Raw genomic sequence first — 57,671 nt, 5'->3', positions numbered from 1 at the left:
GTTTCCGATTCGGCGCGGGCATATAAATGGTTTTTCTGCCAGGCCAGATAGTCCAGGCAGTAAAGCCGGTGGCCGAACATATCTAGGAACGCTTTTGCGCTGTGGTCGCCATAACGATAATGACGCTCGATCATCCATTCACTGTAGGCCGTCGGTAACGCGCCCAGCGCACCGGTCATCCCGTTCTGCCACACCGTCACGCGAAGCGGATCTTCCGGCGTCTCCTGTTCAATGCTGGCAATTTGCCCCGCCGGTGCTTCCAGCGAGAGTGTTGAGATCAGCCGCAGTCTGGCGTCCAGCAAGTCGGCGGAGGGCGTGTCTGCGGGCGCGTTACGGTGCCGCAACTTGTGCAGCAACGTTCTGACCTGCTGATAAAAATTGAACCTGCTGGTGATGCGCGTTAAATCCATGACAGTTTCCCTGCGCGCACCGGCCAGAGACGGCGGGTATGCGCTTCGTTTTCAATCTGGGTGGTGACGCGGGTGAAACTGTTGACGGGCGCATACAGCCCCAGGAAGTGATCCAGAAAACAGCACATCAGGTAGTATTCCGGTTCGTTGATCGCCTCATGAGTGAAGGTCAGCGTCAGCGACACCCCGCGCGCCAGCGTTTGCGGATCATTCGCCACCAGCCGGGTGGTGACCGGCTGCACGTCAAGATGCAGGATCATATTGATAATCCGGGTGATCGCCGGCAGGTCATGGAAGTTGTACAGCATCAGCGTTTCACGCAGTACCTGCACGCCCTGACTGCCGCTCAGCAGCATATGATTGAGGGAAAGCTGGGAAATCAGACGCCAGCGCAGGGCGCTCTTGTCCGGCGGCAAGATTGGCCGCGTCGGGCGGTTCAGCGCGCAGATCTTCAGCCCGGCCAGCGGCAGGTCGGAGTCAAAATCCCCCTCCGGATGACCGTTTTTCATCTGCCCCGGAATGGCCTGATTAGTACAGGTCAGGCTGAGGGTCACTATGTCGGCGTCAGGCCTGGCGGGCTGCGTGTTGCGGTTCGCAAAGGCGATAAACACTTTCCGCCCGGCACCGCTGGCAGTCATGGTTTCGCGCTGGAAACTTTGCCAGTAAATACCCGCATCGCCTTCAAGGCGTGAATGGTCGATGCCAAACAGCGGCTGAACGGGCAGCGAGACTCTCTCGTTATCTTCTTTACTCTGAATAAACACGTGGTTGATCGCCCAGACGTCAATCTGCTGCTGACGGCGGATGTCGGGAATCACCGGGTATTCGGCGGTGTTTTCCGTCAGGGTGATCGGCTCTGCGCGCTGGGCGAACAGGTTGATGGCCGGAGTGCAGTTAAGCCTGAAGAAAGAGGCATCAATAATTTTTGCCAGCTTCTCAAGGTGCTGGTTGAGGTGCGTGCGGTTAAACACCACTTCAAAACTGAACAGGGAATTGGCGCTGGCGTGAAAAGAATCCGGTAACTGAATATCCAGAAAGTAGAATTTTTGTGGAAAGAAAAAATAGTCCTGCAATAACGCATGGATCGGCGCGACGCGGGGGTCTTGTGCCAGCAATCCTTCTTCATGGGTAAAACCCGCCGGGCTTATCGCCGAGCTTTTCAGCGGGTAAAATGCCTCGCCCTGATGGACGTGCAACTGACTGATTTCAGAGCACAGCAGGGTATAGAGGATATTCACGGCGTTACTCGGTCCGTGCAGAAACAGGCGTAAAGATTCCCCTGCCACCACCGCGCCCGACCACACCTGAAAACCTAAGTGCAGATGCCAGTTAAGATCTTCTTCATTAAAGTTCAGCCGGGCTTTGTCTACCGACAGGGGCAAAAGCACCACCGGATACACCGTCTGGAACTGACACACGACGTCTTCAATGTGGCGCGAAAACAGTGATGCTCCTGCGGCAATGGTGTTTTTATCAGTAATGCCGCTGGTTTGCCGGTTAGGCTCAACTGACACGATGCAGGTTGATGGCATGGCACGCAAAAATTGCGGCGCGATGGCGGTCAGCAATGCTTCGGTGACTTCCGGCATATCGTCATCTAAGCGCTGATGAATGCGCGAGGTTAACAGCGCAAATGATTCGATGATTCTTTCGACGTGCGGGTCTTCAGACTCACCTTCGATCATCCCGAGACGGCGCGCGATTTTAGGAAAACGGCTGGCAAAGGCTTTGCCATGCTGTTTCAAAAAGGTCAGTTCTTTTTGGTAATACGACAGTAGCCTATTCATTGAAATAAAACTTACCCGTACAGTCGTCCCAGACCAGTGCGAATTTCATTGGCAATGCCTGATGAAATGCATTTATTTCAAATATGACGTTGGAAGGATTATTGGTGTTGGTAATAATTTCCACCTGAGTTAATCGCGGCTCAAAGCGCTGCAACGTATTTTTAATCCGTTCTTCAATGACTATTTTCCGGCGATCGGTTTCCTGAATCTGCGAAACTGATTCATTGATGCCGTAATTTAAAATTGATGCATTCACCAGTGGAATGTTTTCAATGGCAGGAAAGCGCGAACGTGAAGAAAAAAGCATCTTAAGCTCGTTCATTAGCCAGGTGCTTTTGTCTTCATTCCGGTAATTTTCTTCTTCTATGTGCGGCTGGTTATCACTGAGGCGAAGTAAAAATGATGGCATTGGAAATCTCATGTCAGTAAAGCAGTGCTTACGCACTGCTTTTTGTAAATAACGATTACTTGAGTGCTTTCTCAGGAATGTCGTATTTGATTGGCCCGATTTTATCCAGACCGGATTCCAGCGCATTCGGCACGTTGAAGGTGACTTCAACCATGCCTTCGTAACCGAATGTAAGGTTCATGAATAACTTGTCACGCATATCAAAGCTCAGGCTGCTGAATTTACAGTCGTTATAAACGGAACGCTGAATTTCATAATCCTGGTCGAACTGGTCTGAGCCGCGATGAACGATAGTGATCGCGATTTTTTTATAGCCGCGTTTCAGGTATTGCTCGTACAGATTGCTGGTTTCTTTGGTCACCAGAATAGAAGCACTGCAAGACTCGAAATAGGTGCCGTCAGGCCCGGAATAGGTGGTCAGACCCGCAGGGGAAAAACCTTCCATCCAGCCTTTATATTTCTTCTCTTCGGAAGAACCGGCAACATCTTTGCCGTCGATAGTGATTTTGATGAACTGACAGTCTTTTAACTTCGCCATTTTTTATTTCCTTTTATAAATGACAATTACGTGTTGGCCGCCGCAGGCAAGTCTGCGACTAAACGTAGTGACATACTTAAACCTTCCAGCTGGAAGTGAGGTTTCAAATAGGCAATCGCGCGGAATGTGCCAGGGAAGCCAGGCACTTCAACCACTTCAACGCTCGCTTCACGAAGCGGGTAACGGGCTTTGGTTTCCGGCCCGGCGTTATCAGAGGCGACCACGTATTGCATGATCCATTTCTGCAAATATTCTTCGCATTCGCTGCGTGACATGAAGCTGCCGACTTTGTCGCGAACGATAGATTTCAGGTAGTGAGCAAAACGCGACGTTGCAAGGATGTACTGCAACTGGCTGGACAGACGTGCGTTGGCGTTTGCCTGATCCGAGTTATACAGGCGCGGTTTGTTGACCGATTGCACCGCGAAGAACGCCGCATAATCAGTGCCTTTACAATGCACCAGCGGAATGAAGCCAAGATCGGACAACTCTTTCTCGCGGCGATCGGAAATGGCCACCTGCGTCGGGCACTGCATGACGCGTTCACCGCTTTCAGACACGTAGTGGTAGGTTGGCAGAGCATTGACCAGGCCGCCTCCTTCCACGCCACGGATCGAGGCGCACCAGCCGTACTCTTCGAACGAGTCGACGATGCGGCCCGCTAATTCGTAAGCGGAGTTGATCCACAGGTAGTCCGAGCCCACTTCGTTTTCCAGAATTTGCTCTTCAAAGCCGAACGTCTCGACCGGCACAGTTTTGGCGCCATACGGCATACGGCCCAGCACCGCAGGCAGCGTCAGGCCGATGTAGCGGCTGTCGTCTGTTTGGCGGAATGAACGCCAGCGGGCGTAATCCGTGGTGTCGAACATTTTCGCCAGATCGCGCGGGCGCGGCATGTCGGAGAAATCGTTCATCGACAACATGCCAGGCGCGATGGCACTCAGGAATGGCGCATGTGCAGCGGCAGCGACGTGGGAAATTTGCTCGAGCAGCTCGATATCCTGCGGGGTGTTATCGAACTGGAAATCACCGACAAACGCGGAGAAAGGCACGCCACCGAAAGTACCGTACTCGCTTTCGTAGACGCATTTAAACAGCATCGACTGATCGAAATCCGACGCGGATTTAAAGTCTTTCATCAAATCTTGTTTGGTGCATTGCAGCAGGCGCACCTGGGTATTTTCTGTGACGCTCGACTCCACCAGTTTATGCAGACCACGCCAGGAGGATTCCTTTCTCTGGAATTCTGGCGCGTGCATGATCAGGCTTATCTGGCTGGAGAGCAGCTCATCAATCGCCGTGATACGGTCTTCGATGCTGCCGATGAGATCGCTCGATACCACGACTGCGCCGGATACCACTTCGGCAAGGAAGTTGTTCAGCTGGGACTTCATGCGTCCGCGATCAGATTCGCGACGAATGGCCTGGGTGTTATCAATGATTTTATCGAGATAATCTTCGCTCAGCGCAGAACCGGCCGCCACATTGAGAATTTGCTCAGCACTCATTCCTGCTCTCCTTGCGTTTCACTGAGGTTTAACGACGTGAAGTTTTGCTGCTGCAATAACTCGGAAAGCTGTTCTTTCAGGCGTTCATTGCTGGCCGCGCGGTTGCGCAAATCGCACAGCTGCTCACGCAGTTCGATCAGTTTGCGCAGCGGGTCCACCTGGCGGGCAATGTTGTCCGGCGAAAAATCTTCAATGCTGTTGAACGTCAGCGAAACTGCCAGATTTCCGGCGTGCTCAGGCAAAGCGCTCTCTACCAGGAACTCCGCTTCAGGCTTCATGGACGCCATGATGCCGCTGAAATTGTCTTTATCAATGTTGAGGAATTTGCGCTCACGCAGGGAGTCATTAGTTTTACTAAAATCGCCCATCACGCCAATAACCAGAGGTAATTCCTTGACGGTTTGTGCATCACCAATATCCACGTCATAAGTAATTTGTACGCGGGGTGGCCTTGCTTTATCTAATTTATGCTGTGTATTGCTCATATATTTATCCGACATTATTTGACTCATGCAATGAGCCAGGTGGGGATTCATTTTAAAATCTAACGATCTAACAATTTTCTGGAAAAGGTTTTTTTTACATACAGATATAGTGAATGACAAACACATTCACTAAGCGCTGGTATGCTGAAGTTATTCATTAATTACTAAATAATTTAATATGCATCACCATGATGAATCAACTGATTTAATACAATCACCAGGGTCGTTACATGGCCGCACAGACTACCATAAAATTCTTTTTAAGCTATCCTTTAAGATGAATTTTTCCTGATCATGAAATACTCTTTATTTATTATAGGGATGTCCACTAAGTAACGGATTAAATTATATTTACACGGATTATGTTATTTAATTAATTATTAATAATATCTATATCATTAACGGACCGAAAAATATTTCATGGCGGCCGCATGAAATTTAATCAATTCAGGTATGCATGAGAAATTTAAAAACCATCACTGTAAATATGACATATTACTCAGGGTAATATTGGTGAGTAAGTTATAATAAATAACTATTTATCTTAACAAAAAGTCATCACACATTGTTTTTGCGGAAGTTTTTAGCAGAACAGTATTAAGGAGGCTTGCAGAAATTGAACATCGGGATGAGGGGCTGGTGGAGTCAGGAAAGGGATTTTTAACACGTCGGCGACCGCCACATTGATGCTGCCGGTCGCCGTAATTTTACCTGGTGTTATCAGAAGCTGTAGTTTGCCGTCACCGACAGGTTACGCGGTTCGCCGTACACCACATACTGATTCACGCTGGTGTCGTACTCTTTATCAAACAGGTTGTTGACGTTCGCCTGCACCGACAGTTGTTTGGTGACCTGATAGCGGCTGAACAGGCTGACCAGCGCATAGCTGCCTTGTTCCGCATGACGGGTGCCATCGCCATCCGGGCCTGAGACGTCATCCCAGACGTGGGTCTGCCAGTTCACACCGCCACCGACCGTCAGATCCTGCAACATCGGTAAACGATAGCTTGTAAACAGCTTCAGCTGGGTGCGTGGCAGGTTCGGGTTGACCGCTTCGCCATTTTCATCTTCTGCAATATAACGGGTACCGCCGAAGGTCATCTGCCAGTTGTCGGTCACCGCGCCATTCACTTCAAACTCCACGCCACGGCTGACGGTGCCGTTTTTCCCTTCATAGGCGGCATCTGTCGAGCCAGGAATGGTACGGCCTGTGGCCTGGGCGACGTTATCCAGTTCGGCGCGGAAAATCGACACCGAGGTGGTCAGACGGCTGTTCATCCAGTCGGATTTCACACCGGCTTCGTAGTTTTTGCCGATGACCGGCGACAGGTACGCACCATTGATATCGCGGTAAGTCTGCGGCTGGAACACCGATGTGTAGCTGGCGTAGGTTGACCAGTTTTCGCTGATGTCATACACCAGACCGGCGTAAGGCGTGATGTTGTTTTTCTCGATCTGGTCCGTCAGGGTGTGCGAATTCCAGTTGGTGTAACGTGCGCCCAGGATCAGGTGCAGCGGATTGGCGAGAGAAAGACGGGTGGCGACATAGCCGGATTTCTGGCGAATGGTGTCTTCCTGCGACAGGCTGCGCGGGCTCCATTCGGTTTCCGGGAACTGACCGTTAAAGTTATTAAAGTTTCCCAGCTCTTCCGTGGAGATATTGGCGAAGGCGCTGTAATAAGTGTTCTGCTGCTTGCTGTAGCTGATTCCGGTCATCAGCTCATGCTCGCGTCCAAACAGCTCAAAGGGGCCGCTGGCGAACGTATCCACGGAATCCACTTTACGCTTACCGGTGTTGTAGCCGGTGCCGCCCACGACCGGATAACCGGCGTAAGAAGAGACGCCCGCGCCGGTGGTTTTATCGAAATAGCCGTCGATATACATCTGTTTGCTGTCGATCAGCGTTTCGTTATGCGTGCCGTTCAGCGTCACCACCCAGCCGTTATCAAAGGACTGTTTGAGGGTGGTGAACAGTTTTTTGCTTTCTTTATTGTTGTAGGCCCAGTCCGGCGCGGAGTTAAAACCGCGACGGTAATTTGTTTTGCTGCCGTCAATGTACCAGCGCGGCATTCCGCCCCAGGTCGGGCTGTCGGCGTCGGTCTGCTGGAATTCGTAACCTGCGGAGAGCAGGGTGGAATCGGTCACGTCGGCATCTATGGCGGCATAGACGAACTTTTTGGTTGCGCCGTAACGTTCGACGTAGCTGTTATTGTCCTGATAACCGGTGATCAGACGGCCACGCACGTTGCCCGATTCACTCAATGGCGTGGACAGATCGGCAACATAGCGCTGTTTGTTCCAGCTGCCGTAGGTGGCGGAAACGTTGCCGGTGAATTCTTTGCTGTCGGCGTGTTTACGCACCATGTTTACCGACGCGGAAGGGTTACCCGGCCCGGTCATCAGACCGGTTGCGCCGCGCACCACTTCGATACGTTCGTACAGCGCGGTGTCAGATTCGGCATCGCCCAGGTTCCAGCGCGGCTCAAACACCGTAGGGATACCGTCGGTCATGTAGTTGTCGATGAGAAAACCGCGCGAGTAATATGTGCGGCGATCCATATCCGCGACGTTTTGCGTAATGCCGGTAGTGTTATTGAGTACCTGACCGAGCGTTTGCAACTGCTGATCCTGCATACGCTGTGTGCTGATGATGCTGACCGACTGAGGAATATCGCGCTGCGTCAGCAGCATTTTGGTGCCTGCGGTAGTGACCGGCACGCTGTAATCTTGCGCGGTGCTGCCGGTGTCGTTGCCCGTCTGACCGGTGACAACCACGGTATCGTCGGCGGCTTTCGGCGCGGCGGTTGGTGCAGCCTGCACGGAATGAATCGAAGAGGAAACAAAAACGGCAATAACGGAAAGCGAAAGTTTCCGGCCTAAATGGTTATTCCCCTTACGGGCTGATTTCACTGTATGACTTTCTGTTAAGGACGGCCCTGAAACGAACAACATTGTTATTCTCCAAACGATTATTTATTTTTTGATACTGCTTATACGTCGCCACTGCTTTTTATGTTTTATGTTCGCGTTACCGCCCGCCATTTTTCGCCAAACCCTGATAAACACCGGGCTGGAGGGGCAGGAAATGGGTGGGGACAATAAAGCGAATGAGAATAATACGCATTGAGCTTTCAGGTGTAAATAAATATAACAAAGGTAAAGTTCGTGGCGGAATTGGGAAAGGGCAGGGATAAGACATAAATTTTATAATGATGATACTTAAGTGAAATATCAGTGCAGAAATGCCGGAGAACAGGCTTTTATCATTGCGTTCATTTATTTGCGCTTTGCATCGCATAGTTGCGATGAATGTTTTTTTGCATAGTTTAGCCATTAAGAAATCTAGACATCTAAACGTTCGTTTTGTAGAGTGGAGCCACCTCGCGGATCAATATGACGTAGCGCTTGATTCGGTTAAGAAAAACACCAGGTGACGACACAATGATCAGTAACATTAAAATCCTCGATGGCGGCATGGGCCGCGAACTGGCCCGCATGGGCGCACCCTTTCGTCAGCCTGAATGGTCGGCGCTGGCGCTGATGGAAGCGCCACAATTTGTCCGGGCTGCGCATGATGCCTTTATCGCCGCGGGTTCTCAGGTGATCACCACCAACAGTTATGCCGTCGTGCCTTTCCACATCAGCGAGCCGGTGTTTGCAGAGCAGGGCGCGGCGCTGATTGCGCTCTCCGGCAAACTGGCGCGTGAAGCGGCAGATTCGTCACCGTCTGCCGTGCAGGTCGCGGGTTCGCTTCCTCCGGTTCTGGGATCTTATCGTCCGGATCTGTTCGAACCGGTAGCCGCCAAAAAATTGCTGCGCGTGCTGGTGGATAATCTGACGGATTACGTCGATGTCTGGCTGGCCGAAACGCAGAGTTCTGTGGCCGAAGTGGAAACCGTTCGCGAGGTACTGGGCAATGACCCGCGCCCGCTGTGGCTTTCGTTCACCCTGCAGGACAACCTTGATGAATTCGGCAACGCGCTGCTGCGCTCGGGTGAATCAGTGAATGTCGCGGTAAACGCAGCATTGCGGGTGTCTGCGGGGGCGGTGCTGTTTAACTGCAGCCGCCCGGAAGTGATGGCGACGGCGGTCAACACGGCACGCGCCGCGCTGACCGCACAAGGTTCCGCACTGGATATTGGCGTGTACGCCAACGCATTCGAGCCTTCCGATAACAAACGTGGCGCGAATGAAGGGCTGAGCAAAATGCGTCAGGACACCGATCCTGCCGGTTATCTCGACTTTGCCAAAGACTGGGTGGCGCAGGGCGCCACCATGGTCGGCGGCTGCTGCGGCATCGGGCCGGAACACATTGCCGCGATGAAACAGGCATTTACGAAAAAATAACGCATAACAAAACGTCATAACGTATTGACGACATTTGAGGGCGCAGGCCCTCCCTGACAGGGGAAAACCATGATTGATCGTCGTTCATTTATTAAAAGTGCGGGGGCACTTTCCATTGCGGCTGCCACCAGTTCCACGTGGCTGGGCAAAGCCTTCGCTGCTGAGGCTGAAAAACCGAAGAAGGGCGGCCACTTAGTGGTGGGCGTCGATAACGCCTCCAGCACAGACCGCCTCGATCCGGCGTTCTGGTTCGAAACCTACATGTATTTTGTCGGTTCACAGCTGTTCAATAATCTGGTGGAAATCGATGAAAACGCCAGACTTGCGCCATCGCTGGCCGAATCCTGGGCATCCGCTGACGGCAGCAAAACCTGGGTACTGAAAATCCGTCAGGGCGTGCAGTTCCATGATGGCCGCTCGCTGGGCGCGAAAGACGTGGTCTACTCCCTCAATCACCACCGTGGCGAAAAATCCACTTCACCGGTGAAGGGATACTTAGAATCCGCCAGCTCGATCGAGGCCACCGGCGAACATGAAGTGACGATCAAACTGAATGCGCCGGATGTCGAATTTGTCTGGCTTCTCAGCGCCGTGCATTTTGCCATCACCGCAGAAAACGAAAGCTTTGATAAAGGCATCGGCACCGGAGCGTTCATTCTGGAAAAATTCCAGCCGGGCGTCACCACGCTGACCAAACGCAATCCGAACTACTGGAACAGCGAACGCGGCCACGTCGATTCTGTCGAAACGCTGGCGATGAACGACTCAACCGCGCGCGTGGCGGCGCTGGTCAGCGGCTCTGCGCAGCTCATCAACCGCGTGAACCCGCGTATTGTCAGCCGTATCGAACGGATGCCGAACCTGAAACTGGTGCGCGCCAAAGACAGTATGATTTATACCTTCCCAGGCCTGTCGAATCTGGCACCCTTTGATAACGTCGATGGCCGTCTGGCGCTGAAATACGCCATCGACCGTCAGCAAATCATCGATACCGTGCTCGGCGGTTACGCCAGCGTGGCGAATGACAACCCGATCTTCCCGTCGAACCGCTACTTCGCCAAAGACATCCCGCAGCGTCCGTACGACCCTGAAAAAGCCCAGTTCCACTGGAAAAAATCCGGCTTCAGCGGCCCGCTGACCCTCAACGTGGCGGATGCCGGTTTCCCCGGTGCCGTCGATGCCGGTCAGCTTTATCAGCAGTCAGCGGCCAAAGCGGGCATTAACCTGAATGTGGTGCGCGTGCCGGACGATGCGTTCTGGAATGATATCTGGCAGAAGAAAGCCTTTGTGTCGTCGAACTGGGCAAACCGTCCGACCGCGGATGCACTGCTTTCACTGGTATTCACCAGCCAGTCTTCGTGGAATGAATCGGCGTGGCACGTACCGGCCTTTGATGCGATGGTCAAAGCCGCGCGCGGTGAGCCGGACGAAGCGCGCCGCAAGCAGATTTACCACGACATTCAGGTCATGCTGGTGGATGAAGGCAGCGAAATCATTCCGCTGTACGCCGATGCGCTGGACGGGTGTTCCACCAAAATCAAAGGGTTCACCTCTGTGCCGGGGATGCCACTCAGTGGCAACCGTGCGGCAGAGAAAGTCTGGATCGAAAGCTGAACCGGGTAAAATAATGTCAGATTTGTCCTCTCCAAAAGTGACACAACGGCCTGCGGGCCGTTTTTCGCACTCCCGTTCCGGCCTGCTGAGCATGGTGCTGGTACGCCTGTTTTACGGCGTACTGATCGTCCTCGCGGTGTCGGTGCTGATTTTCGCCGGTGTGCAGTTGTTACCGGGTAACGCCGCCACGGCGATCCTCGGCCAGAGCGCCACGCCGGATGCCATTCGTGAACTGAACCTGCAACTGGGGCTGGATAAACCGGCGGTCAGCCGTTATCTGAGCTGGCTGTTTGGCATCCTGCACGGCGATTTCGGCACCAGTTTCTCCACCCGCGAAGCCATCAGCGGCCCGTTGTTTACCCGCCTTGGCAATACGCTGTTTCTGGCGGGCTGCACCGCGGCCATCGCCGTACCGCTGGCCCTGCTGATTGGCTTTATCTCGGTGCGTTTTCACGGCAGCTGGGTAGACACCCTGCTCAACGCCATCACCCGCGCCACCGTTGCGCTGCCGGAATTCTTCTCCGGTTATCTGTTGATCCTGATTTTCGCCATCACGCTGGCGTGGGCGCCGAGCAACAGCAGCATCACGGCGGACATGCCGCTGGCGGCAAAACTGTCGGCGATTTCCCTGCCGTGCGCCACGCTGGTGCTGGCGATCCTCGGGCACATGAGCAACATGACCCGCGCCGCGCTGATCGCCGCGCAAAGTTCTGCTTACGTGGACACCGCGCTGCTGAAGGGGCTGTCGCCGTCGCGCATTCTGTGGCGTCACGTTCTGCCCAACGCGATCGGCCCGATCATTAACGTCGTGGCAATCAATCTGGCTTATCTTATGGTCGGCGTGGTGATTGTCGAGAACGTGTTTGTGTATCCGGGGCTGGGACAGTACATGGTCGACAGCATCAGTAAACGCGATATTCCTGTGATGCAGGACTGTGCGTTGTTGCTGGCCGGGATTTATATCCTGTTGAATTTGCTGGCGGATGTGATGGCCCTGGTTGCCAATCCGCGTTTGCGCCACAACCGTTAAATCTTAGGAATTGCTGCAATGCCCGCTTTCGCTTCACTCAGACCCGCCTCCGCTCTTGGCCTGCTGGTGCTGAGCCTCTTTATTCTCATCGCTATTTTTGCGCCGTGGCTGGCACCCCATGCGCCGGATCAGACTCTCGGTATGTCGTGGGATTTGCCGGGGCCGGACGCCATTCTGGGCACCGATAATCTTGGCCGTGATCTGCTTTCGCGCCTCATCTGGGGAACGCGCGTTTCTCTCGGCGTAACCGCACTGGCGACGCTGGTGGCTTTCGCCGTCGGCTGCACCTTAGGCTTTATTGCCGGTCTGCGCGGTGGCTGGCTGGATCAGGTGATTTCACGCTGTAACGATATTGTGATGGCGATACCGACGCTTATTCTGGCGCTGATCGTGCTCGCGGTGCTGCCGAAAACCATTCTGGTGCTGACGCTGGTGCTCGGCCTGCTGGAATCTACCCGCGTGCTGCGGGTGGCGCGGTCATTAGCGGTGGATATCGGCGTGATGGAGTTTGTTGACGTGGCGCGGCTGCGCGGTGAAAGCCTCGGCTGGATCCTCTGGCACGTGATTTTACCCAACGCGTTACAGACGCTGATCGCCGAATTCGGCCTGCGTTTCATCTTTATTTTGCTGTTTCTCTCGGCGCTCTCGTTCCTCGGTTTAGGCATCCAGCCGCCAACCGCAGACTGGGGCGGGCTGGCGCGTGATAACAAAGACGGCATCTTGTTTGGCGTCTGGGCGGCACTGGTGCCGGGCGGTGCGATTGCCGTGCTGGCACTCGCGGTGAACGCCGTGGCGGACTGGCTGATGAGCGGGACCACGCGCGTCTGGGGGAGAAAAGCATGAGCGGGAATTTACTGAGCGTCGACAATTTACGCGTGGTTTCACAGGGAAAAAATCCGCGCACGCTGGTGGATAATGTGTCGTTTACCGTAAATCGTGGCGAAGTGCTGGGGCTGATTGGTGAATCCGGTGCCGGGAAATCGACCATCGGGCTGGCAATTCTCGGCCATTGCCGTCAGGGGATGCGCATCGAATCCGGCAGCATTTTGTTCAACGGTCAGGAGCTGACCACGCTTTCCGATCGCCGTTTACGTCAGGTTCGCGGGCGGCATATTGCCTACGTGGCGCAGTCTGCCGGGGCGGCGTTTAACCCGGCGATCACGCTGGGCGAGCAGGTGATTGAAGCCGCGCTGAAACATAAGGTGGCCGACCGCCGGCAGGCGCAGGCAAAAGCCCTCGAGTTGTTTGAATTGCTCGGTTTGCCTCAGCCGCAACAGTTTTATCAGCGCTATCCGCATCAGGTGTCGGGCGGCCAGTTGCAACGCGCGATGATTGCGATGGCGCTGTGCGCAGGCCCCGAATTGCTGATTTTCGATGAGCCGACGACCGCGCTGGACGTCACCACGCAGCTCGGCGTGCTGAAAGCCATCCGCGATGTGATCCGCCTTTCCGGCGTGGCGGCGATTTACATCAGTCACGATCTCGCGGTGGTGGCGCAGTTAAGCGATCAGATCATGGTGCTGCAACAGGGTAAAACCGTCGAACAGGCGCCCACTCCTCAGTTGCTGACGCAACCGCAGCAGGATTACACCCGGCGGCTTCTTCATGCGCAGGGAGAGGTAAAAACGCCGCAAACCGGCGACGCACCGGCGGCCCTGACGATAAACAACATCAGCGCCCGTTATCATGCGCAGCCGGTATTGCGCAGTGTGTCGCTGCGTCTGCCGCGCGGGCGCACGCTGGCGGTGATCGGTGAATCCGGCTCGGGGAAATCGACGCTCGGCAAGGTCATTTGCGGCCTGCTCAGCCCGGAGTCGGGAGAGGTGAGCCTGGGGCAGGAGCGTCTGCCTGCGAATCTGCGTCAGCGCAGCCGCCTGCAACTGCGTGACGTGCAGCTGATTCATCAGATCCCCGACACCGCACTGAACCCAAAAGAACGCGTCGGCAGCCAGATCGCCCGCGTGCTGAGCTGTTTTTCCGATCTCAACCGCAGCCAGCGCGATGCCCGCGTCAGGGAGCTGCTGGCGCAGGTCGGCCTGCACGCTGAACTGGCAGAACGTTTTCCGGCCGCACTCTCCGGCGGGCAGAAGCAGCGCGTTTGCATTGCGCGGGCGCTGGCGGCAGAGCCAAAACTGATTGTGTGCGATGAACCGACATCGGCGCTCGATCCGCTGGTCGCGCGCGACGTGCTGGCGCTGCTGCGTCGCATTCAGCAGGACACCGGCATCGCCTATTTATTCATCACGCATGATTTACAGGTGGTGCGTGAAATCGCCGATGAAGTGGCGGTTCTGAAAGAGGGCGTGATTGTGCGTCAGGGGCCGGTGGCGTCGACGCTGGTTGAACCGCTGGATGAATACACCCGCGAACTGCTGCGCTCGGTGCCTGAAATGCGCGTCGGCTGGCTGGAAGAGAGGTTTGCCAGCGTTATTCTCTGACCTTAATCCTCCTCACACATCCTCCCTCTTTGCAGGGGAGGATGTGACCCCGCTTTGTTCAGTAACGTTATAAATTCATTCACCTCTTTTTACACTTTCCATTCTGCTGTGCGCCTAAAGTTCCCCTTATTTCTACCGATAACCCCTCTGAATTAAATAAGATATTTGAAAGTAGTTTCGCTATGTAATCGTCAATATTTTGAATTATTTTTGATGGTATTTGTTTTTTATAGTCAGGAAATAAGGGAAAAAATGTTCAATTTTATCAGCAATATGAAGGTAGGCGCTCGTCTGGGCGCCGCCTTCGGTCTGGTTGTTTTGTTATTAATCATCGTCAGCGTTACCGCCATCACCAAAATAAGCAGCATTAACGACGCCGTAGAACAAATTATCGGCGATCGCTATGTCAAAGTGCGTCTGGCTTTTGATGTTCGTGACAGCGTCAATTCACAGATTAAATTCCTGCGCGGCATTGTCATTGATATTAAAAACCCTGAGCAAAATAAAAATCGTTATTTGCAGCTTGATAGCGCAACTCAGGAAACGAATTCCTCAATGAATAAAATTGCCGCGATCCAGAGCACGGTGACCGGGAAACAAAAAATTCAGGTGTTGCAAAAGGCCGGTGAAACGTTCGAAACCGCCAAGCAGGAGCTGATCGCACTGACCCGCGCCGGGGATGTGGACGGCGCCAACGAATACGTGTTGCGTAAACTGACCACCTCGCAAAACGCGTTCTTAGACCTGGCGAACGCGTTCGCGAATTCACAGGACCAACAACTGCGCGCCGAAGGCAAACAGGCCGTCGCAGAGGGCGCAACGGCCATTCAGCTGACGCTTATCTTCTCCGTCATCGCCGTTCTGCTGGCGATGATCATGGGCTATTTCCTCACCCGTTCGATTACCCGCCCGCTGGGCACGGCGGTGCAGGTGGCGGAAAGTGTCGCCGCCGGGGATCTGACCACGGACATTCGCGTGACCTCCACCGATGAAACCGGCCAGCTGATGCAGGGGCTGAAAAATATGAATGAAAACCTGCTCAGGATCGTCACCGAAGTGCGTTCGGGTACGCAGGCCATCAGCAGTGCGTCCAGTCAGATTGCGGCGGGTAACCTGGATCTCTCTTCCCGCACCGAACAGCAGGCCAGCTCGCTGGAAGAAACCGCGTCGGCCATGGAAGAAATGACCGCCACCGTGAAACAGAACGCCGACAACGCGCGTCAGGCGAATCAGCTTGCCGCACAGGCGTCGCGTGTTGCCGTCGAAGGCGGGGAAGTGGTCGGGCAGGTGGTCAGCACGATGGAAGGCATTAACGTTTCCTCACGCAAAATTGTCGATATCATTTCTGTGATTGACGGCATCGCTTTCCAGACCAACATTCTGGCGCTGAACGCCGCGGTAGAAGCCGCCCGCGCGGGTGAGCAGGGGCGTGGATTTGCGGTGGTGGCCTCAGAAGTTCGCAACCTCGCGCAGCGCTCTGCCTCTGCGGCAAAAGAGATCAAAGTGCTGATCGACGATTCAGTGTCGAAAGTCGATAACGGTACGCAACTGGTGGCGAAAGCCGGTGCCACCATGGCGGAAGTGGTGTCCAGCGTGAAGAACGTGACGGATATCGTCGGTGAAATCTCCATCGCCAGCCATGAGCAAAGCACGGGGATCGAAGAGATCAACAAAGCCATCACCCAAATGGACGAAGTGACGCAGCAGAACGCCGCGTTAGTGCAGGAAGCCTCGTCGGCGGCGTATTCCCTGAACGAACAGGCCGAGCGTCTGGCGGAGTCCATCAGCATCTTTAAAGTCAGCGCGGCGGGAGTGAACGCGCCGGTGCGTCAGACGCCGCCGTTGAAAAGACCGGCGCTGCTGTCTCACCGCATGAATTCTCCGCTGGACAAAGGTGATGAAGGTTCCTGGGAGACGTTTTAATTCCGGATTAATCGTCTCTTTCCGATAAACCTCTGACGCCAGCCCACGGGCGTCAGCGGTTGCTCAGCCTCTGTTTCTTATTCCGATAGCCGCTTTTTCTCCCGCTGAAAACCTCTTTCATTGATCCCGCCGTATAATGCGTGCCATTAAAAATACGCATCAAAAATTTAAATGTATGATGTCAGCGTTACCCATTGTTGATATACTGTACATAATTACAGTATAAGGAGTGAAATCATGGCTGTTGAAACAAAATTTGTGGTGGTCAGAAAAGGTGAAGAAAAAATGACATTTGCCAATAAGAAAGAAGCAGACGCCTACGACAAAATGCTCGACATGGCAGATACTTTTACTGACTGGCTGTTACAGAGCAACATTGAAATTGACGAAGCGCTGGCGGAAACCATCGCCATGCACCTCGCCGAGCAGAAAGACGCCGTTCAGCACATCCTGCGCACCAGCAAACTGCCTGAAACGGAAAGTGCCCCGGCGAACGTCGCAGCTCAATCAGACGTGACGGAAGAGGCTGATGCACAAGACACGCATACCGAAGACGCGCAAATGGAAGAACAGCCGGAAGAAGCGGTAAAAACCAAAAAGGTACGCGCCGTCAAAGCGGCCTGATGACCTGATAATAACGCCCTGATCGCGGTTTCCCGCTGTCAGGGCGTTTTTGCGTGGGCAGGCGGGCGACGCGCACTGACACCGGGATCGGATCAGGAACACATCTCTATACAGAAACCATAATTGTCCGCGTTATGTAACGCATATTGCGGATCTTTATCGCGCAAGTTTTTTGCCTCGTGAGCATATTTCTCGGCAGAGTAGTTGCCCGTTTTCCGGTTAGTGCCAATCACCAGATGAGAAAGCTCGTGTGCCAACGCAATAATCTGCACGCCGTTGTTATTCCGGTTTTTCATCAGATATTTCACCCGGTCATTGGTCTGTGCGGTACAGAATTTCCTGGTTAAATAAATGGCGGGAACACGTAAAGGATCATCGAGACGCCGGGAATAAGTATATGCAATCGCGGTGGGAATATTGGCAAGGGGATCAAAAGCGATCGTCAATGGCTTGGTTGAATTAACGAAGTTCTGTAATAACGTCAGCCTGGCCAGAAGTTCCGGTGACGACTCCATGTGCTTTCCAAACCAGCTTTGACGCGCCCAGCGTGCTCTGGCGGTATCCTGAGTGCAATATTGCAGGCCTGCCACCACCGCATTCCATGCCTGCATAATCACTTCCCGCGGGGCGATGTGTTCAATGACATCTTGGGTAATATGAGGAGTCATAAAAACCTTAATTATATGAAGCGATCCCGCCTCGTTATCTGAATGGACGAGTAGCATACCTTTTTATTCAGGCCGTTTTTAGCCGGGTGTCGTTAATTCGTTATTCCGGAGGGCGTTATTTCATAATAATTTTCCAGGCTGGCGGAAATAAGCTAATAAGTATTTATGCCATCAATTATTTTTAATTCATATATTCTAATTTCGGATGTATTTTTTCATTATTACGGGCGTGGCATCACGGCAATGCTTTATCGCGCTCACCCGGCCTCTGTGGGTAAACCCACGAAAATCCTCATAAAAAACAAGCATAACATCGCCCTGCGGGGGTAAACTGTCTGCGTTCATGAACTGACTTCATGAGTGCCACCTTCTGCCGCCATGCTTTTTAAGGAATACGCCATGCTAAAAGAAAACTTCAATGAGCTTCAGGTCTTTCTGGTCGTTGCCAGAGAGAGAAGTTTTACCAAAGCAGCGGGTAAACTGGGCGTCTCGCAGTCAGCGTTAAGCCATGCGATTAAAGGGCTGGAAGAGCGGTTAAACCTTCGTCTTCTCACCCGTACCACCCGCAGCGTCGCCCCGACGGAAGCGGGGGAGAGCATTATTGCCTGTCTCGAGCCACGCCTTGCCGATCTTGAGCAGGAACTTGACACCCTTCTTCAGAGCAACCGCGCCCCGTCCGGCAATATCAGGATTTCTGCGGGTGAACATGCCGCCCAAACTCTGCTGTGGCCAAAGCTAAAACCTTTCTTGTGGGAATACCCGGAAATTAATGTCGAACTGGTGGTCGATAACGGCTTCGTGAATATCGTCGATGGCCGGTTCGATGCCGGGGTTCGTCTGGGCGAGAGTGTGGATAAGGATATGGTGGCGGTTAAAATGGGGGGAGACATGCGCATGGTGGTGGTCGGCGCACCGTCGTATTTCAGCGATTACGGCATCCCGCGTACGCCGCATGAATTGCAGGATCACCGGTGTATTAACATGCGGCTGCCTACTGCCGGAGGCATATACCACTGGGAGTTTGAAAAAGAGGGCAAGCCGTTGCGCGTTAGGGTCGAAGGGCAGCTGATTTTCAATCATCTTGCTGAAAGAATTGATGCCGTGTTGTCCGGATTTGGTATTGCCTGTGTGCCGGAAGATTTGGTGGCAGAGGCGGTTAAATCGGGAGCCCTGATCCAGATCCTCGACGAATGGTGCCCGTCATTTCCGGGCTATTACCTGTATTACCCGAGCCGCAAGCAGCACCCACCGGCTTTCGCCCTGATGATTGATGCGCTGCGCTACAAAGAATGAATGACCGGCGGAATCTGCGAGAAACCGCCGGTCAGATGGCTTAACGCCCGACCCGCGCCTGCAATGCCGCCGGATAGCGCTCGCCGGTAATGTTGACCGAGTCCAGAGCCTGCGAGATTTTTTGCAAATCATCCGGTGAGAGCATTACGTCGGCTGCGGCCATGTTCTCTTCCAGGCGATGCAGCTTAGTGGTGCCGGGGATAGGAACAATCCACGGTTTTTGCGCCAGTAACCAGGCCAGCGCAATTTGCGCGGAGGTAACGTGTTTTTCTGCCGCCAGTCCGGACAGCAAGACCGTCAGGTGTTCATTGGCCTCAAGCGCTTCAGCGGCAAAACGTGGCACTATGCTGCGGAAATCATCCTCGCCAAAGGTGGTACCCGTTTTGATGGCACCGGTCAAAAAGCCTTTCCCTAACGGGCTGAACGGCACGAAGCCAATGCCCAGTTCTTCAAGCGTCGGTAAAATCTCTTGCTCAGGCTGACGCCACCACATGGAGTATTCACTTTGCAGTGCCGTTACCGGCTGAACCGCATGAGCGCGGCGAATGGTTTCAACACCCGCTTCGGACAACCCGAAATGCTTCACTTTCCCTTCGGCAATCAGGTCTTTTACCGCCCCAGCTACCTCTTCAATCGGTACGTCAGGATCGACACGGTGCTGATAAAGCAGATCGATAACATCCGTTTTCAACCGACGCAGTGAACCTTCAACCGCCTGACGAATATGCTCCGGGCGGCTGTTTAAATTCTGCTGTTTATTATCGTCGCCAAAGGTGAAGCCAAACTTGGTTGCAATAACGACCCGGTCGCGAAACGGTTTTAAGGCTTCCCCGACGACATCTTCATTCAGATAAGGGCCATACACTTCGGCGGTATCAAAAAATGTCACGCCGCGCTCAACGGCGGCACGGATTAACGCGACAGCCTCGCGGGTATCCGTCGCCGGGCCGTAGCCGTGGCTCAACCCCATACACCCCAGGCCGAGCGCTGAGACTTCAAGCCCTGAATTACCGAGATAGCGTTTTTGCATTGTTCAGTTCCTCACGATTTAGGTGAATCATAGGCGATGACATATCGCGGTGATGAATGAAGAGTAGCGGTAATCCATTAATAAATAATGGCGTGTAAACGGATAGACTCTATGAACTGAGCTCATGAATAGGGCGTTCACCTGACAATGATGTCATGCCGGGCGCGCATGGCTGAGACTACATGGCGTCTGCCAGAGCAGGGTGCGGAAAGCGTTGCTATGCGAAAAAGGCGCTGATTATCTTTTTAGTGAGATCAAGCTGATAGTCCTGCGAACGAGAGGAGCGGGGGTTTATCCACGCCGGGAGCATTGATCTGAAAATCCCATCAACTATACTGTATATAAACACAGTAATTGATGTGAGAACCCCTTATGATGCTTTACAAGATCGCCGCGCGGCAGCAAAAAACGAATATTCCTTTGTATTTAAACAATATTTCAGCAGGTTTCCCCAGCCCGGCTGCCGACTATGTGGAGAAAGGGATCGATCTGGTGGCACATCTGATCGCCCATCCTTCCTCTACGTATGTGCTTAAGGTGTCCGGGGATTCTATGCGGGACGCGGCGATTATCGATGGTTCCATGCTGCTGGTCGATTTCAGCCTCAAGCCTGCCCACAATGACATTGTTGTAGCCAGCCTCGATGGGGAATTCACCGTCAAAAGGCTGATGCTTCATCCTTTTCCGCATCTGCGCGCTGAAAATCCGGCTTATGCACCGATCCCTCTCAATGAGGACCGAGAAGTCGAGATCGTCGGCGTGGTGACAACCGTTATCAGCATGATGCATCGCAATGTACGCACTCGCTGATGTGAACTCGTTTTACGCGAGCTGCGAAGTGGCCTGGCGGCCCGATCTGCAAGGCAGACCCGTCGTGGTGCTTTCCAACAATGACGGCTGCGTGATCGCACTGTCTGCGGAAGCGAAAGCGCTCAACATAAAAATGGGCGCGCCATACTTCAAACAAAAAGCCATTTTTCAGCAACATAACGTGGTGGTGTTCAGCAGTAACTATGAACTTTACGGAGATATGAGCCAGCGCGTGATGGATACGCTCGAGCAGATCTGTCCGCAGATTGAAATTTATAGCATTGATGAAGCCTTTCTCGATCTTCGCGAGTTACCTCACAACACGGATTTGCACGCATTTGGCAAAAAGATACGGCAGACCGTGGGGCAGCATACCCGCCTGAAGATCGGCGTCGGCATCGCGCCGACCAAAACGCTGGCAAAACTCGCCAATTATGCTGCCAAAAAGTGGACTCAGTCCGAGGGCGTGATTGATCTGTCTGATCCCGCACGCCAGCGTAAACTGATGGCGCTTCTGCCCGTTGACGAGGTGTGGGGCATCGGGCGAAGGACATCAAAAAAACTGCATGATGTCGGTATCGATAAAGCCCTCAAACTGGCCGAATGCGACCTGGGATACATCAGGAAAAACTTTAGCGTGGTGATGGAAAGGACCGTGCGTGAACTGCGCGGAGAACCCTGTCTCGGATTTGAAGAATTTGCACCGGCTAAACAGCAAATTGTGTGTTCGCGATCTTTCGGCACCCGGGTCAGCGCCTATCAGGAGATGCGCGAAGCCATCTGTTTTCACGCCAGCCGCGCGGCTGAAAAACTGCGTGGCGAGCATCAGTTTTGCCGGCAAATCTGCGTATTTATTAAAACCAGCCCTTTCGACAACGGCGGCATTTATTACGGCAACCTCGCCAATACCCGGCTGATGACGCCGACGCAGGATACCCGCGACATTATCTCGGCGGCGTTACGTTGCCTGGATAACGTCTGGAAAGAGGGCTACCGCTACCAAAAAGCGGGCGTGATGCTGGGTGACTTTTTCAGCCAGGGTGTGGCCCAGCTGCATTTGTTCGATGAGTCTCCGCCCCGGCCCAACAGCGATGCACTGATGACACTTTTTGATAGCATCAATAAGAAAAGCAAAGGCACGCTGTGGTTTGCCGGGCAGGGCACCGACCGGCGCTGGCAGATGAAGCGCGACATGCTTTCACCGGCCTGGACCACCCGCTGGAGCGACGTGCCGACCGTGCATGCGTGATGCGGATGCAGCGGCCAGACGGGAAGCCTGGCCGCGGAGAAAAGTCCCGTTACGCCAGTTTCTAAAACTTCTCAATAACCTCAGCTTAACTGGATAAAAAAACACGTCAGGTTCCACTGTCTGCATGAGGGTATTTGCAGATTTACTGCATCAGTGACAGGTCGAATTGCTTAAAAGTATCTCTTACTCTTTTGAATTACTTGATATTTAGCACAGCTTAATCGCATGTAAGTATTTGTACTTTGCTCATTTCAAGCACGCGTTGTTACTATGCACTCCGTTAAGCAAACGCTCTAAAACAAAGTTAAAACCCAGCGAGCAGACTCTGCTACGCTTCACAATGAAATTCTTTGGTTTTGGACGTTTTTTTAACTACATCGAACAGGGGTTTGAGACGGCATATGGTGAATAAAGAATTTATTTCTAATATCCAAAAAATGCATGGTTTTGATTTAAATCTCCTGTTGGTTTTTGAAGTCGTGTTTACCTACAAAAGCGTCACGAAAGCCGCACAAGTTCTTAATGTGAGTCCTTCCGCGATCAGTCAGTCGTTGACCAGGCTCCGCGATTTCTTCTCTGACGCATTGTTTATCCGTAGCGGAAACGGATTAGATGCGACAAAAACCGCAAAAGACTTGCACGTGCATTTGAACACGAACTTCAACCTTCAGCAGTTATTGGGAAGTTTGAACGATTTTTCCAACGTCATGGCAAAGAAAAAAATCGTTATTCATGCCACGCCTTATGTCGCATTGAGATTATTGCCTGCCATTTATACCGCAGTGGATAATGCAGGGCTGAATTGTGAAATTGTTCATATCAGTGCGGATTTAACAGAGAACAGCGCTGAAGATATTTTGACATACAGAAAGGCGGATATTGTATTTGATATAAAACAAAATTATTCGTTCGCTACGATTTCAAAACATCTTTTGTCTGAAAAGGCTGTGCCTATTTGTAGAAAGAATCACCCGAGATTAGGAACGACATTAAGTCCGGAAGAGATGCAATTTGAGAAGTCTACGTTCCTGAACGTAAACTCTGATGGGCTTAAGAAAACCCAGGCTGATATTCAGAATTATTTTAGCAGTCGCAATTTTTTGTTCAGCAGCGGCTCGATGTTCGTGAATGCCAGCATTGTTGAAACGTCGGATATTGTGAGTTTTGTTCCTAAATGGTTTGCGGATAAATTCGCGACCAGCTTTAATTTTAAAGTGCTCGAGTGTTTATATGAGCCTGAGCCAGTAGATTTTTATATGATATATAATAAAAAATCACTTGATGACAGTCATTTTGTAGAGCTTTTAGAAATAACCGATAGATGTAAAGAATCAAACGTATGGAACCCTGCGCAGTAAAGGAACTACTTCAAATAGTCGTTAATTACTGAAGGAATTAATCTATCGTCATCGCACGATAGATCCTTCTGTTATTCAACTCATAAATCAATCGGCAATCACTATCTTCTGTTTTGCTATCTTATTCTGTTTTATTACAGAAGGCATGTCAGCAAAAAAACAGAATAGGATCGGAATCAAATGAAAAGAAAATGTGAAAAAGTCTTTATATTAAAAAAACTATATAAAGAGTTGTCGTCTGCTTGTAAATCAATGCAGCACAACAATATGAATAATGCCTTTACTGGTTCTGAAAACATAACCCGTAATACTCTGATCAGTATTCTGGGTGGCGGCGCACTGCTTTTGGGCGGCTCTGCCTATGGTGCATCTGCCGACTGGACAGGTGCGGCTGATGACAACTGGAGTGAAGCATCAAACTGGTCATTATCATTGGTGCCAAATAGCGCAGGGACCAGTGTTAACTTTATTCATAATGATGCTGTTAAGATTGATGGAAAAACAGTTTCCCTCGGAACGGCCACCAACACGATTGGCTCGCTTTCCATTGCGTCAACCGACATTTCCGCTATGTCGAATTTTGGCATTTCCGGCGGCACACTGAATTTCGATAATCTCGGCTCTGACTCGCTGATTTCTCTTCTGGACAGTATTAACGCGACGATTGATTCGAAAATCACCACCAGCAACAACCTGAATATTACCAATGACAGCACCTACGGCGCAAAACTGACGCTGAATGGGACGATTAATGGCGGCGGTAAAAAATTAACATTTGAAGATGGAACAAATACCAAGATCATTGTTAATGGGGCAATATCTAACGCATCTTCCGTTAATAAAGAGGGTGTGGGAAGCCTGGCTTTAAATGGCGCGAACTCCTTCAATGGTCAGTTTAATTTTAATGCCGGTACCGTTGCTGTGGGTAATAATGCCGCATTCGGAAATTCTACCATTGTTTTAGCCGACGGTGGCGATCAAGAATTCGATGTTTCATCCGGCAGTCGTACCCTTAGCAACCAGGTTACGCTTAATGACGGATTCAGCGTTGCCGGCGCAGGTAAAACGCTCAAATTAAATGCTAATGAAATCGCCACTCTGACAAAAGACTTAAACCTGGAAGCCGGTAATGGCGCAACATTAGATTTCGGATCTAATTTCGCATTGCAGGGTAGCAGTGCCATCAACAAAACCGACAAGGGCACCCTGGTACTTGAATCAAAAAATAACACCTTCTCCGGTGGCCTGAATATTCAACAAGGCGCTGTCGGCACTGGCACAGTTTCCGATACATTAACGATCGGTAATGCCAGTGGCACCAACCATATGCTCGGCACCGGCGATATTGACGTTTCGAGTGCATCTTCAATTCTGAATATTAATACCTCTGCAACAGGCAATGTCGATTTTGCAGGCAGCACCACCAAAATAACAGATGGTGCGACGATTAATGTGTTGGGCGGAGGTACGACTACATTGTCTGGCGGTACTATTGATTTTGGTAATAGTGCAACCAAAGGAAGCCTTCACTCCAGCGGCTCAGTTGTTTTGGGGAATACCACTTTACTTAATAGTAATGGCGTAATACTGGATGTAGGGAAAGACCTGACGATATTGTCAGGTTCTACCAGTGTGCAATCCGGAATAGGCATTACTATGGATTCTGCCTCAGCACAGAACATTAACGGTACGGGTGCTATTACAGGCCTCGGGGCGTTGACGAAGTCAGGAAAAGGCACCCTGACTGTGCAAAGCGGAATAACCGATTTGAGCCTTCTGTCGCTCACCGCGTTAGACGGAACTCTGGATCTGGGCACCGCCAAGATAGCCACCTCTACCGTCAATTTAGGCGGCGGTACGCTTGTCATGAATCAGGCTGATCAGATTTCCCCGTGGATGGATCTTAATTTAGTGCAGGACACTGATTCAACACTGAATTTTAACGGCTATGATCAACACTTCACCGGCGTAAACAGCGGCAATAACAGTTCACTGACCGTCAATATGGGCGGTACAGGGGGAAGCTCCAACCTGGTTGCTTTGGGTACGCTTTCCGGTGCAAGCGATGCACTGCGTATCGGTGGCTGGGAAGGCAATCTGGGTTCATCGCTGGATCATGTCACTGTTGATAACACGCTGACTGCCGATCAACTGAGTTCTGTCTGGTTCCAGGGCTTTAACCAGGGCGCAGTTCAGGTGGGTGACGAACTCCGTCCGCTTGAAAACATGACGGCAGAATGGAGCGGTGCGGCAGGAAGTTCTGTGTGGGGGGACGGCAAAAACTGGGTTGGAGGAGATACCTATAATATTCCTGACCACGCAGGTGCATCTGTCATATTTGGTGCCTCCGCAACCGGCCTCAGCAGCCTGAGTTTAGGGGGCACAGGTCGTACCATTGGTTCATTAACCGTAGGTACTGGCGCAGCTACCGGTTATGCCATGACGGTAAGCGGAGGAGCTCTGATTCTTGATAGCGGCGATGCTAACACGCAAGCGGCTATCACCCTGAGCGATCACGATGGTACGTTGAACTTTAACAGTGTTCAGTTAAACAGCGATACAGTAGTGACCACCGACTCACAAAGGTCAATCGGGGCTGTGGGCGTTGGTTTTTACAGCGTAATGACAGGTGCCGGGCAACTGATCGTCAATGGTCTGGTAAATCTGGGCCAGAGCCTCGATTCTTCTAATTTCAGCGGCGATATCACTCTTCTTTCAAACTCTATGCTTCGACTCGCTAATTCAGTGGGCACCGGCGAGATAACAATTGAAAACGGGGCATCCATTGTTTCCAATAATATCGGGCTAGATTCGATTGCTGTCGTGGATAACGCACTGAATATCAACGGTGATTTCTCGGCGCAAAATATAGATTTCACCCATGCTCAAGATTTCAACTTAGACGGTATTGACAGAACGATCCGTGTAAATGGGCAGGTCACCTTTGAAAGCGGGACCAACTTCACCGGAAATGGCTCTCTGACGTCAGTATCCAATGGCTATGGCGGCGGAGTTTTAAACCTGGAGAGCGCCAATAATACCTTTGGCGGCGGTCTGTTTGTCACGAACACGGGAAATGCCGCGGGAGGGGTTACAACCTCATTAACCAGCGATTTGAATATCGGTCAACTGGAAGCCGGTCATAACTACCTGGGTTCCGGCAATATTACCGTGAGTAACGGCAACAAGGTCACGATAGACAGTCATGGCTATAACACCACGCTCAACGATTCCACACTGACGCTGCAAAACAACGGTGGATTGGATTATTTAGACGGCGGCAATTTCACTCTGGCCAGTGGTGTACTGGACGGCGGGACGGCGAGTAGCAAAGGAACGCTGGGCGTATCAGGGGATCTTATTTTCTCTGGCACGACGCTGGTCAATACACCCAATATCGTTATGAGCAGCGAAGATTCAAATACCATTAGCTCAACGGTTGGCGGCACAATTTCTGGTTTGGGGCATGTCTCTAAATTAGGCTCCGGCACGGTAAAAATTGATGACAGCATCACGGATTTATCTGCCATCGATCTGAATATTACCGAAGGGACAATCGAATTATCCAGGGATAACCAGATCACCTCGTCTACTAATCTGGTGCTTAATGGCGGTGCGCTGGATACCGATAACTATCAGCAAAGTTTAGGCTCATTATCCTTGCTGGATAACTCCACCATTCTGATGGATAACGGTGGAATAACCGTAGCCTCACGTAATAAAAAATCCAATGGTTGGGTCGACGGCAAGATATTAACGCTGGCAAGTTCCAGTGCCTGGGATCAGGTGGGTGGCTCGTATCTGCGCTTCGCCGCGGACCCAACGTTTACCACTAAGCAATTATCTAATGTGGCGTTTACCGGCTATGAATCCGGTGCGTATGTCTCAAACTCGCTGTATAGCGGTTACTGGACGCTATTACCGAATGGCGATGCGACTAACGAATGGAATGGCGCGACGTCAAATTCCGATTACCTCTGGAGTGATGCAGCAAACTGGCTGGCGGGTATCGTGCCTGATGCCGTCGACCAAAGTGCAACCATCCGCGATCTCGATGGCAAGTTAAATGGTAAAACCATCAAGGTCGATGGCGATTATACGGTAGGCCACCTTATGATTGAGGCGGTCGGAAAGGAAAGCTTTACGCTGGGAGGGAATGGCTCTCTTACCTTTGATGACAACAGTGACGCCATCCTGCACCACTCGGGTAACAACATCGTCACTTTCGCTGCCGATGTGCATCTGGCTGATACGCTTAACTATATTGATGATGTTGCCAAAACCGTCGGTTATCTTGACTGGACGGGCGATGTCGATGGCAGCGGTGGCATCAACAAAACTGGCACGGGTACGCTGCGTATTTCCGGCGGGTCGGCAAACTCTTATACCGGCGGGTTCTTCTGGAAAGATGCCTCGGTTATTCAAATTAACGAAGACGGTTCACTGTTCGGCACCGCGGGTTTAACCGTAGGTAACGGCGCCGCCGGCACCTATACGCTTGAATCTCGTGATGGGGATCATACCGTGGACGGGCCGTTAATCATTGACGGTAATCTGGCATTACGTCGTGATACGGATGCCGGCATCATCAGCACCAATGGCGGTGACCTGACATTTACAGGTTTAACAACATTAGCCGCGGGTCAGCATTCCCTTGATGTCGGCTATGGAAGCCAACTGATTCTGGATGGCGATATCTCCGGCTCGGGTGGTATCAGAAACATCGGCTCCGGTACGCTGGTTCTGAATGGCGCTAATAATACCTTCACCGGTGGTGTATTGCTCGATGGCGCTAATGTGGTGGTTGCCCACGACCAGGGGTTGGGAACGGGTACGATCTCTGTCACTAATGGTTCTGTAAGCCATGGGATAACCTATAACAGTACCGGTAAATCTGACTTCCTGGAGTTAAGTAATGAGCTGAATTTAGCCGGCGGCATGACACTGTCAGGCAATATTAACTTCGACCACCAGGGGACCAGTATCGTTTCTAAAGTTAACGATATGGGTGCGAGTAGCGGTTCTCAGGTCGCATTTGGCAAGGACCATATTCTGGATGGTGCCGGTGGGTTTAACTTTGGTCGTATCGGTTCATACACAAACTCCGGCAGCTTCGTATTTCTTGGGGAAAACACCTTCAGCGGCGGGGTTAACGAGGCGTCTGGTCAGCTATATGTTGGCGCGGACTCGGTTAAAGATGCTTCAGGGAATATCATCAGCGGTGCGTTGGGGACCGGTGCGTATACCTCGAACGGTGGCTGGCTGGGCGCTTACAGTGAAACCGGCAGCGGGATCACCTCTCGCCGCATGTCTAATCAGATTGTCCTCGCGGGCTCAAACATCGGTATTACAAGTAGTGGCGATGCCAAAACCCTGATTTGGGACACCTCAACGATCGATTTGTCATCCACGAATATGACTTTATCGAATAACACCACCCTTTCTGTAGAGTCACAGTTTGTCGACAATCAGACGGGTAAACCCAGCCTGCTTGCGATAAGTGGTCCAGGTACTGTGGAATTAAAGAACGGCGACAATCAGATTTCAGCTGGCATTAAGGTCGGTACTTTGTCTACGTTGCTGGCTACAGCAACGGGCGATGTGACGACCGGAGCAGTCGACCAGGGGCATAACTACTTCGGTACAGGCCATCTCAACCTTGATAACGGTTTGACCAAAATTGTCACCGCAGACGGTTCAACTGTTCGCCTTTCTGGTGACGGTATGAGCATGAGTAATGGTGCAAAACTGGTCATTGAGGGGGGCGCGAACACTAACACCGTGTTCGATGGTAACTCAGCCTTTACCGGTACGAATACCACAGGCTCTATCACGACCTCAGGTAAACTGATTAAGAAAGGTGCCGGCACCACCACATCTGTGGGTGCCAGGTTGATTACCCCTGAATTGCTGATTGAACCTGATGCCATTCTGTCCCTGACGAATGCCAATCTGGTCGGCGTTGTCGGAACACTCACTCTTAACGGCGGCACTCTGGCGGTGAACGGTCTTAATCAGACCTTCAGCTCAGCCTCGCAAGTGGTGCTGAACGCTGACAGCCATATCGATTTTGGTGATGGTGCCAGTATCGTTACCGTGGGTTCCCTTAATATGACCGCCGACGGAAAATATGTCGGTCGCTCAGACCTGACCTTAAACCTTGATAACTGGGACGGTAATGCCAGCTCAGGCGGCGGTGCGGATCAGTTCGTGGTGCTCAATGGCCTGACGGACAATCAGAAGATCCAAAACATCTGGTTCACCGGCGGGTATGCGCCGGGTGCGAAAACGCTGATTAACCCGAATGGCAGGATTGAACTGGTTCCAGTAGGCCTGGCGTATGTCTGGGATGATCATACTAATAACGATCTGTGGTCATCCAGCAACTGGACCGATGTCGGCTCACCAAACGGTGCTGGCGATTCGGCGGTGTTTGATAATACTGACGCAAATCTTGATGGCAGCACGATTTCTCTCGGCCGAAATACGACTATTGGGTCTATTTCGTTTGAAAGCGACCAGGGCCAGGCCTTCACGCTGAGCGGGGGCACTATCACCCTCGATAGCGGTGATGTTGATACACCAGCGCTTATTCGTGTCATGAGTAATACTGCGCCAACCATCGCTTCACAGATTCTTTTGCAAAGTAATCTGAACATCTCTGAAGTGGATGCGCTCTCGGTACTGAACTTAACCGGTACGATCAGCGGTCCGTTTGTCGGTATTACTAAATCAGGCTTCGGTACTCTGGGTCTGATGTCTGCCGATTCAAACTACACCAACGGGACAACCATTGAAGGTGGCCTGCTGCAAGTAGGTGCATCCAGTTCACTGGATCAGTATGGCCGTGTGCTGAAAGGGCCTGCAGGTCTGGGGGTGTTGACCCTGGCAAGCGGCACCAGTATCGAAGCAACCGGTGGCAATCAAACCTTACATAATAGCGTGGTATTCAACGGAAACGTGGGTGTCATGGGTGCCAATACCCTGACGCTTCAAGGCTCTCAGGGGGGTGAAGGCAAAATCGCGTCGGCGACGACGTTGAACGTGGCTGATGCGGCTGGCGCACTGACATTTGGCAGTGATCTGTTGCTGACCGGCACCGAGAACCTGACCAAAACCGGTTCGGGTACGGTTAACTTCAATTCCACGGCCACCAATTTTAGCGGCAATGTTCTTGTTAATCAGGGCAGCGTCGGTATCGGCACCAATAATGGCTTTGGTCAGGGATCTGTTTCTCTGGCGAACGGCACCACTCTGGTTGCCAACACCAACGGGCTGGCGGTCGATAGTAATATTTCCCTGGCTGCAGGTACTGAGTCCATCAACAGCGGTGCTCATAATCTCACCCTGACCGGCGACATTACTGGCGCAGGTAAGCTGAACAAAACCGGTAGCGGTACGCTCACTCTGGACACTGTCTCCACCTACAGCGGCGGCACATCCGTGTCCGAAGGCGCTGTGGTCATGACTAACAATGACGCAGCGGGCGCAGGCAATATCAGCATCGCATCAGGGGCAGCTCTGAATGCTAATTTCTCAGGCGATACGCTGAGCAATGTGCTGACAGGCGCCGGTACCCTGAACATCAAGGGTACTGATGTGAAGGTTGCTGCGGATAACTCCGGTTTCAGCGGTGTGCTGGACGTTAATGACAATGCTTCTGCCATCGTGAACGATGCTGTAAGCCTCGGGCACGGCAGTGTGGCACTGAGCGGCAACGGCGAACTCACGATTGCTCCGGCAGATGCAGATTTCATCTTTGATAATCAGCTTTCTGGTTCCGGTCTGCTGACCGTCGATTTGGGGGGTACCGATCACCAGTTCAACTTTGGTGCAAACACCGGCTCAGCCTTTACCGGTACAGCGGATATCGCTCATGGTATTGCGAATCTGGATGCCAACGCATCAACCGCGTTAGCTAACGCAACGCTGAAGCTTGAAGCAGGCAGTAAAGCAACCATGACCGGTAACGTCACGGCAGGTAACACGACGCTGAACGGTGGCAGCTTGCTGACCACGATGAACTCATCAGGTGTGATCGATGGGAAAATCACCACCAATACGCTCACGCTGAACAGCGGTTCCGTGCAGCTGGATCTGGCAGCAATGAATTCTGCTGCGGGTCTGTTGCTGGCCGATGACGGTGTGACGAATCAGCTGATTGCCGCCACCACCATTGCCGGTGATGTTAAAAACCTGCAAATGGTTGACGGCAAAGGCGCGGTAATGGGTGCTAACAGCGTACAAAACATTACCCAGGGTGGGAATGTTGTCGCGAAAGGCAACTACAGCGAATCTCTGGCAAGCACCGGCGCGGGCGGCAACGGACTCTACGTTTCCTACCAGCTGGATCAGGTTGATCTGCAGGATAATCAAACGCTGTCTCTGAACGAAGGTACAGCAACCAACACGGCTGCTGAACTGAAAGCCAAACTGACAGGCGCAGGTAACCTGGATATCGCGGCGACCAATGCCATCACGATTTCAGGTGTTAACAATACTTATACCGGCACGACAACCGTTTCATCCGGCACCGCGAAAGCGGGTGGCGTGAATGTCTTTGCCAGCAGCAAAGCCGTTGATGTTAAAAAGAATGCCACGCTCGATCTGAACAGTAACGCGCAGCAGCTGAATAACCTGACTGGCGCAGGTACCGTACTGGTGTCTGCAGCATTGACGGCCAACAACACCGCAGACAGTACCTTCAGTGGTGTACTGAACGGAACAAGTTCATTAACCAAAACCGGCAGCGGCAAGCTGACCCTTTCCGGCGACAACACGCTGGGCGGCACCACGCAGATTAATGCGGGTACCCTTGCGTTGCAGAGCAATAAATCGGTGGGTACTTCGGCGGTTTCTGTCGCTGCGGGTAGCAAACTGGATCTGGCATTTAGCAAGCTTGGCTTCAGCAACACGATTGCCGGCAACGGCACAGTGGACATTACGGGTACCGATGTTGGCCTGACGGGTGTCAATACGCTGGCAGGCATGTGGAACATCGTCGGTTCCGCGGCTGTGACTGCGATGAACAACCTCGGTACTGCGGGCGTTAACCTCAGCAGTGCTGCGAGCATACTGAATGTCACGCCGGCAGCGGGCAATATTGCCTTCGGCAACAAACTGACCGGAAACGGTACGCTGAATGTGCAGCTTGCTGACAACACGAAATCGTTTGATTTCACCTCAGCAGCGGGCAACGCCTTTACGGGTACTGTCGACCTGAAACAGACTTCATTTGCTCTGAATGGCGACAATACCTCAGCGCTGACAAATGCCACGCTGAAGGCCGACAAGGACTCCATTGTGACGGTCGGCAGCGGCAATCAGCAAATCGGCGGTCTGACATTTGCCGGTGGTAAAGTCATTTTCGATGCCACTATCCCGGCTCAAACCCAGGCTAACGGCATTATTACAGCCAAAAACATCGACATTAACGGTGCAGGTACCGTGCAGGTAACGACGCCAACGTTGATGCCAACGGCGCCATCCGCAGGCGGCAACACCAATATTCTGTCTCAGGATGACTCAGGTGCTATCACTAAGCTGGCCGGTGCAGGCTCCATTACCGGTGCAGGCGGCGCGCTGACGCTCGTTGATCAGAACGGCAAGGTCATCAGTAACGGGCAGTCCATTGATATCTCCAGCGGCGGCAAAAAAGTTGCAACAGGTATTTATGATTACCGCCTGAATACCGGTGATAAAAATGACGGCATGTATGTCTCTTATGCTCTGAAAAGTGTGGATGTTATCGACGGCGAGACGTTGTCTCTGACGCCTGATACCAGCGCAAGCGGTCTGGCAACAGACATGTCGGCCACCATTACCGGCAAAGGGAATCTTGATATTTCCGCCGGTGCGGGGCACACGGTGTCACTGACCAACGCATCTAATGCTTATACCGGGAAAACAACCGTTACCACCGGTACCCTGGCAGCAGGTTCCAATAACGCATTCGGTAAGACAAGTCTGCTGGATATCGCCGCGGCGGCAACAGCAGATCTGAATGGTTACAACCAGACGGTAGGCAGCTTCAGCGGTGCGACAGGCTCTACGCTCAATGTTCACGGCGGGACATTGTCGATGACCAACGGCGGGACCTCTGACGGTGCATTAACCGGTGCAGGTCAGCTGAATGTTAATGGCGGTGATTTCTCAGTGAAAGGGGCTAACACCTCTCTGAGCTCGAATGTCTCTGTCGCTTCCGGCGCGTCTGCAACGCTAAACAACGTGGCAGGTCTGGGTAACACCGGCACCGTCACCACGGCGGGCAAACTGGAACTGAACAATGCGTCTGGCGTAATGGCGAAAAACATTGCCGGAAGCGGTTCTCTGGATCTGACGAATGGTTCAAACGTCACAGTAACCGGAACTAACACACTGTCCGGCGCGATTAACATTGCGGCTAATAACTCCGTGACGGCGTCACGTGCAGCCAACCTTGGCACAGCGACCATCAACAACACCGGCGGCTTTATTCTGGATACCGCCACCAACTGGACATTCACTAACGCCCTCACCGGTGCGGGTCTGTTCACGAAAAATGGCACAGGTAATTTGACCATCAGCCGCGCGAATAATCGCACCGGCGGTACCAACATCGCCGCAGGTAAAATGACCCTGACCGATAAAGGCGCTCTCGGAACGGGTGTGGTTAACGTCAATACCGCTGCCGGAAACAGTGCGCAAGGTCTGAACCTGGCGTTCGGCACGGCACAAGGATTCGCCTCCACGCTGGCAGGTGCGGGTGTGACGTCAGTCACCGGCGCAGGTACAGCAACGATCACGGGCGCAAACTCTGCGTATACCGGTAACTGGAATATCAGTGGCAAAGCGGCAGTCGATGCGGCAGCTACCACGTCCGGTCAACACCTTGGGACGGGTGCCATTAACCTGGTCAGCGGCGGTGCACTGAACACGGATACCACAGGGGCATTTGCTTTCAACAATCTGCTGACCGGTAACGGCACGCTGAATGCATCGAATGCGGGTAACGCATTCTCCTTCGGCAGCGGTGCAGGCCATGCGTTCACCGGTACTGTGGCGCTGACGGATAACACCTTCAGCTTGTCTGGCGACAATACCGCGACCCTCGCCGGTGCAACATTGTCGTTAGGTGCCGGCAACGTGACCACGGTGGGCAACGGTGTGCAAAACATCGGTAACCTGACGCTGGCGGGTGGTCGCATTGATTTCAGCAACACCACCATCCCGACGGATATCGTGGCGAAAGGCAGCGTTTCAACCGGCGTACTGGATGTCACGAAAGCTTCTGAAGTGAGCATCAGTGCAGCGGCGGCGGCGCAGGTCATTAACCCGGCACCGTCAGGCACGTTGAATCTGATGTCTCAGGACGATGATGCAAAACTGAAACTCATTGACTCCACCTCGATAGCGGCAGGCTCCTCTGTGGGCAACCTGACGCTGGTCGATGCGCAGGGCAATGCGATCAGCGCAATGAACATCAATGACATCATTGAAGGCGGAAACACGGTGGCGATCGGTACTTACGATTACACCACCAGCTTCGGTGATACCAATGATGGCCTGTACGTGGGTTACGGCCTGAAGAAAGTGGATCTGCAGGCGGGTCAGTCCCTGACGTTGACGCCTGATGCCGGTGCCGCCGGTGCCGCAATGGACTTCAGCACCCAAATTACAGGTACAGGTAACCTGGCAATCAACGCTGGCGTGGGTCGTTCGTTGTCGCTCTCTAACAACATGAATGATTTCACCGGTGAAACGGTTGTTCAAACGGGCGACTTAAAACTTGCTGCAGACGATGTGTTGGGCAAAACCGCCAATCTGGCGATTGACGGAGGTGCATCGGTTGATATGAATGGCCGTTCACAAACCATCGGCGCGCTCGCTGCGTATACCGGCAGCGTACTGAATCTCGACGGGACACTGACAATTTCTGACAGCCAGCGTTCTGCGGGTGATGTATCCGGTGGATTTGCGAGCGATAACACGCTGTTCGGCAACGGTAAACTGGTTATCGATCCTTCCGTCATGAGCGTAGCGGGTACTCAGCTTGGCTTTACCGGCCAGATTGATGTCACCGACGGTTCACAACTGTTCCTCAATACCGCCGAAGCGTTTAACAATGCGCAAGGTATTACGCTGACCACTGACAGTGACAAAGTGACATTCGCTAACCTGTCAGCGCAGGACGCGTCCTGGACTTCCACACCAGATGGCATCACCAGCGTTGGTTTCTCTGGTCTGGGAAGCGTTGAACTGCGTGATGGCTCGAATATAGCCTTGACCGGTGACAGCTCGGCCTTCGAAGGACAGTTTGATGTTGCGAAAGACTCAACGCTGACTGCTGATGAGTCGAAAAATCTGGGTACCGCAGACCTGCTGCTGGATGGCACATTCAACGCCAAAACTGAAACTGACTGGACATTCAGCAATAACGTGACCGGTAACGGTGAGTTCAACAAACTCGGTTCAGCGACGTTCATGGTGGACTCCCAACTGAGCGGTTTCAGCGGAAATACCACCGTCAGCGATGGCGTGATGATGCTGGGTAACCGCACATCATCAGCTTCAACGATGGCGGGTGACCTGAACATCAATGCGAACGGTACCTTCTCCGGTATCGGTGCGGTGAATGGCAGCGTCAATAACGAGGGTCGTATCGTTTCTTACAACGTACTGCCTCTGGTTAACGGCGGCGGTGATAGCGCAGTGTCTAACCTGACAGTGGGGTCATTGACCAACAGCGGTCTGGTGCAACTGGCCGGTCAAAATGTCGGTAACTCCCTGACGGTTAAGGGCGACCTGATCGGTGCGGGCGGTACTGTTGCCATCAATACCGTTCTGGGTAACGACGCCTCCGCGACGGATAAACTTATCCTGGATGGCGGTAAGACCACCGGCACAACCTCTCTGGCTGTCTTCAATAATGGCGGAGCAGGTGCTAAAACCGATATCGGCATTGAAGTTGTTGACGCCATCAATGGCGCAATCACGGAAAACGGTTCATTCACGCTTTCTTCACAGTCAACGGGCTATCGTTCTACCACCGGTACCCTGGCGATAGGGGCCTACGATTACGGTCTGGTGCGTGGCGGCAAAGGGGGCGATGCAGAAAGCTGGTACCTGAGCTCAACCAGCACAGAAGCTGAAGACGGTAATGAAGGTAACGAGGGTGATGACGATCAAGGCGGTGATGACGACAACAACAATAACAGCAACGCAGGTCTGCGTCCGGAAGCCGGGGTCTACGCAGGAAACATGCTGGCAGCTCAGTCCATGTTTGAAATGACGCTGCACGATCGTGAGAGTTATAACCGCTCAACTGGTCAGAACGGCGTTGAAGATGAGCATGCAAGTTGGGCGCGTGTTACCGGCAGCCACTCCTCAGGGAAAATGGCGAATGGCGCACTGTCAAACTCTGCGGATATATCTTCTGTCCAGATGGGTGTTGATCTGCTGAGCAAACCGGATACGCAGTTCGGTTCAGTGTATGCCGGTGTCATGGGCGGCTGGGGTTCTGCTAAGACCTACGCCAAAAAAGATCAAGGCAATCACATTCACGCCGATGGCTCTGTAAGTGGTTACTCAGCCGGTGTTTATGGCACCTGGTATGAGAAAGACAAAGATCTGGGCGGCGCCTATGTTGATTCATGGATGCAACACAACTGGTTTGATAACAGCGTTCATGGCTTCGGTTTACCAGAGGAATCGTATGGTTCTCAAATGGACACCGTTTCAGTGGAAACTGGCTATGCTATTAAGCTGAGTGATGATGAAAACACTAAGATTTTCGTCGAACCTCAGGGCCAGTTGAAATATTCCTCTTACCGTTCAGACAACCATACAGAAGTCGGTGGGACGAAAGTGAGTACAGAGGATGCGGAAGGTGTTACCGCGCGTGCAGGTGCTCGTCTGTATGGCGTTCATACGCTGAAAGGTGGTCAGACGATTCGACCGTTTGTTGAAGTCAACTACTGGTACACACAGAACACCGGCACAGTCGTGATGAATGACGACGCGATTAAAAGTGGAGCACCAAAATCGTACGGAGAAGTGAAGGCAGGGATTGTCAGTGATGTGACGAGAAACCTGCAGGTCACGACGCAGGTCGGCGGGCAGTCTGGAGATAATGACTTCACCTCATTGTCCGGCCAGATCGGTATCAAATACTCCTGGTAAAGCCATTTTGTAATATCAGGAACAGTGCCCGGTTGAAATCCACCGGGTACTGTTCCCCCGAGCATTCATTAATCTCACCGCGACGCTTCGCGTGTGGAAACCCTATTACTTACTCCCGGGCCTTGCGCCCACAAGGAATTAAAATGTCTACAACAATGCTTTTCTATAAAAACGTTACTGCACTTTCCCGTGATAGCCATAAGAAGTTAAAACTCGATCCCGTCAACGGGTTTGATATGGCAGCGAATACCCATTGGTTACCGGTTGTTGGTGGAGAGTTTTATCAGGCATCCCCGCATTATCCGATTGTATTCGCCGCTGAAACCAAAGAGGGGAAAGAAATTATCACCCCAATTCTGCTGTTAGGCCTTGAAGCAGGTCATAATGATTATGTGGCTAAGGATATGAGCTGGAAGGCCGGGACTTATTTACCTGCCTTTGTACGTCGTTATCCATTCGTACTGGCATCAACAGATCAGGAGTCAAAAGACTTCACTATTTGTTTTGACAAAGATTTCGCGGGCTTCAACGAGAAGAAAGGGAAAGAGCTGTTTAATAAAGACGGCTCAAACAGTGAGTTCCTGGATGAGACAATCAAATTCATGAATGGATTCACGGTTGAAATGGAGCGGACGAAAGAGTTCGTGGCGCTGCTGAGCAAATTCCAGCTTCTGGAAAAACGTAATGCAGAAATCACCAGCAGCACTGGCGCATCCTTTAAAGTTCAGGATTTCCATGTTGTGAGTGAAGCTAAACTGGCAAAACTGACCGGTGAAGAACTGGTTGAGCTTAACCAGAAAGGCTATTTGGGTTGGATCATTGCTCATCTGATGTCATTGGCCAATCTGCCAAAACTTCTCGATATGCATTTGGCGAATCGCAAAAGCGCTAAGTGAATTAAAGAAGCGTGAGTCATATATTTCTACTATCTGAACAATAACCTGCTTAAGCTGTGTTAAATCGACTCGTGGAGTCCGCGCACTCCCGAGTCGAGAACCTTCCCCAAGACCTTTCCTCCTCTCAAACCCGCAGACAGAATGCACTGTTATCGCTTTGAACTACCCTTGCCAGTTCAACAGGTGAGAGTTGATCCCCTCGATGATTTGTACAAATGAAGAGTTATTGAGCGATGTTTTGTTATAAATCATGTAAATAGACACCGGCTTCATACTCAACTCCGGTTTCAACATTTTGATGTCATAACTGCCCTTCATTTTTTCAAACAGGCGTTTAGGGATTGCACCGACCAGATCGCTTTTTTCTGTCGCGGCGAGAACACATAAAAGTGAACGCGTTCTCATGCCGATGTTTCTTTCGCCAAAATGGTTGTCAGCGTAGACCTGAAACTCGTTAATCACTTCGCTGTCTGTTTCTAATAAAACGAATTTCTCATGCCTGGATTGCTCAACATCTAGCGTATCAGTAAGACGCGGGTGCGTTTTACTGCATATAAAAACGATTTCTTCTTCGAATATTTTTTTAGAAACGAACTGCATACTGAAATGCGGATTGGAATCAAAGATAATGTCTGCCCGCCGGTAAATCAGCGCCTCTTCAGCGGAGTTCGACGTAGGGTCACTGATGGTATGCACGATCTCGCATTGTGGGATGCTGTCCAGGACTAACGTGGTAATGACGGGAATGAGGATGCCTGAAAGATACGCTGAACAGTCAATCACAAGACGATTGTGAGAGGTTTGTTTCGAGACTTTCTGAAAAGCAAACAGGAAATTATCAAAGCTCGGGCTCAATGCCTGATGAATACTGACAGCCACTGTCGTGGCACTTAATGATTTCCCTTCCCGAACAAACAACGGATCCCCAAAGTACAATCTGAGTTTTTGCAAAGACTGACTGACGGAAGAAGGCGAGAGGTCGAGAGATTCAGCAGCCATGGTGACACTTCCATAGATGTATACCGCTTCAAACATGACTAACAAGTTGAAGTCAAAATCTTTTGTAGTCCAGAATACATCGGTAATGTTACCTGACTGCATGCTCTCTCCTTATAAACGAGTGGCTATATTTCGCGGGGAAATGATAGTCATAATTATAAGTCACGGTTAAAAATTTGCTGCAGTTTTTCTTCCGTCAGGAAAAGCAAATCATCCAATACCGGCGTTATCCTGGAGCCTCTGATAAGCACTAATACCGGATAATCGGTGGGATGGTTAAGTGATAACTGCTTTTTATAATCAGACCACTTTTTAATATGACCATCAGACTCTGCGCTGGCCATAATGAATACGGTGGTAATGAATTCATCGTACTCATATAGGTTATTCAAAAGGAACATAAAACCTCACTCGCTATTAATAAAATGACAATGTAGGAAATAAGAAGTTACAGATGCAGACTCCTTAAGCAGATAATATTTCAACGGCTCATCCTCCAGAAGTTTCGAGTCAAAGACAATGCCATATCCTGAAAGATGTTTTTGCAAATCTGCATGAACCCTTATGGGCGTTACTCTCAGGAGTGAAAGTTCTCATCAGACGTCAGTCTGGTGCATGAGATTAAATTTATCGCCATAAAAAAGCGCACTGAATGGCATAAATTCCTGACAGTGCGCTTGAGTATTTACACGGTAAAACAGTGGGTTACCTTGATATGGTGAGTGGATGTTGATTTTTAGAATTGATCATTCAGCAAACGATATTGCAGCAGGGGTTGGGTAAGAATATTATTTTCGCAAGCAGGAGGTCTGGCAGATGTTAATAGAGTTCAGATTCTTAATGACTGCACTACTTATATATAAACCCGGCGCGATGATGTTCTGTCTTTTCATCCTCCGTTAATTTTTCTCCAGCAATATGATAGGTTATTTTTTATCATTCAGGTCAATACGTAATATGAAGAAATTATCTTTATTTACGCTGGCAGCAATCACATTCTGCCCGCTGATGAGCAGTCATGTTATTGCCGCAGAAAGCCTGCTATTGCCAGATTTAGGCAGTGCTGAAACGGTAAAGAATAACGCTTCTGCAGAAGATCTTTCTGCGCAGACAAATAATGGTTTTGCAGCTAAAACAGCGCAAGCCGCTGTGAGCGAAGCACAACAGAATTTTGAAAATTTAACGCCGGAAGGGATGAAGTCTCAGGCCTATCAATATGGCAAAAGTGTTGCTACAAGCGCCGCACAGAATCAGATTGAAAAAACGCTGTCGCCTTATGGCCATGTCAGTACCCAAATCAGTCTCAATGACGACGGAAGTTTAGACGGGTCATCGCTGGATTATCTGATCCCCTGGTATGAAGGAGAGAGCAATTTAATTTTTACCCAATTCTCTGCTCACAATACCGATGATCGTACCATTGCTAACTTCGGGGCAGGGTTACGCCATAACCTGAATAAAGACTGGCTGGTGGGCGTCAATGCCTTTTACGATTACGACCTGACCCGAAATCATCGCCGTTACGGCGTAGGTGCAGAAGCCTGGACTAACTACCTGAAGTTTAGCGGCAACTATTATATTCCGCTGTCTTCATGGAAAAATTCGCCAGACCTGGAAGATTACGAAGAGCGCCCATCCAGAGGGTGGGACGTTCGTGCGCAGGCTTATTTACCGGCATACCCGCAGCTGGGCTCGTCGGTCATCTATGAAAAGTATTACGGCGAACAGGTTGCGCTGTTTGGGACTGACAGTTTACAGAAAAACCCGTCGGCAGTGACGTTGGGAGTGGATTACACCCCGGTACCGATGATCACCATGGGGCTGGGCTATAAAAAGGGTAACTCTGATAACACCGAACTGACAGCCAACGTGGCGCTGGATTACCGCATCGGTGTGCCGATGGCGCAACAACTGGACCCTTCAGCCGTCGCCGATATGCGCAGCCTGGCGGGAAGTCGCATGGATTTCGTCGATCGTAATAATCATATTGTGCTTGAGTATCGCGAGAAAAGGGATCTGGATGTCGGCCTGTACCTGAAACCGACCGGCACGCCCGCGCAATGTATTCTTTCTGATGCGCCGGATGAAGCTCAGGCTTATGAGGGGTGTCACTGGACGGTTAATGCCACCATTACGTCGCATCTGAAAATTAAAGACGCGCAGTGGGTTCCGCTCGGCGGTTTCTCGGCGGAAAGTAAACTGGCCTTACCGGCCTTGTCTCCACAGCAAAATATCAGCGCCGGTCAGAATAACCACTGGACGCTCACATTCCCTGCATGGGTTGATTCCGCCGATCCTGAGGCCAACAAATATGCGCTGGCGGTGATGCTGGTTGATGATAAAGGGCACGCGAAGCAATCCAATATCGTCAACATTGAAGTGTCTGAAGCGCCTGTTAATTATCAGCTGGTGATTAACGATGCCGGTGAAGAGAAAAAAACCATCAAGGTGTTATCTAACGGCAACGATGTCGTCACCCTGCATTCGAGCGGCAGTAAAGTCGCCGGGCTGGCAGGAGAAACCACCGCCCTGGCGGCTGAAAGTCTGAATATGACATTCCATGCTTACAAGATGGAAGATAAAAGCCACGCTCAGGAAGTTGAGATTCACGCGTCGAAAAGTGACTGTGAAACGCATACGCAATGTCTGTTTTATGAACAAAAGCCGGAGCAGGGCGAGGCGGTGATCGGCAGTACAATGAGCGGTGTTTACTCTGTCATTGCCAAACCAGAAAATAAAGCGTCACAGAAAACCAATGCGGTTGTTATTGATTTCACCCCCGCGGATAAAATGATTTATACCGCCATCGTCGATAAAGAAAATCCGACAGTGAATTTAACGGCGACTAAGGGTAATAAATTACAGTTAGGCCATGAATATGAATTTAAAGTGGCCTACGACAGTAATAATAACGGGCAATGGGATGCCAGTGACCGTGAAACAGTAACAGACGAAAATAAAACGCCGATCATCTCTTTGATGAATTACCGCTGGCAATTCACCAAAAATAGCGCGAACGGTACGCCGGGTGGATTTGCCACTCCTGCGACGGATAATCACGATATTATCCTGCCGAAAACCAATGCTGAAGCCAGCACCGTATTTTCCGCTGCCGGACCAGACGGGGTCCAGGGATATGAATTAAGGGTTGACTATCAGTTGACTCAAACAGGAATACAGACTGTTAAAACGATGAATAAGAAATAATATTTCCTATCGCGATTTAACATTAACTCACCCATTTTACTTTAATGAGATATGACCCAATGAAAACGTTTAACAAAACACTCCTTGCCACATTATTAATTGCCAGCTGTGCGCCAATGGCTTTTGCTGATACAACAGCCAGTGCCGGTACAATTGAAGGTAGCTCTCCCATTATATACGGAACAGGTGCAGGCGCAGCGGCGCATACCGTGACATTTGCTAACGGGCATGAAAGTGGTTCTGTCAACGCAATGTCGCCGGGAGATAAAATTACCCTCAGCTATATTTTGAAGGATGATGAAGGTGATGCTGATGACAGTATAAAAACCATTACGTGGTTTACCACCTCGGATGGCCATGGTGCTGATAAAAAAATCATCAGTGGCGCCGCCGGTAAGGAAACGTACACCCTGCAGCAGGCGGACGCCGGGCTTTATCTGGGGGCAACCATTGATGAAGCCACTCTTACCGGGAGTCCTAAAGGGGGTCAGCGGATCACCATAAATGATGTCAGTACCAACGACGCGACGGACAATATTCCGGACGGTCCGGTAGTAGGCGGCACGGTGGCAACCATGATTGTGGATACCACATCACCAGATGATAACCTGATCGGTAAATCGAGCAGCAGTCTGATTCTGGGCCACACGTATCAGTTCAAAATCTGGTATGACACCAACGGTAACAAGGTCTGGGATGCGGGCGAACTGGATGCGTCATCCAACTACAGCTATAACTGGATCTTCGACGGCACCTCAGCGACCACGGGTACGGCGGGCGGTAAAGCCGTCAGTTCAACCGATAACAAGGATCTGAAACTGCCGTTGACTAACACCGAAGCGAAATCTGTCTACGCCAATGCGGGTGCTGACGGTATCCAGGGTTACCAGCTGCAGGTAGATTATACCGCTAAAGTTAAAGCAGTATTGAAATCCGTTAAACGCAAATAATAATCCGTAATATTAATTAGCCTGGGCGCGCTGGCGCTCAGGTTAATTAATCCGTGTGATGTAAATTGCCATACCTTAAAGCATGGTGACGTGATGAAAAGTAAATTTAAAAGCAAGGCACGGATAGCGTTGTTTATAGCACTCCTGATCAATACCCCCTTTCTGGTTAATGCCAATGAAATGACCGGTCGGACAGGGGCAGTATCAGGAACTCCCCCTGTTTTATATAACAAGGATAACGAATCCGGGCATATCGATGTCGTCAGAAAAAGAGGCGGCATTGAGGATGACGACCAGCTCGATATTAATGACAGTTTGTCCCTCGCGTGGCGATTTTTTGATGGTGAGGGGGATGAGGAAATAACACTTCCCTCCGTAGAGTGGATTTGTACCGACACCAGTAATAGCCGGCACGTCCTTGCGACGGGTACTCTGGAATATATTATTTCTCCAAATGATAAAGCCTGTACTATCGGGGTCAATCTCACGCCGAAAACATTGACCGGCACACCTCAGGAAAATACGGCGATCGAAATCGCGGATATCAGCACGTATATTGATAATGATTCTATTCCTGACGGACCGGTAAATCCGCATTCCATTAATATGGTGGATTACACTGTCGCACCGAATAACGCCACCGCCAGAATGACCGTTCCCGCCAATGCGAAACTGATGACGGCTTTTTCGGGAGCACAGGTGCAGTTAGAAACAGATAACATTCCTGATGAAGTAACCTGGAGCAGCAGCAATGATGCAGTTGCGACGGTGTCTGATACCGGTTTAGTGACCTTTAAAGGGAAGGGGGCGGTGAAAATCACTGCGCGTCATAATGAACAGAGTGTCTCTATGACCCTTAATCCTCAGTTGTTCTTTGTCATGGGTTCGACAAATAAGACGTGGGATGACGCAAAAACGGAGTGCGAAGGTATGGGCGGACGTTTGCCTACGATCAGCGAGCTGAGCGACGGAACAAACATTCGTAACGTTCCGGGTAATGGATTATGGGAAGAGTGGGGGCAAAGTATTCTGGATGTCCGACATACTGGCGTTGTGTTCTGGTCTTCATCGTCTAACGGTGTCGACAGTTATTTATACGCTTATCTTTCGGATGGGCACATCAGCTCAAACAAAGCTACTGTTACGGAGGGCTTTGCCTGCATCCTGAACTGAAAACAGTTCTGGCTACCGTCAATATGAAAGAAAATGAAAGAAAAATACGCGGCTATAATAAGAGGCAGGTTGATTTTCACTGTTTAAGAGCAAATCTATGACACGCCCAAAATCTGAAAACCTTATTGTCGCCGCGCCGGTGAAGCCCGCAGAGTCCATCAGTAAACTGATAAATTCTCTCTCGGGCCTGTCCCGGCCTCTGGCGGCAACCCGTGGACGCGAGGGGATAAAGCTCATTGATGAACATTCAGAATTCATCGTAATTCTGATTTTAGAAGGCAGCATTGAGATCTGGCGTAATCGTGATGAACTTCTGGTCGCCACCTCTTATGCCCCGGCGATCATCGGGCTGCAAGGTTCTGAATTCCGCTATCAGACACACACCTTCACGCCGCAACCGGAAAGTAAGATTGCCTGGTTATCACACCAGACGGCGCTGGATGCCATCAAAGCGCATGATCTGATGGAAGACATGATCACTTATCAGTCGTATATGAACGACCAGCAGACGTATCGCGACTTTCTGATGATCAACAGTTCCAGTTATGAAATTATCTGCCGGCTATTGACCGAGATTTCTGAACGTCCTGATTTCCACGAGATTCGTGTTGAACAATACATCCTGACGCGCACCCGGCTGGCGCGAAGCGGTGTGATGAAAATGCTTGCTGACCTGCGTTTCGGCGGATTCATCGAAATGGAAAAAGGAAAACTGTTGCGTATCAATCTCCCATTCCCTAAAAATTACTAAAATCCGCGTTGAGGAAGCGGAATCGCCTGCACGCTCGTTTATGGAGAATGACAATGAACCCGTCCCAACAACGTTTTGCACTCACCACCGTCCCGCCACCGAAAACCTTTCCCCACGTGAGCACGCCCGTTATCAGCGATGAGGTCATGGCGCTGCGTCTGAAGAACATTGTGACGGCTTTGCATCAGCACAAGTTCGATGCGCTGGTGATTTACGCCGATAAAGAGCATGGCGGAAATTTTGAATACCTTGCAGGCTTTATTCCCCGTTTTGAAGAAGCGCTGCTGATTGTGACCGCTGACGGTCAGCTCAGCTATGTAATGGGCAATGAGAACCTCAAACTGGTGCCCCATGCGCGAAACAAAGGTAAATGCCTGCATGCTCCGGCCTTCTCGCTGCCGAATCAACCGATGGATAACGATGCACCGCTGACAGAGGTTTTGGCCGATGCGGGGCTGACGCGCGGAAGCCGGATTGGCGTTGTCGGCTGGAAGTTGTTCACCAGCACGCTTCACGATACGCAGTATCAGTTTGACGTACCGGCTTTCATTCTTGACGCGATCATTGATACGGCAGGCGAGCGGGAAAACGTGGTCAATGCGACCGCGCTGTTCATCTCGCCCGCGCACGGCGTGCGTCGTTTAAATACGGCCAGTGAAATCGCTTTTTATGAGTTCGGTGCCAATCTGGCATCCACCAATATATTGGCCGCGTTGGATAACATTGCACCGGGTAAAACAGAAAGACAGATCGGTCAGTTACTGGCTGCTGACGGGCAACCGGGCAACGTGGTGATGATTGCCGCCACCGGCGATCGTTTCGCTAATGCCTGTTTATATCCCACAGACAAAGTGATCCAACGCGGCGACAAATTCTCGCTGACCGTTGGGTTCAAGGGCGGCCTGACCAGCCGTTCAGCGTATGTTGTGGCGGCAGAAAATGAACTGGCGCCTGACGTGGCCGACTATCTGCCGGCGCTGGCGATCCCTTATTATCGTGCGGTCACCACCTGGCTGGAAACGCTCCGGCCCGGCCTGACGGGCGGTGAGCTTTATCAGACCATCGAAAACGTCATGCCGAAGGCGCAGTGGCACTGGCATCTTAATCCGGGGCATCTGGTGGCCGATGAAGAGTGGCTCTGCTCGCCAGTCTATGCCAACTCGCCGATAGCACTTGAGAGCGGCATGATATTTCAGATCGACATCATTCCTTCGCTGCCCGGCTACGGCGGATGCAGCATTGAAGACACGGTCGCACTGGCGGATGCGGCATTGAGACATGAGTTGCAAAGCCTCTTCCCGGAGGTCTGGCAACGCATGGAAACCCGCAAAGCCTATCTGCGGGATATGCTGAACATCAGCGTGTCAGAGGATGTCATTCTTCTCTCTAACACGGTGGGATATCTGCGTCCGTTCCTGCTGGACAAAGGCAGGGCGTTGGTGCGTCAGCCCTGAACATATCGCCAGCGCCTCGTGTGGCTGGCGAATAATACCGCTGTTATTTTCGTTATCCTCCCCGATATTCCAGAAAACCCTTCTCCCGAATGATTATTACAAAATTGTCATCAATTTGACATTAAGCTGTTAGCCACTGGCAGGTAAACTCCGTGTTATTCAAACAATATGATCCGATGTCCTCACGTCATCTGTTTAAATAAACTCAGACGCCGGGTGTGTTAATAATTCACCCTCGCGGATAATTAAGCCATTGTCAGAGACAACCTCAAAATCAAAAAGGATGAACGCATGTATAAAAGTAAATTGTTATTGGCCGGTATTATTCTGAATGCTCTTTATATGACATCTGCCGTTGCAGCGAACCCTCTCAGCGTTCATGTTTTAAACTTACAAAGCGGGCTGCCGTCAGCCGGCGTAAGCGTCTCTCTCGACAAGCAGGAAGGGGATAAATGGGTGCATCTGAGTAATGGTGTGACCAATGAGCAGGGGCGTATTCCTTCTCTTTACCCGGATGAAAAAGTGATCGAAAAAGGGAATTATCGCGTGACGTTCAAAACCGGAGAATGGTTTGAAAAACACCACACGCCGACCTTCTTCCCGGAGATCCCAATTATTTTTAAAGCGGATGGTTCAGTGCCGCATTATCATATTCCTTTGCTGATTAGCCCTTATGGTTTCTCAAGCTATCGCGGAAATTAATAACGGTTTTTAAACCATCAGTTATCCCATTAAAAATACAATGTGTATTTTCTATTCTTTAACCGTCCTCTGAGGACGGTTTTTTATTGCGGAGTATAATAGCTCCCGCCCGGTTTGCCGATTGCAGCCCGAATCCCGCAGCAGACAGCGTGGGAGCGCCTGCTCACATTTCGTTTTTCAAAATAGCGCCTGGCGTCACCCGAGATGTGCCTGCGGATTACGCTTTGCTCAGATTTGAGTCAAATCAATAAACGCGCAGGTATTGTTGCGAAGGCGGGATCGGAACGATAACTTCCCAGTTAGCGAGGTTTGATGAGATATTTATTATTTTAATGACTTCCAGTTATTCCGTTCATTTTCGGGTCGGCGGTTACCCGGTTTTGTAGGATAATGATGTACGGTTTACGGGAAACAACGCTTTAATAACAGGGTGATGGGATGCTTGAACTGTTTGACGTGAGCTATGAAGAGCTCAGAATGACCAGAGTAGATGAACTTTACCGGCTAAGAAAAACAACTTTCAGTGATCGTCTGGGATGGGAAGTTGTTTGCCAACAAGATATGGAATTTGATGAGTTCGATAATGACTCAACACGCTATATTCTCGGGCTGTATAAGGGGAAACTCATTTGCAGCGTGCGCTTTACCCCTCTCGACCAGCCAAACATGATAACTCACACGTTTCGTGCGTGTTTTGATTCGATTCCACTTCCTTCTGCGGGCGTTGAGTCGAGCCGTTTTTTTGTCGACAAATTGCGGGCGAGGGAGCTGCTCGGCGAACGATATCCTGTGAGTCAGGTACTTTTCCTTGCCATGATAAACTGGGCTCAGGACAACGGACATACCGGTATTTACACCATCGTAAGCCGTGCCATGTTGACGATATTGAAGCGCTCAGGCTGGCAAATACAGACACTTAAAGAGGCATTTCTTAGCGAACGGGAACGCATCTATCTGATCTACCTTCCTGCCGGAGAGGACGATCAGCGGATCATGGCCAGAGGACTCAACGGCCAAACAGCCTCTGTGTTTACCTGGCCGCTGACGCTGCCGGTATAATCAGCTCCAGTTCAACGCCCAGCCTGATTGCCTGGCGGGCGTTACTGACACCCAGCTTAGTAACGACATTTCCCATATGAAACTTTATCGTGCTGACTGAAACGCCAATAATCGTCGCAATCTCTGCATAGGTCTTCCCCATACTGGCCCAGTAAAGCACCTCATTTTCACGGATGGTGAAAATATTATTTTCCTTTCTTGCCGTAATTTGACGCCCGCGGGCTGATAAACCGCCAACAAGCCGATACATCTGTTCATTTATATCGATGAGAAGCATCTGCAGGTTCCCACGTTCAGAAGTAAGTCGCTCTTCCAACTCTTGCTGGCTGTGGTCGGCAATGATGATAGACAGCAATGCCAGGTTTCCCATCTGGTCATGCAGCACAAAGGTATAGCCGTTCAGAATGTTGTACTGCCTTGAAAGGGTGAAGATTTTTGTAAATTTCAGGTCAGACATGAGCGTGATATTTTCATCCCACGCAAAGGGAGAGGTTCTTTTGAATGCGGTGAGTATTACCGGGTCGGTAAGCTGAAAGTTGTTAGCCCGATAGAGATTGACCCACTCATCAGGATAACTTGAGATGATAAGGACTTCCGCAGGGTTTTTTTTCCTCACGACCGTATAAGCGTAGTCGGGGCTGCCAAGCGGAGACAGTTTCCGCTCGATATAATCTTTCAATGTTTCAGTGATCGTGTGATTTTGTTCAAAAGCACTAAACATACTGACTCCCTGAGGGGCTGCTTATCCCTTAATGCCGACATCTATACTTAAGTACAGGTTTTTTCAGGACTTAAGTATAACTTACGGCCCATTACTATGAATGATACTTTCATCAACGAAAAAGAAACCTCACACACTGCTCCGAACAATGTGTGAGGAGGCCAATGGACGGCCAACACCAGGGAAACACTCGTTGTAAAAAAACATAATAAATTAAATTTTAAGAATATAAAATTTTTTTGATACAAAAGCGCCCATTGGGTGCTTTTTTTTTTGCCAAAGTAACCCGACGAAAAGACGAGTAAATTTGTCTCTCTGCGGGCATATCCGTAAGCGCATTGTTTCAATGAAGGAGAGAGGAAGGGGTATTAACAGGTGAATATTTGAGCGAGTTTTTTTATACCGTCAACGATTTCTGCGGGTGAGTGCGCAGCAAAACCCAGCAGAATGGCCTGGCTTGTTGGGGGTGTCTGGCAATATCGCGAAAGAGGCTGTGCCCCTAAACCCACTTTACGGCACTGATCAATCACATAAGATTCATCAAATTCCTCCGATAACCAACAGACAACGTGGATGCCTGAATCTGAAGGTTTGGCGAACATAATTTCGGGTAAATGTAACTGTATGGCTTCAATCATAACCCGCTGGCGTTCGTAGCATGCTTTTCTCACCCGCCTGACGTGCCGTGCATAGTGTCCTTCAGAAATAAAGCTGGAAAGTATGATTTGCTCTAAATAAGACGTCCGAGTATCTGCATAATATTTAGCAATCTTAAAAGACTCGACTAAATTCTCCGGCACAACCAGAAATCCTAAATTAAAACCCGGGAACATCATTTTAGAGAATGAACCCGCATATATTACCCTCTGTTGTTTATCCAGTCCCTGGAGAGCTTGTATGGGCTGACCGGTATATCTGAATTCACTGTTATAATCATCTTCAAAAATCCACATTTTATTTTCAGATGCCCAGTCAAGCAGAGCCATTCTTCGGGATAAACTCAGTGTGCCGCCAAGAGGAAATTGGTGGGAGGGCGAAGTGAAAATCATTTTTGCAGATGGCCAGTGTTTTATGCCGTAGGAAATATCCATGCCATCCTTATCACTGACGACGGGGCGAACTGTTGCACCCACGGAGGTAAATGCGCCTAAAGCACCATCATATCCTGGTTCATCTAACCAAACTTCGTCACCTTTTTGCAAAAGAACCTGTGCGGCAAGATTGATCGCTTGTTGGGTCCCATTTAAAATTATGATTTGTTTATCAGAACAATTTACGCCACGCGTAGTGCGAACATATTCACAAATCGCCGACCGCAATGGTTTATACCCCAAAGCTTCATTGAGATCCCAATCCTGATGGCGAAACTGACGCCAGATCCTTCCCAATAATCTTCCCCAAAGTTCATACGGAAACAAATCTACACATCCCACGCCGATATTAAATAGCATATTATTTCCGGAGTGCGGGCGGGTCATATCCCATACTGTTTTCATTACATCCATATGAGGATTGAGATCATTTCCATTGTTTTCACTATCTGGCTTTTTATGCACTGAGATGGATTTAATTTGAATCACTTCATCTGGAATGGTGTTTGTGACATAAGTCCCTGACCCACTTTTGGTCATGAGATAACCTTCATCAACGAGTCGTTCTACACCAGATAAAACCGAGTTTCTTGAAATAGACATCATCTCAGAAAGTGTTCTGCTGGAGGGGATTTTCCTTCCCGATTTAAGCTGACCATTCAATATCATTTCTTTTAAAGCCAAATAAAACTGCTCTTTAATTTTTCCTTTTTTGAGCAATAAACTCGGGAAGCTGGCAGCATTTTTCTTCATGACCAAAGTGGACCCATAAACTATCAATAAAGTGTACCTTTTATGATACCAGTACGCGGGTTACTCTTTCATCCACAAATTCGTGAGGTTCTGATAAGGCATTAATATGAAAGATGAAAGTTTAAAAACCGTAGTGGCACCCGTTGAAGAAATGGATTACTCCCGGTGGCTGCCGTACTGGTTGAGCTATCAGGCGTTTTATGAAGTTCAGTTGTCTGAAGACATCACAAATGAAACATGGAAGCGTTTTTTAAATCCTGATGAAGAGATGTATTGCGCAGTGGCAAAGAAAGGGCAGGAAATTCTCGGCTTCGTTCACTACGTTTTTCATGGTTCAACATGGTCTGTAAATGAATTCTGTTATTTGGAAGATCTTTTTGTTGCCGAAAATACCCGGGGCAAAAACATAGGAAAACATCTTATCGAATATGTTAAACAAAAGGCCAGCGAGAAACAATGTGCAAGACTCTACTGGCATACACAGCAAAAAAACGTCACAGCGCAGCGACTTTATGACCGGGTAGCAGAGAAACCAGGTGTCATAGAGTACAGATTACCTCTCTAAACAAGAAAAGGGGGGAGAAGTTCTCAGCGTTTTTTATTTCAAGCTGATGTTATTATTTTTCGCCCATTTCCTTAATCTGCCATTAGCATTAGCATTGGCATAGGGTGAAGATGTGTTGAATGATATCATTCTCCCCATAGTCCATTTTGTGTACCAGGGTTTACCATATAAATCGTCATCAGTGCGTTCATCAATAAGTTTCACTATGTGATCTTTTACTGACTCGAGCTCAGTCATTAACGCCCTGTAATTCAATTCGCGATAATCAGAGTAAAATTTTTGCGCCAGAAGCCCAAGTTCATTCCACTTAAAACCGGTTTCAGGAAAATCAACGGGCAATCCTTTTTCATCGTAAGTAATCCACTTTACAACCAGAGTATTCCAGCCGATCAGATAGGAAACCAGATCATGAATACTCATTTCAGTGCCCTTGCTGTGTCCATCCATTGAATTATCGGAGGTGAGTTCAGGGGGAATGACATTGAGATAGCTGATTAATTTATTGAAATTTTTATCAATGGCTAAAAGCAATTCGGATTTTGTCTGCGGCACATTCATACTGAGTTACCCCCGCTTCAGAAGAAAACGATAAAAACGCTATATGATGTTTCACTATCAATAAATTATGCACTTCCTGCCTGAAATAATCCCCCTTTGTCTTCTTTCCCCATAGCGAAAAATGACTACTGACGTCCAGAGATTTCCCCGCCGTTACTCAACGGTAGAAAGAACGAAGGCGCGTGCCGAGGGTGACAGATGGCGATAGCCGATGACGAGGTCGAATTCAATTCCAGGGCCTGATAAGGGGTGATAGCTAATCTGATCACCGCGAAAGCCGCTCATACTTTGAGGAACGACAGATACGCCTCCTCCAACAGACACCAGTGACAGCACAGCATGCATCCCGTGAGCTTCCTGAGTAATGATCGGCACAAAGCCTGCTTCAGCACACAGGCGGATAACCTGCAAATGAAAGCTTCGCCCCTCAGGCATTGGCCACAAAATGAAAGGTTCACCTGCAAGCCCGGCAAGCGTAAGGTCTGAGCGCTTACTCAAAGGATGATCTTTTGGGATAGCCATACACAGACGATCGGTGTCGAAATTTACCTGTTCGATGTCATCAGCTTTTTCAACAGGGGGGATCAATACACCGATGTCTAACGTCCCGTCGCGCAGCGCAGCAATCTGTGCGGCGGTTGTGGCTTCTCGCAACTCAAGCCGTACCTTCGGATGGCTTGCCCTGAATTCACGAATAATATCGGGCAACCGGCCGTAAAGTGCGCTTCCTACATAACCCACGCGTAAAAAACCCGTTCGACCTTCAGCCACATCCAGCGTAGAAACAATGGCTTTTTCAGCCTGTCGGAGGGTTTTGCGTGCCTCACTGACAAACTTTTCTCCCGCAGGCGTCAGGCCAAGTACGCGATTGCCACGCTCGATAAGAGTGACGCCGAGATCTTCTTCCAGCTTCTGTATGGCACTGGTCAGCGGAGGCTGCGACATGTTCAGACGTTCTGCCGCCCGATGAAAATGTAACTCCTCCGCGACAGCAATGAATTGCTCCATTCTGCGTAAAGTGATCCGTGCCCGACTTACTGCCGTCATCTCCGCCATCCTTCTTGTGATTGAGCCAATCTTCTCACGATACAATTAAAGTATTAAGAGGCCACCTAAAGAGTATTTTATATATCAAAGGTATCACTCTATGTTGTTTTCACAATAACTGAATGGAAACGACGAGGGGTGCATGGTGGATTTTAAAGGTCGGGTAGTGCTTATCACCGGTGCGGGGCGCGGATTGGGATTCGCGTATGCCCGGTGTATTGGTCAGCTTGGTGCAATGGTTTTGATTCAGGATATCGGTGCCAATTCTGACGGGGAGGGGGCCAATCCTGATATTTCAAAACCGGCGGCAGAGACACTTCGGCTGGAAGGGCTGAATGTACACGCGATCTCAGGGGATCTGGCCTCACGCGAGAGCTGCCATAAATTGTGTGCAGACGCCCTTAACGTCGCAGGCCGGCTGGATGCGGTGATCCACAACGCGGGTTGGGTGGCGTACGAGAATATCGAGTCAATAGAGGAACGTTCTTTTGATCATATGATGGCCATTGCCGCTAAGGCACCTCTCTGGCTTGCACAGGCGGCATGGCCTGCGATGAAAACTGCGGGTTATGGCCGTATCATCATGACGACATCTTGCCGGGCGTTTTATCCGCAGTATGTTCAGCAGGGTCTTGCCTCCTATGCGGCAGCCAGAATGGCCGTAATAGGACTTACCCATGTCCTTGCCAGTGAAGGCAAAAATGATGGAATTATCGTCAATGCCATATCACCCGTCGCCAAGACGCGGATGTGGGGAATTGAAGGAGAACCTGACGAACTCCGCCCTTCGGAAGTGGCACCGGGAGTGGCCTATCTTGCCTCAGCAGAATGCACCGAAGGAGGATGGATCCTGCGCGCCGCGAACGGGCAATTCCATGCAACCAAAATGATGGAGGCCGCCGGTGTGGACTATCCGAGAAATCTTCGCGCTGTTAAAGCGTCCACCGCTCAGGAAGTTGCGCAGAAATGGCAGTCCATCGCGATACCTCATGTGGAAACGCGACAGTGAATGGCGTATCGGTGGCATTTCCAGGCAAGGCCGTACTGGGCGAGTCACCCCTCTGGAGCCGCTCAAGAGCGCGGCTTTTATGGGTTGACACTCTTGGGGGCTCTCTCAATTTTTTTGATCCCGCAAGGGCCGGAATGTGGCACATGCCATGCCCGTTCCGCTGGGCTTTGTCGTGGAGAAAAATACGGGTGAGTTGATTATTGGCCTGGGTTGCCATGTTGAGCTAATAGACAGAGCAGGGAAGAGGCGAAGGATCGCCACTGCGCCACACGCACAGGAGGGCTTTCGTCTCAACGATGCGAGCCTGGACTCATCAGGCCGCCTGTGGGTTGGGCTGATAGATGAAGAACTGAAAGACGGTTCAGGCTATTTGTATCGTCTCGATCCAGACGGTAAGTGGCACACCGTCGATTCTGGTTTCACGCTTATCAATGGAATTACCTGGAGCCACGACGGTAAAACACTCTACGTGACGGATTCCCGGCGTGGCGTCATTTACGGATATGATAACGACCCCGGCTCAGGCGAGGTCAGTAACAGAAGGGAAGTTATCAGCATTCATCCAAAAAAGGGTAAGCCTGACGGACTTATCGTTGATCAGCATGGATTTCTCCTGAGTGTCCTCTTTGACGGGGCTGCCATCGCGCGGATATCTCCGCAAGGAGAAATCGAGCGATGGATTCATCTTCCGGTTCAGCGACCGACAAGTTGTTCCTTTGCAGATGATGATCGTTATCTGTATGTCACCTCAGCACGACTTGGACTGTCGGAAGCGCTTTTAGAAACGATGCCTTATTCAGGGGCTTTACTGAGAATCGACTACAGGCGAGCACTGGAACGGTGAGTGTGTTTTGCAGACTGCAATCATCGAGAAGAAAACGATCCCGACACCGTTCGGGCTTTTCACGCCTGTCCGTTCTCAACGCTTTGAGTAAAATGACACGCCGCCAGACCGTCAGATTTCACGTAGCGACGCCAACGCCTAATCAAAAATGAATCGCCGTAGCAGGGAACGAAAGTGGGGAATTCGAATCTCCAAGCCTGAAATGATTAAACACGCCAGTTAGTTAACTTATGTTGAGAGTGAACTTGGTTCATGAGTAGTGCGGCGATTAACTAGATGTTTTCCCTATAAAATTACCCTCAAAAATGACATGTTTAAAAATCACCCTCATGAACTAACATGTCTGTTCAGGGTTGTGTTACACAGTTCAGCCCGATTTAAATGACTACGAATGAGCTGATACGACCTGTTGTCTTCAGAGTAAAATTAACTGAGAATATTCTTATCTTGGTGGTTCTGGCCTATCGCACAAAACCACGTATTAAAGGACTATCCCATGTCAGGCTTTATTCGAGACCCTCTTAGTGATATTCAGCTCATCGCCGATAACTTACGAGACCGTTATAAAAGCGGTTTTCCCGTACTGAAAGAGATCGTTCAGAATGCGGACGATGCCAGAGCGGAGTCGTTACTACTTGGCTGGCACGAGGGGCTTGGAGGTGCTGAGCACCCTTTATTACGTGACCCGGCAATCTTCTTTGTCAATGATGCCAGGCTGAGCGATGCGGATGCTAAGGGTATTCGCTCAATAGGATTGGGTAGCAAAGCCGGTAATCAGCATGCAGTTGGCAAGTTTGGCCTTGGAATGAAAAGCCTTTTTCATCTGGGTGAGGTCTATTTCTATATCGGTAGCGACTGGCAGGAAAAAGGACAGGACGCTAAAGCGGATGTGCTAAACCCCTGGAGCGATCAACGACCAAACTGGGAGCATTTCAGCGAAAACGATAAACGTCTACTGCAAAGTACAATAGATTTACTGGATTCCGAATTTGCCTCTAAGCCCTATAGGTTTATTGTCTGGATCCCACTACGTTCGGAGTTCATTGCCGCTGAACGAGGTGAAAAATACAATTACATCATCAATAGCCCTGATTTTAAGCGCACGATACCTTCATTTATTACCGCTCCCCACCTTCCTGTGCAGCTGGGCCACTTATTGCCCATGTTGAAAACACTCAAATCTGTCTCCGGATACACTGTTACAGGGGCGCGTGCAACACCGCTTTTTGCCGTGCGGCTGCAGGATGGTTCTGGCAGATGTACCTTCCCGGATACAGGACAGGCTCAAAACTGGCAGGGGAAGATCTCCCTTCAGTCCGGGCAGGGCGAAATGCTACCTCATCTTAACTATGTTGGTGTTGAGACGATGCTGGGGTCAGAGCCTTTCATACAACTGAAAGCCCATCAATTTTGGCCGATCAGCTACGGGCGAAATTCTGCGGGTGCAGAACAGAAAATTGAGGACAAAACAAAGCCTCATGCGGCGGCGGTGCTGATTGCCAGAAAAGCTGAGAATGAGCAATCGACGCTTACCGTTCGCTGGGCGGTATTCCTGCCACTGGGGGATCAAGATGTCTTTCAATCGAAACAAACGTTTGTGACCCACATCGCCGGCAATACCTGCTTTGAGCTATTCCTCCATGGTTACTTCTTTATCGATGCCGGACGCGTTGGGATTCACGGTCAAAAGAGTATTGGTGAGAATGTTTCCCTTGAGCCCAGTTCTGAAGAGTACGTCACTCATGAATGGAACCGCCTGTTGGCCAACGAGGGAACGTTGCCGCTGATTTTGGCCTCGGTCAGCCAGGGGGCTGCTCGGTTATCTTTGACGTCTGAACAGACGATGGCGCTGAGCGAGGGATTACAAAGATATTTTAGTAGTGAAAGGGGTCGTTACCAGAATCACGCCACCGCAAAAAATCAGTGGGTTTTCCAAATGTTGCCAGGGGAACGAAGCCGTTGGTCACTCATTGCGGGGCAGCAACAAACACGACCACTCCCGACTCCGGCCTCTAATGACTATGATCGCGTATGGGATACTTTACCTGGGCTGAAAACGCTGGCTGAAAATTATGCACTGTTTGAACTGCGTAAACCCAATATCCTGGCACCGCAGAATTCTTACTGGACGAGTGAAGAGGTTAGCACGCTTCTGAAATCAGTCTCCCCGCGCGTGTTTGAGTCTCAGATCCAACTTGGCTATCTTAACGA

39 protein-coding genes (2 of these 39 only partly in view) are annotated in these 57,671 nt (G+C 50.6%); 24 read left to right on the top strand and 15 right to left on the bottom strand.

Annotated features, from left to right (window positions below; all coding sequences use genetic code 11):
• From tssG to fhuE, 7 genes are all read right to left on the bottom strand, one after another.
• On the bottom strand, positions 1-410 hold the start of the coding sequence (gene tssG, locus ABSH60_RS23240; RefSeq protein ID WP_390976434.1) for a type VI secretion system baseplate subunit TssG. It extends 544 nt beyond the left edge of the window; 410 of the gene's 954 nt are visible here — the first part of the coding sequence; the start codon lies at positions 408-410; its stop codon lies beyond the left edge, outside the window.
• Positions 401-2,197, bottom strand: a complete 1,797-nt coding sequence (tssF, locus tag ABSH60_RS23235; protein ID WP_122096616.1) for a type VI secretion system baseplate subunit TssF — start codon at positions 2,195-2,197, stop codon at positions 401-403. Before tssF ends, tssG begins: the two co-directional genes overlap by 10 nt.
• On the bottom strand, positions 2,190-2,606 hold the full coding sequence (locus tag ABSH60_RS23230; protein WP_056772556.1) for a GPW/gp25 family protein: 417 nt from the start codon (positions 2,604-2,606) through the stop codon (positions 2,190-2,192). Before ABSH60_RS23230 ends, tssF begins: the two co-directional genes overlap by 8 nt.
• Positions 2,607-2,661: 55 nt before the next feature.
• Positions 2,662-3,144, bottom strand: a complete 483-nt coding sequence (locus ABSH60_RS23225; RefSeq protein ID WP_056772552.1) for a hypothetical protein — start codon at positions 3,142-3,144, stop codon at positions 2,662-2,664.
• 26 nt (positions 3,145-3,170) lie between these two features.
• The gene (gene tssC / locus ABSH60_RS23220; RefSeq protein ID WP_217204288.1) at positions 3,171-4,652 is read right to left on the bottom strand and encodes a type VI secretion system contractile sheath large subunit; all 1,482 of its coding nucleotides are present in this window, start codon (positions 4,650-4,652) and stop codon (positions 3,171-3,173) included.
• Entirely contained in the window at positions 4,649-5,137 is a 489-nt protein-coding gene (tssB, locus tag ABSH60_RS23215; RefSeq protein ID WP_136375139.1) for a type VI secretion system contractile sheath small subunit, read from the bottom strand. Before tssB ends, tssC begins: the two co-directional genes overlap by 4 nt.
• 720 nt (positions 5,138-5,857) lie before the next feature.
• Complete coding sequence (fhuE, locus tag ABSH60_RS23210) at positions 5,858-8,089, bottom strand: ferric-rhodotorulic acid/ferric-coprogen receptor FhuE (RefSeq protein WP_390976430.1); 2,232 nt, start codon at positions 8,087-8,089, stop codon at positions 5,858-5,860.
• 489 nt (positions 8,090-8,578) lie between these two features.
• Here fhuE and ABSH60_RS23205 point away from each other — a divergent pair, with 489 nt between their 5' ends.
• The 7 genes from ABSH60_RS23205 (at position 8,579) to ABSH60_RS23175 (ending at position 17,113) form a co-directional block, all read left to right on the top strand.
• A complete protein-coding gene (locus ABSH60_RS23205) occupies positions 8,579-9,484 on the top strand; it encodes a homocysteine S-methyltransferase family protein (protein ID WP_390976428.1) in 906 nt (301 codons plus the stop codon).
• Between the two features lie 72 nt (positions 9,485-9,556).
• Positions 9,557-11,098, top strand: coding sequence for an ABC transporter substrate-binding protein (locus ABSH60_RS23200; RefSeq protein WP_200930281.1), 1,542 nt, complete (start codon positions 9,557-9,559; stop codon positions 11,096-11,098).
• A 91-nt stretch (positions 11,099-11,189) separates the two neighbouring features.
• A complete protein-coding gene (locus ABSH60_RS23195; RefSeq protein WP_122096938.1) occupies positions 11,190-12,128 on the top strand; it encodes an ABC transporter permease in 939 nt (312 codons plus the stop codon).
• A gap of 18 nt (positions 12,129-12,146) precedes the next feature.
• Positions 12,147-12,971: an ABC transporter permease gene (locus ABSH60_RS23190; RefSeq protein ID WP_056772537.1), complete on the top strand. Its 825-nt coding sequence runs from the start codon at positions 12,147-12,149 to the stop codon at positions 12,969-12,971.
• A complete protein-coding gene (locus ABSH60_RS23185; protein WP_390976426.1) occupies positions 12,968-14,566 on the top strand; it encodes a nickel ABC transporter ATP-binding protein NikE in 1,599 nt (532 codons plus the stop codon). Before ABSH60_RS23190 ends, ABSH60_RS23185 begins: the two co-directional genes overlap by 4 nt.
• Positions 14,567-14,818: 252 nt before the next feature.
• Positions 14,819-16,489 (top strand): methyl-accepting chemotaxis protein, encoded by a 1,671-nt coding sequence (locus ABSH60_RS23180; RefSeq protein WP_390976424.1) that lies wholly within the window; start codon positions 14,819-14,821, stop codon positions 16,487-16,489.
• Positions 16,490-16,726: 237 nt separating this feature from the next.
• Positions 16,727-17,113, top strand: coding sequence for a YebG family protein (locus ABSH60_RS23175; protein ID WP_183849175.1), 387 nt, complete (start codon positions 16,727-16,729; stop codon positions 17,111-17,113).
• 92 nt (positions 17,114-17,205) lie between these two features.
• Here ABSH60_RS23175 and ABSH60_RS23170 read toward each other — a convergent pair whose 3' ends face one another.
• Complete coding sequence (locus ABSH60_RS23170) at positions 17,206-17,781, bottom strand: M35 family metallo-endopeptidase (protein WP_056772526.1); 576 nt, start codon at positions 17,779-17,781, stop codon at positions 17,206-17,208.
• Positions 17,782-18,180: 399 nt separating this feature from the next.
• On the opposite strand from ABSH60_RS23170, the gene ABSH60_RS23165 reads away from it, so the two are divergent.
• Complete coding sequence (locus ABSH60_RS23165) at positions 18,181-19,074, top strand: LysR substrate-binding domain-containing protein (protein ID WP_390976421.1); 894 nt, start codon at positions 18,181-18,183, stop codon at positions 19,072-19,074.
• A 40-nt stretch (positions 19,075-19,114) separates the two neighbouring features.
• Here ABSH60_RS23165 and ABSH60_RS23160 read toward each other — a convergent pair whose 3' ends face one another.
• Positions 19,115-20,104 carry an aldo/keto reductase gene (locus ABSH60_RS23160; RefSeq protein WP_056772521.1) on the bottom strand — a complete coding sequence of 330 codons (990 nt, stop codon included), beginning with the start codon at positions 20,102-20,104 and terminating at the stop codon, positions 19,115-19,117.
• Between the two features lie 372 nt (positions 20,105-20,476).
• On the opposite strand from ABSH60_RS23160, the gene umuD reads away from it, so the two are divergent.
• From umuD to ABSH60_RS23135, 5 genes are all read left to right on the top strand, one after another.
• Positions 20,477-20,914 (top strand): translesion error-prone DNA polymerase V autoproteolytic subunit, encoded by a 438-nt coding sequence (umuD, locus tag ABSH60_RS23155; RefSeq protein WP_056772519.1) that lies wholly within the window; start codon positions 20,477-20,479, stop codon positions 20,912-20,914.
• A complete protein-coding gene (gene umuC / locus ABSH60_RS23150; protein WP_390976418.1) occupies positions 20,898-22,163 on the top strand; it encodes a translesion error-prone DNA polymerase V subunit UmuC in 1,266 nt (421 codons plus the stop codon). Before umuD ends, umuC begins: the two co-directional genes overlap by 17 nt.
• 401 nt (positions 22,164-22,564) lie before the next feature.
• Complete coding sequence (locus tag ABSH60_RS23145) at positions 22,565-23,521, top strand: LysR family transcriptional regulator (protein ID WP_056772515.1); 957 nt, start codon at positions 22,565-22,567, stop codon at positions 23,519-23,521.
• A 267-nt stretch (positions 23,522-23,788) separates the two neighbouring features.
• Entirely contained in the window at positions 23,789-37,681 is a 13,893-nt protein-coding gene (locus ABSH60_RS23140) for an autotransporter-associated beta strand repeat-containing protein (RefSeq protein ID WP_390976416.1), read from the top strand.
• A gap of 143 nt (positions 37,682-37,824) precedes the next feature.
• Positions 37,825-38,577 (top strand): SapC family protein, encoded by a 753-nt coding sequence (locus tag ABSH60_RS23135; RefSeq protein WP_390976414.1) that lies wholly within the window; start codon positions 37,825-37,827, stop codon positions 38,575-38,577.
• 162 nt (positions 38,578-38,739) lie between these two features.
• Here the strand turns inward: ABSH60_RS23135 and ABSH60_RS23130 are convergent, their stop codons facing one another.
• The gene (locus ABSH60_RS23130) at positions 38,740-39,678 is read right to left on the bottom strand and encodes a LysR family transcriptional regulator (RefSeq protein WP_217203715.1); all 939 of its coding nucleotides are present in this window, start codon (positions 39,676-39,678) and stop codon (positions 38,740-38,742) included.
• Between the two features lie 53 nt (positions 39,679-39,731).
• On the bottom strand, positions 39,732-39,920 hold the full coding sequence (locus tag ABSH60_RS23125) for a hypothetical protein (protein WP_162237794.1): 189 nt from the start codon (positions 39,918-39,920) through the stop codon (positions 39,732-39,734).
• A 613-nt stretch (positions 39,921-40,533) separates the two neighbouring features.
• Between ABSH60_RS23125 and ABSH60_RS23120 the strand changes: the two genes are divergently transcribed.
• From ABSH60_RS23120 to ABSH60_RS23090, 7 genes are all read left to right on the top strand, one after another.
• Positions 40,534-42,783, top strand: coding sequence for an inverse autotransporter beta domain-containing protein (locus ABSH60_RS23120; RefSeq protein WP_390976411.1), 2,250 nt, complete (start codon positions 40,534-40,536; stop codon positions 42,781-42,783).
• Between the two features lie 59 nt (positions 42,784-42,842).
• Entirely contained in the window at positions 42,843-43,733 is an 891-nt protein-coding gene (locus tag ABSH60_RS23115; protein WP_056772501.1) for a SinI family autotransporter-associated protein, read from the top strand.
• A gap of 93 nt (positions 43,734-43,826) precedes the next feature.
• Positions 43,827-44,906, top strand: coding sequence for an Ig-like domain-containing protein (locus ABSH60_RS23110; protein ID WP_390976409.1), 1,080 nt, complete (start codon positions 43,827-43,829; stop codon positions 44,904-44,906).
• A 97-nt stretch (positions 44,907-45,003) separates the two neighbouring features.
• A complete protein-coding gene (locus ABSH60_RS23105; RefSeq protein WP_136375853.1) occupies positions 45,004-45,657 on the top strand; it encodes a helix-turn-helix domain-containing protein in 654 nt (217 codons plus the stop codon).
• Between the two features lie 53 nt (positions 45,658-45,710).
• Positions 45,711-47,111 carry a M24 family metallopeptidase gene (locus tag ABSH60_RS23100; RefSeq protein ID WP_390976406.1) on the top strand — a complete coding sequence of 467 codons (1,401 nt, stop codon included), beginning with the start codon at positions 45,711-45,713 and terminating at the stop codon, positions 47,109-47,111.
• A 291-nt stretch (positions 47,112-47,402) separates the two neighbouring features.
• The gene (gene uraH / locus ABSH60_RS23095) at positions 47,403-47,813 is read left to right on the top strand and encodes a hydroxyisourate hydrolase (RefSeq protein ID WP_122096639.1); all 411 of its coding nucleotides are present in this window, start codon (positions 47,403-47,405) and stop codon (positions 47,811-47,813) included.
• Between the two features lie 438 nt (positions 47,814-48,251).
• On the top strand, positions 48,252-48,872 hold the full coding sequence (locus ABSH60_RS23090) for an acyl-homoserine-lactone synthase (RefSeq protein WP_122096641.1): 621 nt from the start codon (positions 48,252-48,254) through the stop codon (positions 48,870-48,872).
• On the opposite strand, the gene ABSH60_RS23085 is transcribed toward ABSH60_RS23090, so the two are convergent.
• Positions 48,844-49,593: a LuxR family transcriptional regulator gene (locus tag ABSH60_RS23085; protein WP_122096642.1), complete on the bottom strand. Its 750-nt coding sequence runs from the start codon at positions 49,591-49,593 to the stop codon at positions 48,844-48,846. The two genes, ABSH60_RS23090 and ABSH60_RS23085, sit on opposite strands and share 29 nt — an antisense overlap.
• A 368-nt stretch (positions 49,594-49,961) precedes the next feature.
• A complete protein-coding gene (locus tag ABSH60_RS23080; RefSeq protein ID WP_390976404.1) occupies positions 49,962-51,437 on the bottom strand; it encodes an aminotransferase class I/II-fold pyridoxal phosphate-dependent enzyme in 1,476 nt (491 codons plus the stop codon).
• A 106-nt stretch (positions 51,438-51,543) separates the two neighbouring features.
• Here ABSH60_RS23080 and ABSH60_RS23075 point away from each other — a divergent pair, with 106 nt between their 5' ends.
• Positions 51,544-52,002, top strand: coding sequence for a GNAT family N-acetyltransferase (locus ABSH60_RS23075; RefSeq protein ID WP_390976402.1), 459 nt, complete (start codon positions 51,544-51,546; stop codon positions 52,000-52,002).
• Between the two features lie 33 nt (positions 52,003-52,035).
• Here the strand turns inward: ABSH60_RS23075 and ABSH60_RS23070 are convergent, their stop codons facing one another.
• Both ABSH60_RS23070 and ABSH60_RS23065 read right to left on the bottom strand, forming a co-directional pair.
• Positions 52,036-52,560 (bottom strand): ClbS/DfsB family four-helix bundle protein, encoded by a 525-nt coding sequence (locus ABSH60_RS23070; RefSeq protein ID WP_390976400.1) that lies wholly within the window; start codon positions 52,558-52,560, stop codon positions 52,036-52,038.
• 153 nt (positions 52,561-52,713) lie between these two features.
• Positions 52,714-53,607 (bottom strand): LysR substrate-binding domain-containing protein, encoded by an 894-nt coding sequence (locus tag ABSH60_RS23065; protein WP_390976398.1) that lies wholly within the window; start codon positions 53,605-53,607, stop codon positions 52,714-52,716.
• Between the two features lie 142 nt (positions 53,608-53,749).
• On the opposite strand from ABSH60_RS23065, the gene ABSH60_RS23060 reads away from it, so the two are divergent.
• From ABSH60_RS23060 to ABSH60_RS23050, 3 genes are all read left to right on the top strand, one after another.
• Complete coding sequence (locus ABSH60_RS23060; protein ID WP_390976396.1) at positions 53,750-54,616, top strand: SDR family NAD(P)-dependent oxidoreductase; 867 nt, start codon at positions 53,750-53,752, stop codon at positions 54,614-54,616.
• Between the two features lie 136 nt (positions 54,617-54,752).
• On the top strand, positions 54,753-55,460 hold the full coding sequence (locus tag ABSH60_RS23055; protein WP_390976395.1) for an SMP-30/gluconolactonase/LRE family protein: 708 nt from the start codon (positions 54,753-54,755) through the stop codon (positions 55,458-55,460).
• A 496-nt stretch (positions 55,461-55,956) separates the two neighbouring features.
• Positions 55,957-57,671: the 5' end (the start) of a sacsin N-terminal ATP-binding-like domain-containing protein gene (locus ABSH60_RS23050; protein WP_390976393.1), read on the top strand. It continues 5,785 nt past the right edge of the window; 1,715 of the gene's 7,500 nt are visible here — the first part of the coding sequence; its start codon is at positions 55,957-55,959; the stop codon falls past the right edge of the window.

Origin of the sequence: Rahnella sp. R3(2024) (genome assembly GCF_042920125.1) — a bacterium.
GTDB classification, from domain to species: Bacteria; Pseudomonadota; Gammaproteobacteria; order Enterobacterales; family Enterobacteriaceae; genus Rahnella; species Rahnella rivi.
The sequence above is the reverse complement of the archived record's forward strand: the minus strand, read 5'-3'. Positions and strand labels throughout refer to the sequence as shown.

Excerpts from the sequence above, each read along its gene's own strand:
- tssF (WP_122096616.1), bottom strand. The coding sequence starts at position 2,197 with ATGAATAGGCTACTGTCGTATTACCAAAAAGAACTGACCTTTTTGAAA.
- ABSH60_RS23230 (WP_056772556.1), bottom strand. The coding sequence starts at position 2,606 with ATGCCATCATTTTTACTTCGCCTCAGTGATAACCAGCCGCACATAGAA.
- ABSH60_RS23225 (WP_056772552.1), bottom strand. The coding sequence starts at position 3,144 with ATGGCGAAGTTAAAAGACTGTCAGTTCATCAAAATCACTATCGACGGC.
- tssC (WP_217204288.1), bottom strand. The coding sequence starts at position 4,652 with ATGAGTGCTGAGCAAATTCTCAATGTGGCGGCCGGTTCTGCGCTGAGC.
- tssB (WP_136375139.1), bottom strand. The coding sequence starts at position 5,137 with ATGAGCAATACACAGCATAAATTAGATAAAGCAAGGCCACCCCGCGTA.
- fhuE (WP_390976430.1), bottom strand. The coding sequence starts at position 8,089 with ATGTTGTTCGTTTCAGGGCCGTCCTTAACAGAAAGTCATACAGTGAAA.
- ABSH60_RS23205 (WP_390976428.1), top strand. The coding sequence starts at position 8,579 with ATGATCAGTAACATTAAAATCCTCGATGGCGGCATGGGCCGCGAACTG.
- ABSH60_RS23195 (WP_122096938.1), top strand. The coding sequence starts at position 11,190 with ATGGTGCTGGTACGCCTGTTTTACGGCGTACTGATCGTCCTCGCGGTG.
- ABSH60_RS23190 (WP_056772537.1), top strand. The coding sequence starts at position 12,147 with ATGCCCGCTTTCGCTTCACTCAGACCCGCCTCCGCTCTTGGCCTGCTG.
- ABSH60_RS23185 (WP_390976426.1), top strand. The coding sequence starts at position 12,968 with ATGAGCGGGAATTTACTGAGCGTCGACAATTTACGCGTGGTTTCACAG.
- ABSH60_RS23180 (WP_390976424.1), top strand. The coding sequence starts at position 14,819 with ATGTTCAATTTTATCAGCAATATGAAGGTAGGCGCTCGTCTGGGCGCC.
- ABSH60_RS23175 (WP_183849175.1), top strand. The coding sequence starts at position 16,727 with ATGGCTGTTGAAACAAAATTTGTGGTGGTCAGAAAAGGTGAAGAAAAA.
- ABSH60_RS23170 (WP_056772526.1), bottom strand. The coding sequence starts at position 17,781 with ATGACTCCTCATATTACCCAAGATGTCATTGAACACATCGCCCCGCGG.
- ABSH60_RS23165 (WP_390976421.1), top strand. The coding sequence starts at position 18,181 with ATGCTAAAAGAAAACTTCAATGAGCTTCAGGTCTTTCTGGTCGTTGCC.
- ABSH60_RS23160 (WP_056772521.1), bottom strand. The coding sequence starts at position 20,104 with ATGCAAAAACGCTATCTCGGTAATTCAGGGCTTGAAGTCTCAGCGCTC.
- umuD (WP_056772519.1), top strand. The coding sequence starts at position 20,477 with ATGATGCTTTACAAGATCGCCGCGCGGCAGCAAAAAACGAATATTCCT.
- umuC (WP_390976418.1), top strand. The coding sequence starts at position 20,898 with ATGTACGCACTCGCTGATGTGAACTCGTTTTACGCGAGCTGCGAAGTG.
- ABSH60_RS23145 (WP_056772515.1), top strand. The coding sequence starts at position 22,565 with ATGGTGAATAAAGAATTTATTTCTAATATCCAAAAAATGCATGGTTTT.
- ABSH60_RS23140 (WP_390976416.1), top strand. The coding sequence starts at position 23,789 with ATGAATAATGCCTTTACTGGTTCTGAAAACATAACCCGTAATACTCTG.
- ABSH60_RS23135 (WP_390976414.1), top strand. The coding sequence starts at position 37,825 with ATGTCTACAACAATGCTTTTCTATAAAAACGTTACTGCACTTTCCCGT.
- ABSH60_RS23130 (WP_217203715.1), bottom strand. The coding sequence starts at position 39,678 with ATGCAGTCAGGTAACATTACCGATGTATTCTGGACTACAAAAGATTTT.
- ABSH60_RS23125 (WP_162237794.1), bottom strand. The coding sequence starts at position 39,920 with ATGGCCAGCGCAGAGTCTGATGGTCATATTAAAAAGTGGTCTGATTAT.
- ABSH60_RS23120 (WP_390976411.1), top strand. The coding sequence starts at position 40,534 with ATGAAGAAATTATCTTTATTTACGCTGGCAGCAATCACATTCTGCCCG.
- ABSH60_RS23115 (WP_056772501.1), top strand. The coding sequence starts at position 42,843 with ATGAAAACGTTTAACAAAACACTCCTTGCCACATTATTAATTGCCAGC.
- ABSH60_RS23110 (WP_390976409.1), top strand. The coding sequence starts at position 43,827 with ATGAAAAGTAAATTTAAAAGCAAGGCACGGATAGCGTTGTTTATAGCA.
- ABSH60_RS23105 (WP_136375853.1), top strand. The coding sequence starts at position 45,004 with ATGACACGCCCAAAATCTGAAAACCTTATTGTCGCCGCGCCGGTGAAG.
- ABSH60_RS23100 (WP_390976406.1), top strand. The coding sequence starts at position 45,711 with ATGAACCCGTCCCAACAACGTTTTGCACTCACCACCGTCCCGCCACCG.
- uraH (WP_122096639.1), top strand. The coding sequence starts at position 47,403 with ATGTATAAAAGTAAATTGTTATTGGCCGGTATTATTCTGAATGCTCTT.
- ABSH60_RS23090 (WP_122096641.1), top strand. The coding sequence starts at position 48,252 with ATGCTTGAACTGTTTGACGTGAGCTATGAAGAGCTCAGAATGACCAGA.
- ABSH60_RS23085 (WP_122096642.1), bottom strand. The coding sequence starts at position 49,593 with ATGTTTAGTGCTTTTGAACAAAATCACACGATCACTGAAACATTGAAA.
- ABSH60_RS23080 (WP_390976404.1), bottom strand. The coding sequence starts at position 51,437 with ATGAAGAAAAATGCTGCCAGCTTCCCGAGTTTATTGCTCAAAAAAGGA.
- ABSH60_RS23075 (WP_390976402.1), top strand. The coding sequence starts at position 51,544 with ATGAAAGATGAAAGTTTAAAAACCGTAGTGGCACCCGTTGAAGAAATG.
- ABSH60_RS23070 (WP_390976400.1), bottom strand. The coding sequence starts at position 52,560 with ATGAATGTGCCGCAGACAAAATCCGAATTGCTTTTAGCCATTGATAAA.
- ABSH60_RS23065 (WP_390976398.1), bottom strand. The coding sequence starts at position 53,607 with ATGACGGCAGTAAGTCGGGCACGGATCACTTTACGCAGAATGGAGCAA.
- ABSH60_RS23060 (WP_390976396.1), top strand. The coding sequence starts at position 53,750 with ATGGTGGATTTTAAAGGTCGGGTAGTGCTTATCACCGGTGCGGGGCGC.